This is a genomic window from Acidaminococcus hominis, assembly GCF_900291475.1.
GTDB classification, from domain to species: domain Bacteria; phylum Bacillota; class Negativicutes; order Acidaminococcales; family Acidaminococcaceae; genus Acidaminococcus; species Acidaminococcus hominis.
Genome location: NZ_OLMM01000001.1, coordinates 114,519 through 172,189, shown reverse-complemented (window position 1 = coordinate 172,189; position 57,671 = coordinate 114,519). Strand labels below are relative to the sequence as shown.

Sequence of the window (57,671 nt, the reverse complement as noted above, 5' to 3'; positions counted from 1 at the left end):
AAATTCGTAATCCCAGCCCAGGCCGGCATAGATGGTGTTCTGGGCGCCCAAATGTCTGGTCCAGCGCAGGCCGAGTCTTGTCCGATAGGAGTTCACGCTGTCCAAATGGTAGTCGCCGCTGCCTAGATTGGTATGAATAGCGGTGGTATCGCTGCCCAGATGGGTCCAATAGAATTTGCCGTAGTAGTCAAAGTCGTCCTGGCCTTTGGAGATGATTTTCCCCAGGCCCAAATGGGCGGCGATATATTGGGAACCGGTATCGTAGGAGGCTCGGTGACCGGCTAGCACGCCCCGGAAATCTCCGGACAGGTATCCGGCCCGGAGCATGCCTTCGTAATGGAGGCCGCTGCGCAGGTCTCTGCGAAGCAGCAGGCCGGCTCCCAGGTAGTGCTGGTCGCCGTCGCTTCTGGCGCCGCTGTCCAGGTGGCTGGTGTAGTTGCCGTTGCCGTACTCAGCAAAGGGCATGAGGGTATCGGCGTGATTGCCGTCAAAGGTGCGTTTCACAAAGCCCAACTCGGTGTTAAGGCCCTGGCTGTCCACGTAGGAGCCGGTGTCATAGCGCAGGTCGTGGCCGCCGATGACGGCATAGGGGATAAATTTGGCTTCCACGGAATGGTCTTCCAGCCAGGCTGCTTCGTAGGCTGCCACAGCCGAGGCATAGCCCTGGGTGGCGGCCAGGTCGGAAGCGTTCACCAGTTCGCTGATGGCGGCTTCCCGCTGCTCGGGGATCAGTTTGGTATCGGGGTTCAGGAAACCTTTGTCCCCGGCGGGGATGTACAGGACAATGGTATTGGGGTCCTGTTCTTTAATGAGGACTTTGTGCTGGACAAAGCCGGGGTCCGTGACCACGTCTTTGCCGGTGATCATGCTGTAGGTGGTGCCGGTGGTGCTGATGGTATTGGCATCGTGGAGCAGGTTGATGACCTGGCCAGGGCTCAGTTTCACGCTGTCGTCAATGCCGCCGTTCACTGCTGCTCCATGGACATCCGCTGTGTCCGTGACTTCCAGCATGGTCTCTCCCGGAACGGTGCCGGCCGGCACGTAGAAGTTCAGGGTCTGGAAGTAGTCCAGATTCTTGACGGTCTGGTCTTTGGTGTAAAAATTCAGGGTGTTGCCGGTGCTTTCGAGTTCGCTATAGCCGCCGTAGAGGCTCATCATGGTGCCTAAGGTGCCTCCGGTGATGGTGACCGTGTTATCGTTGGCTGCGCCCTGTACCGATGCGCCGCCCACGATGTAGTTGGTGTCCCCTTCCGTCGTGCCAATGGTACCGCCGGAAATGGTCAGGGTATTGCCTGTAGCATCGCCGCTGACGGTGGTGCCGGCAGCTACGTTTTGTGCGACTGTGCCGCCGGAGATGGAAACGCTATTGTCCGAGACGGTACTGGCGCCTTCGGCTTCGGCACCTTCGCCGCCAATTACATAATAAGTGACAGTACCGCCGCTAAGGGAAACATGGTTTCCTGAAATGGTCCCTTCTTCGCCCAGGATGGTGGCCCCGCCTACCAGTCTGGCAGCGGTACCGCCGCTCATGCTGGCGGTATTATCTTTGACGTTGGTGCCGCCATAGCCGCCTACGGCCGCTGTAATATCCCCGTCATAGACGTAGAGGGTATTCCCGGTAGTATCGCCTTTTGCTAGATTTTCCGTATTTCCTTCTGCATTGGTATACTCCAGTTCATTGGCCCGGCCAGCGGCTGCGGTGAAAATAGTGCCGCCTTTGATGATCAAAGTATTGCCGGTGGCGTCGCCGGTCTCTGTCACACCCGCTGGCAGTGAGGCAATGGGTTCGTATTCGGCGGCTGAGCCTGTAGCCCCGCCGTACACATTGAAATAAGTGCCGCCCTCCACGGTTACAGTGTTGTCAGAAGCTGTGCCTATGAGAGCCCGGCCGCCGACGATTTCTTTCATCTGTGTATCGGCGGTGACATTGGTAAGGGAAACGGTATTGCCCGAAGCGGTACCATGTGCAGTATAGCCGCCATAGGCATCGCCGCTTAGGGTGGTGCTCGTCAGGCTGGTGGTGTTACCCGTGGCATCGCCGTAAACAGTATAGCCGCCGTAGACATCGCCAGAAAGGGAGACATCAGAAATTTTGACAGTGTTTTGGGACGCATCACCCACCGGTGCGGTCGCTGTGGGAATATAATAATCAACATAAAGGTTCACATAGCCGCCGTACACATTGCCTGCAGCAGCTGCTGTGCCGCTGATTTCCACGGTGTTGCCGGTGGCATTTGTGGGATTGGGGGTAAGGGAATAGGAAGTACCGGCATTGAGTGCCGCGCCTCCAGCTACATTTCCTCCCACGGTGCCGCTGGAAATTTTGACGGTATTATTGGCAGCATTGCCTAAAAGGGAGCCGCCGCCATAGACATTGCCTGCAACAGCTGCTGTGCCGCTGATTTCTACGCTATTCTGGTCGGCGCTGCCAAAGGGAGCCCAGCCACCGCTGGCAGCGGGCATTTGGCTGTCATTATAGGTAATTTCACCGCCGGTGAGGGTGACCTGGTTGTTGGATGACGTTCCTCCATAACCATTTGCATAGCCGCCTATCAGCATATAATGATCCGTTCCGCCGCTCATAATCACACGATTGTTTGCCGTGTTTTCCCCATTGCCTCCGATTGCCTGGTTCACAACGCCGCTTTTGACTTCCACCGTGTTGGCATTGGCGTCACCCTTTAGGGAAAAACCGCCATAGGTAGTGCCGATATTATCGGCTGCCGTATCAATCAGGACGTAGTTTCCCAGCGCATCGCCTGCATCAACAAACCCACCGTAGTTTGGGCCTGAAGAACCATAGATTTCCACCCGGTTATTGCTGGCATTATTGCCATTCCCACCTGTTATAGAGCCAACGGCACTTGTACTAGCAATGATGACGGTATTCCCCTCAGCTGGTCCAGAAGAGTAACCTCCAACGATATCCAGGCTGGTAAGGCTGCTGTTTGTGACAGTTACCGTATTCTTTGACGCGCTGCCTGCTTGTTCATCAGCAGCCTTACCACCATAAACGGTTGCTCTTTTCAGGTCCAGCGTAGCCTCCGTAACGGTCAGTGTATTGCCGCTGGCTGTACCGGTATCGCTGTTGCCGGTCGTTTCCGCCTGGGTAATAGCACCCGTCACGGTAACCGGATCCGCCATAGCCGGAGCGGCATACAACCCCATACCCAAAATGCTGGAAAGAATCACCGCTGTGCAGCTGCGCTGCTCTTTACTCCCCATAAAAATTGCCAGAAGTCCCCTTAGGACAGCTGGCCTGCCTCCCTTCACCTATACCGAAAATGCCCCCTAAGACATTTTCGCACCAAACCTCCAATGTGGCCAAATTGCTTGTTAAAGAGTGAGATACTTTTTTATACCCGTATTATAGCATGAGAGTAGAAATGTAGTTATTATATTTCGGACAATTTTCTAGGAGTGGTTATTTGTGGAAAGGGATTATGGGTTTTGGGTGGGGCTCGCTGTGTCCCCTATTGGCACCTACGGTGCCACTTTCCCTAAGGGAAAGGTTTGTCCCCATTTGGGGCTAGTGCGGTGAGGACGGTAGCTCAACTACAGAAAAATTGCCCTTAGGCAATTTTTTGCTGGAGAAAACTCTGTACCGGGTTTTTGGTCGACGTTCTCAACGGGTGTAGTGCGGGTATCCTACTTTTGAACCCCATTCGCCGGCGAGTTCGCCGGCACCTTCCCCTTTTCCAGTGCACGCCAAGCAGTGCACTGGTAAGGCGAAGGCAATAATTAAACTTTCTCCGTCAGTCACGCAGTGACTGACACCTCTTTAGTGGTTCGCGGCTAGCTGCGCAGCTGCGTCCTATGGACTTGCTTTGCAGGCCGCTATCACATGGGTCGTGTATACCAAACAGCTTTTAGAATACTTGTAGCGCTGTTTGGACACGACCGCAATGCTTGAAAGAGGCTTCCAAACCACTACTGGCCAAGTAAAATCTAAAATATAGTGCTGATAAGAAACTGAACCGTGGTGTTTATGCATGCTTCCTGCAAACGTGTAGGAAGTGGCGCCGCAAGGCGTCGATAGAAGTTTGGTTCTTGCATATGCGGTGCTAGCGCCGTGAAAAGGCTGGTTAAACTTCCTCCGTCAGCCTTTGGCTGACACCTACCACAGCGGTTCGCCGTATTCCATTCGCCATCGCCTTACAGGCTTGGCTCCTGGACGGCTGTCGCATGGCTCACATTAGCCAAGAGCCTTTTGGCTCTTGGATGTGAACGCAACGCTTGTGGTAGGCTTCCAAACCACTACTGGTCAATTGTTAATCGTTACGATAGCTTTACCACTACATTCACTATCAAAAACACCTACAGAACCGGCCAGCACGTCCTCTGCCCTCCCCGCCTATGAGGAAGGGGAGGGACGGGCCACACCAAGTATTCAAGGGCCCTGGGTGGGGAAGGCTCCTTCTGCGGCGCTGGCGCCGCAATAAAATGGCTGGAGGCAATCCATCACGGATTGTCTCCAGCCATTTCGTATATTCTATCTTGATTCCTCAACAGCTTGAAGTCTGTTTTTTAGGCTTCAAGCTGTTGGACGTTCTCCCCTTGTACTATTTCTCTATTTCCTACTTTTACCTTAGAACTTATACTTCAGTGCAAATGTGAACGCATTGCTCTTCACGCTGCTGCCTTTCTGGTACTGGTAGCCGATGCCGTAGGTCATGCGGCCGTGTTCGGCTTCCAGGCCCAATCTGCCGTAGAAGCTGCCGTCGTCGGCGACTTCATACCCGAAGGTATCGGCAGCGCCGTTCAGGCTGACTCTGTCGTTGCCGTCTCTGTCGCCGAAGGTCCACAGGTAGCCTACTTCAGCCACAGGTTTCAGGGTCCAGCTACCGGTCTTTACGGTGTTGGTGTACCGTACGCCCAAGGGTGCCAGCCACAGGTTGGAGGCGTCGCTGTCGTGGTGGATGCCCAGGCTGTCGGTGTAGTCGCCGTAGTCCAGGTGTGCGTAGCGGATGCCTACGTACGGGGTCAGGCTGCCGCCGGCTACGTCAAAGTGCTGCTCTGCCCGGACGCCGGCGCTGAAGGCGTTGGAATCCACGGAGCCGGTGACTTCTTTGCCGCTGCCGTTGAGGGTGAGGTCGTTCTTGCCGCGCAGCCAGGAGATGTCTCCCAAGTAGGAGGTGCGGCCCTGCTCCACTCTGCCGTACAGGCTGGCACCGTAGTATTTGGCTTCGTTCTTCACGCTGGTGCCCAGGGTGTTGCCGTCGATGTCGCCATCGATGTAGGTCAGGGCTGCACCGGCGGTTACGCCGTTCTTGCTGTACAGGTCGGCGCCGGCTACGATACCGTTATACTGGCTGTCGTAGTTTGCTCCGCCCATGGCGTCCAAGGACAGGCCGTCGATGTCTTCTTTGTCGTGGATGTAGTGGGCCCAAACGTCCTTATCTTCGTCGTGGTTTGCCAGATGGTTCATCACGGCGTTGTCAAACAGGTTGTTTGCTGCATACAGGCTATGCTGCACGCCGCCCAGTTCGCTCATTGCGTTGACGCTGTTCATAGCGGCTGCCTGGCCAGCGGTGGTGGGGTTAATCTGGTCGTTGGCGGCTGCGTTAAAGTAGTCTGCTGCTGCGCCGGTGCCGGCGATGGCTGCATTCACTACATTCGGAGCATTCAGGGCATTGCCGTAGACGTTTTTAGCGTCCTGGTTTTCTGTGGTAACAGAGAACTTGCTGGCACTGTTGTCATCTGCGCCCACAAATTTCAGCAGCTTGTTGTGGGCCAGTACCTGTCCGGCGCCGGCTCCAGCTGCGGCGTAGGCGTTGTTGCCGCTTTGGACGTTGCCGCCGCTGAGGATATTGGCGGAAAAGTTCAACCCAAGGAAAGACGCATTTTTAACAGCTGCCCAGCATAACGAAAAGCAGGCAGCCACCAAACGGGATTAAGGAGGTCTGCCTGCTTTTCACAAAGTGGGAATTATGATCATGCTCCCAGGGGGAGCCAACCATCGGTATGAACGTGCTCAGGGTGGTTGGGTGGTTAACCCATACGCTCTTGTTGAAGCTCTAGTATCATCATAACAGCAATAAAAGTGGTTTTCAATTATACGAAAGTATACACTTTTATCTTTTTGGTCAGTTGTAAAATGAACTTGAACAGTTAATCAAAAAATAAAAATCCATAGTGAAGCCTCATGCTAAAATGGTTTTGCGAGAAATCATCAACAAAGGAGCAATCACGATGGATCACATCCATTCTAAAACAATGGANGGTCAGTTGTAAAATGAACTTGAACAGTTAATCAAAAAATAAAAATCCATAGTGAAGCCTCATGCTAAAATGGTTTTGCGAGAAATCATCAACAAAGGAGCAATCACGATGGATCACATCCATTCTAACACAATGGAGGACGTACGTATCCCCGGCCGCCATCTTTCTTTGGAAGAACGTGGTATGATTCAAGCTCTGCATCGTCAAGGGCTTTCCCTTCGCAACATTGCTGCTGCAGTAGGATGTGCTCATACGACTGTTTTCTATGAGCTTCGGCGTGGAACGCCGGAACGAAAAAGCAAGCACGGTCGTGCCCCACAGTATATGGCAAAGCGCGGTCAGAAGGCATACGCAAAGAATCGCAAGAACTCCAGGAAGACTTGCAAAATCGATCATGACGACTGCGAATCGTTCATCCAATGGATGGTAGAACAAGTCCGCCAGGAACGTTGGTCACTGGATGCCTGCGTTGGCTATGCTAGGCGGAACAAGCTATTTACGCCGGAACAGATTCCCTGTACCAAGACGCTTTACAACATGCTTTGGGCTAATAAGCTTCCGCTGTCGCTCTTCGAAGTCCCGCGAGCCTTAAAGCATAAACACCGTCGGAAATGGGTACGTAAGAACAAGCGTATGAAGGGTCGCTCCATTGAGGAACGTCCTGCCGTCGTCAATGAAGGTACCGAAATTGGCCACTGGGAAGTGGACACGGTCGTTGGTCAGCGTGCAGGCCGTGAGGCAGTAGTCTTCACTGCTGTTGAAAAGGTTACGCGCAACTACATCGCCATCCGCATTCCTGGACGTACCTGTGCCGGCGTTGAATCCGCTCTTGCACAGTTGCAGGAGCTATATGGCGCAGAGCGCTTCAGCCAGATTTTTAAGACGATGACGGCCGATAACGGTCCTGAGTTTGAGAACTTGTCACAGTTCGAGAGTCTCGGCACCAAGATGTACTTTACACATTCGTACAGCTCGTGGGAACGGGCTCAAAACGAACGCCACAATGGCTTGCTGAGGGATTTCATCCCAAAGGGCATGTCCGTAGAGCGGTTCTCTGATGAGGATATCCTGAACATGGCAGATACGCTGAACCAGCGCCCACGTCGTGTTTTGGGCTACCATACGCCGTCAGAGCTATTTGATGCATTCCTCGATGAAGTTTATGCTATTGAGTGTGTTNTAGAGCGGTTCTCTGATGAGGATATCCTGAACATGGCAGATACGCTGAACCAGCGCCCACGTCGTGTTTTGGGCTACCATACGCCGTCAGAGCTATTTGATGCATTCCTCGATGAAGTTTATGCTATTGAGTGTGTTTCTTGATTATAGTTGTTCAAATTCAACTTGCAATTTACCCTTTTATCTTTTTATCAGTTTTTATGCGTTTTTTCTTGCTTTTTATGCGATAAAGGAAAATAAAATATGCCGGGAATGGGACTTGCGGACAAGGCAGTGTTTGGGCTGTCAGAAGCGATTAGAACGGGTTCTGGGGTTGCTGGTCCAGGTATTAGCCTGGAAAAGCTGGAAAATTGCTTTGTTAACACTTTAGTGTGTTGTATTTCATTTTATTCATGTTATAATAAAGATACAAGCAATGAATTTCTAGGAACCGATTTCACAAGGTATAGGTAATTCATTATTGACGGACATGCGTTTTTCACTTGTGGACGGAGGACGAGAAATCCACGGCTTTAGCAGAGCTTCTCCCCCATGGAGTTCTGCGGCGATAACCTATCCCCCGCAGGTATGTTCCCTCCCCTTGGAACGAATCCTGCCTCCTTTCCCGTTTTGTTTTTGAAAAAGACAGCCTGTGTTGCCACCCCCATTGGCACACAGGCTGTCTTTTTTGGTTGTGGGGGGAGATGCAGTACGGTCAGCGAACTTCCTGGTGCTGGTGCAGGGAATCCTCGCGAATTTTTAATAACAGTACGGTCGGCAGGGTCTAGCACTGGTGCCGGGGTTTGAGAAGCAACTACAGAAAAATTGCCCAAGGGCAATTTTTAGCTGGAGAAAACTCTGTACCGGATTTTTGGTCGACGTTCTCAACGGGTGTGGTGCAGGCAGCCTACTTTTGAACCCCATCCCGGCTGCGTTTTACTCTTGGGCGCAGCCACCCTTCCCCTTCTCCAGTGCACGCCAAGCAGTGCACTGGTAAGTGGAAGGCAGACGCGGCGCCGGCGCCGCGAAAAGCTTTGATAAACTTCTATCGTCGCCTATGGCGACACTTCCTACACGCTTGCAGGAAGCGTTCTATAGCCACTACTGGTCAATTGTTAATCGTTACGATAGCTTTACCACTACATTCGCTATCAAAAACATCTACAGTCCCGGCCAGCACTACCCCATGCCCTCCCCGCCTATGAGGAAGGGGAGGGACAGGCCACACCAAGAATCCAAGGCCCTGGGTGGGGAAGGCTCCTTCTGCGGCGCTGGCGCCGCCATATATTCTGAAAAAGCACCGCACAGTTTCGTAGAAACTGTAGTACGTCGTCCTTTTTCTTCAGCACTACCTGTCAGCCCCCATCCAATCCCCCGATTTCACACAAAAAAGCATTCCGCCAAAAGTTCTATACTTCTGGCGGAATGCTTTTTTTACCTTATTTCACATTTACATACGTCTTGTAATCGTTACACCATATGTGAAGCCTTGTTTCACTCCGTTCCACCCGGTGACTCTCACATCGGCACCCCAGGGGTTCTCTTTCGTAACTTTGCTCTGCCAACCTAATTCCAGGAATTCGCTGGATCCTTTCATGCTGGCGTCGGGGGTGGTGTAGTCTCTATACCGGGCGGTGGCTTTGCCGTCAAATTCGTAATCCCAACCTAAGCCGGCGTAGAAGGTGGTGGTGTCTTCATCCAGATGTTTGGTCCACCGGAAGCCCAAGCGGGTCCAATAGGAATTGACGCTGTCCAGTTCGTAATCGGCGCTGCCTAAGCTGCTGTGCAGGGTGACGCTGTCGCCGCCCAGATGGGAATAGAAGAATTTGCCGTACAGGTTGTAGTCGTTGCTGTCCTGGCGGTAAATCTTGCCCAGGCCGGCGTGAGCGGCGATGTAGCCTGCTCCGGAGTTATAGGTGGTGCGGTAGCCGGCAATGCGGCCGGCATAGTCGCCGTTAAGGCGGCCGGCCCGCACCAGGCCTTCGTAGTGGACGCCGTTTTCCTGGTCTCTGCGAAGGAGGATGCCGGCGCCTACATACCGCTGGCTGCCGTCGCCCCGGGTACCGTTTTTGTAGCTGGTGTAGTTGCCGGTACCGTATTCTACAAAGGGCATGATGGTGTCGGCGTAGTCTTTCTTGAAGATTCTCCGGACAAAACCCAGTTCGCCGTTGAAACCATTGGTATCCACGGTAGAACTGCTGTTGTAGCGCAGGTTGTGACCACCCAGCATGACGTAGGGGGTAAACTTGGCTTCTACATCCCGTTCTTCTCTAGCTGCGATTTCTTCTGCGCTGAGGGTTACGTTGGCGTTTTTGGCGTCTGCGGCGTCAAGGGGTGAAGCGGCCACCATGGAAGTGCTTTGTCTGATGCTCATACCTGCCGGGCTGGAAATGTAGGGGCTGCCCATCATATCCATGGCGGCATGGTCGTCTTCCCGAAGCCGAGCGGCTTCGTGGCTTTCGCCCCAGGCGGTCAGGGCTGCCTGGAGACCGTCGGTGACGGCGGCATCGGAGCCATTGGCTACCGTGCTAGCAGCATTGGCTTGGCCGTCAGCGATCACCTCTGTATCCGGGTGCAGAATGGGCTGGCTGTCGATGGGCACATACAGGACAATGGTGTTGGCGTCCTGGGGCTTAATGTAAGCCCGACGCTGGAGGAAGGCGGCGTCGGTAACGATGTCCTTGCCGTCCATCATGGCGTAGCTGGTGTCCTTGGTGTTGATTTCGCTATTTCCGTCGTGGATCAGGTTGATGACTTCGCCCGGGTTCAGCTGGGTGGTATCCTCCACCCCGGCGTTAATGGCTGCGCCGTGAACGTCGGCGGTGCCCGTAACCTCCAGCATGGTATCCCCAGCCTTGGCGTTTGCTGGCACGTAGAAGTTCAGGGTCTGGAAATAGCCCAGATTTTCTACCGTGTTGTCCTTGGTGTAGAGATTCAGCGTATTGCCGGTGCTTTCGGTGGTGCTGTAGCCGCCGTAGAGGCTCATCATGTGGCCCAGAGTACCGGCATAGACGTTGACGGTGTTGCTATCGGCTGCGCCGTTATCCGTATAGCCTGCGGCAATCAGGTTGCCGTTGGTAATGGGATTGCCGTCATCATCTACAGCCTCGGTGGTGCCGATGGTACCGCCAGAAATATTCAGGGTGTTGCCAGTAGTTTCACCACTTGGCGTTTTGCCGCCAATCAGGTTCTTTTGGATGGTACCGCCTTCCACCGTAACAGTATTGCCATAGGTATCACCAGGCATAGTCGTGTACGCACCAATGACATTATCAGCCGTTACGCCGCTGCCAAGGGTTACTTCGTTTTCAAACACATGGCTGCTCACGTCAGCCGAGCTTTCTTCTGTGCTTTTGGTTACATAACCGCCGTAGATATTTTCTGCGGTAACACTGCCGCCGCTAATATCCACCTTGTTCCAATAGGCACAGGGATCTCTGAGAACAGTTAGGCCCTCGTAAGTGTATTGTGATAGCCCGGAAGATTTGCCGCCAGCAATCGTAGAAGCACCGGAAATATTGGCCGTCGTAATGGTCAGCTGATTTTCAAGGGCAACATTGTCACTTTCGCCAGCATAAATGGTTTGTGCATCGGTTATAGAGGTTCCCGTAATCTCCAATTGGTTATTATGGGCCATAATGTTTCCTTTGCCGCCTATCAGAAGTGAAGCTTCTGGTGGAATTGGCTCGCCGTTCGTTTCTGTCTCATAGGTCAGAGAACCTCCCGAGATAGTAAGTTTGTTGTTTTCGGAAGTTTCATTAGCATAAGCATTAACAAGCATCTGCAAACCCGAGATTTTGGCATTGGTCAGGGTTGTAGAATTGTCGAGGGCATTTTCATTGGCATTATTCGCAACAAGCATAAGCATATTGCTTACTCTAGAATCGGAGATGGAAAACGTATTATTGGAAACCGTCCTGCCATAGGCTCCTATAAGAGTAGAGGAATTGCTGTTGGAAAAAGCCAAATCACTGCCTGTAATGGAAAATTTGTTATCACTGGTGGTTTCGTCGTTTTTGCTGCCATAGATTTGGCTAAGGCCTGTAATGGTGGAAGTATCAATAGATAATGCATTGTCCTTGGCATAGCTGTTATTTCCGCTAGCCACAGCTAATTCAAGGTTATCTCCAGTAATGGTTGCCTCTTTCAGGTTGACTTTGTTTCCGGAAACATTTCCATTATAGGCATAACCCCCATAAAGTTGTTCCAGATTTGTCAGCTCTGTGGCTTCTATATTCACTTCATTGTTTTTAGCTTCATAAAAGTCATCCTTACTATAACCATGGGAATAGCCGCCATAGATTGCCGCAACCTGGCTTTTATCCATTTGGGAAAGCGAAACTTTGTTATTGGAAACAGCGTCATGACCTGCATACCCGCCATACAAAGACGCATTTTCTGTAAGTGTGGATTTCTCCAGTTGTATGGAGTTCTTTTCAACGGTTCCCTCAAAATGGCTATAGCCGCCATACAAGGAATCAACACCTACTTCTGAATTGTTCTTAACAATGACGTTATTGTCCGATACATTCCCTTCAAAAGAGAGTCCGCCATATAAGGAGGTATCCCCGTACACCGAGGAATTGTCTAAGGTGACTGTATTCTGACTGACGTTTCCTTCTTCAGATTTGCCGCCAAAAATACCCCTCGCTTCAAGTTTCGTCCAGTTATAGTCTGGTGTCTCTGTTCCCAAAGCAGCGGTTGTATTGGTCAAGGTTACTGTATTAGTTGATGCATTTAAACCGCTGTAGCCTCCGTAGATGTTGGAGATTTCGGTCCCGATGGTACTGTCATTGATGGAAACGTGGTTATCAATGGCTTGTCCTCCATCAAAGTCATCTCCATCCGAAATATTGGTTGCTACCCCGTCGGCAATCGTATGGGTGATTTGACGGAATTCGCTCCAATGGCTATAGGAATCCGACCGACTTACTGTAACTGGCAAAGAGGCCTCTTCATCCCCTACACTTGCGCTGTAAATCTGGACCTGATTCTGTATGGCATTTTCAAACGTGGCCTGGCCGCCAATTACTGTAGACCCAATGATAGGCTTTGTAGAACCATCTTTTTTGCCAATGGTCACGCTATTTTTTTCGGCAGAAATGGAACTGCCATTCCATTCAAACATGCCCTCTGAATATCCGCCCCAAATGTTGGCGACGCTTCCACTGATTACATCTACTGTATTAGAAACGGCACCGCCATGGCTCATGCCGCCAAATACGCCGTCAATACTGGAATCACCCTGGATTGTCACGTGGTTTTCAATGGCGCTGAAGCCCAAGTAAGCGGTTTCGAAATCACCGCCCTGTCTATTGGCATTGGCATAAGCAGAACCACCGATAACCATATGGCTAATACTATCCGTGATGGAAACCGTATTGTATTTTACATCCCCATTGGGGCAGAGATAGTTTGCTTCAGAAAAACCGCCAATAATCACGGCATCGTAACCATAGGAACCAGAAAAAGTTACAGCATTGGAATTGGCTTCTCCGAAGTAATTCATGCCGCCTACCATAATATCGTTTAGACCGATGTTTCTGGCTATTATGGTGTTATTTGCAGCCGTGCCCTGGGTAGCATAGCCGCCGTACACCTTACTATAAAAGTTGTCCTTTATTGTGGAAATGGTATTCTCCGTAATACCTTCTTTGCTATAGGTGCCGTCTGCTTCCTTTTGGGCAGTAGTCCCCAGATACACAGCATTTTTAACCACCGAAGCAGTTCCCGCGTCAAAATAGTACCTATGGATCCAAATAGATTGAGGATCGTCAGGTATTCCCTGGGCGCCGCCATAGACTGATACTTCACCAGCATTTTTAACTGCTGCAGCAGTCACCGTATTTCCAGAAATCGTAAATTGTTCCTTATCGTTATCGACCTGGGGTTCGCCTACTGTCTCAACAGTAGGCTCTTTTGTTGCTTTATAATCACTGAGAAAGCCACCAAAAAGGAAAACCTTACCGCCTTCCTGCCCAATAGCAGTATTGCCGGCAATGGTCAGACTGTTATTACTCACCGTCGTTGCTGCAGAATTCAGATTAGAAGCCACCACGCCGCCAAAGATATTGGAGCCGGGGCCAGAAGCTGGGATTGTTCCCCCGGAAATGGTCAGCGTATTGCCAGAGGCAGAAGTTTTGCTGCCAATACCGCCGTTATCCAGATTAATCGCAGTCGTTTGCACGCCGCTGGTTTTGGTTTCGACCTTTACTTCGTCCCCGCTGATGGTCTTCGTCTCTGCCCAAGCAGGTACTGCGTACAGACCCATCCCCAGAATACTGCTAAGCACCAATACCGTCAAAAGCTGTTTTCTTTGTCTAAAACTGTGTTGTTTTCTACCATTGTTATTCCCCATTTTTATGCCAGTGCCCCCTACGGCACCGACTTTCCCCCTTTCGCAAGGCAAGCAAAGGTTTTCCCGCAACCTTTGAGTTATAAGGTTTTTGTTATAATATTTATCACATCTTTCTACTTTATTATAGTCTTGTTCTTTTATAAAGTCTAAGGAAAGAATAGTTATAGACAGGAACTAAATTGCATGAAAGGATAAGTGTACAGAAAGGTACATGATACAAGGGAGTGTGTGGTAGAGCGTTAAAGAGTACAAAAAATTGTGTGGGTGGAGGGGATAGGCAAAACTGCTGTTGTGATTTCCCTATTGGCACCTGCTGGGGCCAGTTTCCCTAAGGGAAAGGTCTGTCCCCGCTGGGGCTAGTACAGTGAGAATGGTAACTCAACTACAGAAAATTTTGTACCCGGATTTTTGGTCGACATTCTCAACGGGTGTAGTGCAGACATTCTACTTTTGAACCCCATCCGCCGGCGAGTTCGCCGGCACCTTCCCCTTTACCTGTTCGCATAGCGAACAGGTAAGTGGAAGGCAGTAATTAACTTCCTCCGTCAGCCTTTGGCTGACACCTACCACACGCTTGTGGTAGGCTTCCAGACCACCACTGGTCAATTGCTCATCGTTACGATAGCTTTACCACTACATTCACAATCAAAAACTCCTACAGAACCGGCCAGCACTACCCGATGCCCTCCCCGCCTAACAGGAAGGGGAGGGACGGGCCACACCAAGAATCCAAGGGCCCTGGGTGGGGAAGGTTCCTTCTGCGGCCAAGGGCTGCGGAAAAGCAACACTTTTTTATCAAACAGAATATATTTATTTTGCTATTTGTTCCTTTATGAAACTCTCTTCGTCACCTTCCGGTGCCACCTCTCGAGTGGTTCGCCGTGTTCCAATCAGCAGCGTCCTTACAATTAGAAACTTTCTCCGTCAGCCCCCTTTCCACCACCCTACGGGCTGTTCCCCTTCCCCGTAAACGTGGAAGGTAGTGGCTGCCACCTCCTTCACGCTGGTGTGCTCCCCGTCAAGTAGACAGTTCCTAATAATATAAACCTCTACGCCGCCATTTGGTAGCTATTATGTTTTTGCATAGGGGTCAAACGGCCCAAATTCCGCTGCAAACGGCCACTGTTGTAATACTCCATGTAGTTATTAATCATCGTTACCAAAGCTTTACGGCTGTCGAAGTCACGAGTATAGTACCGTTCTCTTTTCAGCATGCCCCAGAAGCCTTCCATCGGGCCATTATCAATGCATTTTCCTATCCGTGACATACTCTGCGTCATACCAGCATCTAGAATCATCTTGCGGAAATCCCTGCAGGTGTATTGGAATCCCCGGTCAGAGTGAAACAGGGGATGCGCGCCAGGGTTTTTCAACAATGCCTTATTGAAGGTATTGAATACCAAATTTTTATCGTTCCGGTTGCTTATCACATAGGAAACAATTCGTCTGTCATACAGGTCAATAATCGCGCTCAGATATACCTTATGCACAACTACCCCCTCATAGTAGTGAAATTCTGAGACGTCAGTACACCATTTCTGGTTAGGGGCATCGGCTTTAAATTCCCTATTCAAGATATTTTCTGCAATGTATGCAGGATCTATTGCACGCTGGGTGCAGCCCTTAGGGGCATATTTAATCGTAGACTTTATATTTATCACTCGACAAAGATGAAGAACGCGACCGTCACCAATTGCTATTGGTTTCGTGTCAGGATAGATCTTCTTATTTGGGGCTCGTAAGTCATCAGCTATTCGTCTGTACCCTTTAGCTGGGTCAGCCTTGTATATCTCTTCTATTCTTTTAGCAATTTCCTTGTCGTCAATTTCGCGTGCTGAAGGCTCTCTATGAAGCCATTTGTAGTAGCCGGCCCGGGACACTTTTCCCAATTTGCACAGGCCAAGAATAGGGTAATTCTTTTCAGCGTGCAGTTCTTTAATGGCTTCATAAATGGCTCCATATCTTATTTGTGTGAATCCCGCCTCCTTTCCACAATATCGAGTTTTTTTAGGAAATCAATCTCCATATCCTTGGCTTTGAGTTTTGCATTAGCCAGTTTGAGTTCAGCTTTCATACACTCATATTCTGTAGGGGCTTCTTCAGGGACTTCTACTGGCTTCCTGTGTCCGCGCCCATCTATGAGTCCTTCGGTATTGTACTTATTATATTTTAAGACGTAATTTCTGACTTGCTGGTAGGAAACCTTAAACTTTTCAGCGGTTTCATGGTAAGCATTCCCGTTTTCAATGCAGTATTTTACGATTTCAACGCGCTCGTCAAAGGTCGTTTGTCTAGCTTTAGTCATGATCTTGGCACCTCCAGTACCCGAACTTTTTAGTTCCTCATGACTATTATACTTCTTTAACCAGTCTCTGATTTGACGAGAACTTTTTAATCCGTATTTTTGTACCAGCTGGGACATAGTCGTTTCGCCCTTAAGATATTCCTCTACGCATTGGATCTTAAGATCAGCAGAATAACTTTTAACCTGTCTTTTGTTAAATACCTCAGGACCATTTCCTATATATTCATCTACCCAATACTGTACTGCTTTCCAGTGAACCCCTAACCTTTTTGCAGAAACCATTGGTGATTCTTCATGAGCAAGAACAGCTTTGACAGCCTTTAATTTATCCTCTGCACTGACTTTCGATATAGACATTTTACATACTCTCCTTTCAACGAATCCAGGAGGTTTAACTATATGCCAGTCTACTTTATTCATAGCATACCAGCTTGAAGGAGGCATGCCAACCGCAGCTATCACATGGGCCTTATTCACCAAACAGCCAAATACAATATTTGTCTGGCTGTTTGGATGCGGCCGCAATGCTTGGTAGAGGTAATCAATAAGGCACCACCACGTTTTTAAAATTACTTATTTTTGAACACAATGTGGGGGTAACTAAGCAGGATAAAACACATTGTTATTGCGAATTTACTATAGAAGTTGACCTCGCGCGCATGCGGGCGCAGGTGGCGCCGCGAGGCGACGGAGAGTGCTCCTTCTGCGGCGCTGGCGCCGCTTATATATTCCCAAAAACACCTCTACGCTTTCGTAGAAAGCGTAGCACGTTCTCCGTTTTCTTCAACTCTACCTGTCAGCCCCCCACTCATCCCCCGAGTTCACACAAAAATATTCTCATTCCACCAATTTAGCTGTGAAGGTTCCCTCCGCGGCCAAAGGCCGCAAATACCCTTCTAAAAACAGCAAACCAGCCTGTGAGTTCTTATTCACAGGCTGGTTTGTTCATATTTTCTTCTACCCAAACAGTTTCTTCAATACGTCCCACAAGGAAAAGGTGGTCTTGTGGTAGATTTTGTTTTTGATGGCGCGTTCGGGGTCTTTGATGTACCCCATGCCTTTTTGGCCGTAGCCGGGAATAAGGGCGCGTTTGACCTGGCGTTTGAGGCGGCCGGTAGTTCTGGCTTTCAGGGAACGGGTCAGGGACGGGGTTCTGAGTCCGAATTTCATGTGTATTCACTTCCCTTCACGGGTTTTGGTACTGCTGCCGGGGTTAGTACTTGAGGTAGAACAGGCAGTAGACGGCGACCTGGAGCATGATCAGGATGCGGACGCCGTAGATGAATTTTTTATGCTGGGTTTTGTGGCGGAAAAAGTACATGGCCAGGAGGGCGCCCAGGGATCCCCAGGCGGCGGCCAGGACCAAAAGGACTTTTTCGGAGACTCTCCAGCCGCCGCGTTTGGCCTGAAATTTGTCGTAGCCGTAGATCAGGAAGGTCAGGATATTGATAAAGCCCAGATAGTAGAAAAAGGATTGGTGTAAGGTAAGCACGGGTTGAATCTCCTTAGGGTATATGCAAAATTGTTCTTTTCAAGTTCTGCGCGGGTATCAGCTGAGTTCAAAGGCGCCGGTATACAGTTGGTAGTACACGCCTTGTTTCTCCAGCAGTTCTTCGTGATTGCCGCGTTCGATGATGCGGCCGCCGTCCAGGACCAGTATCTGGTCGGCGTTTTTGACGGTGGACAGTCTATGGGCAATGACGAAGACGGTGCGGCCTTCCATCAGGGCATCCATGCCCCGCTGGACGATTTGTTCGGTACGGGTATCGATGGAGCTGGTGGCTTCGTCCAAGATCATGACGGGGGGATCGGCTACAGCGGCTCGGGCGATGGCCAGCAGCTGGCACTGGCCCTGGGAGAGGCTGGCGCCGCCGCCTTTGAGCAGGGTATTATAGCCCTGGGGCAGGTGGCGGATGAAGGAATCGGCTCCGGCCAGTTCTGCGGCTTCTCGGCATTCTTCGTCGGTGGCGTCCAGTCGGCCGTAGCGGATATTCTCCAGCACGGTGCCGGTAAAGAGGACGGTGTCCTGGAGGACGATGCCCAGGGATTTGCGCAGGGAGCCTTTGCTCATCTGGTGGATGTCGATGCCGTCATAGGTGATGGTGCCTTTGGTGATGTCGTAGAAACGGTTCAGCAGGTTGGTGATGGTGGTTTTGCCGGCTCCGGTGGCGCCTACCAGGGCAATTTTCTGTCCGGGGAGGGCGGTGATGTTGATGTCGTGGAGGATGGTCTTTGCGGGGTCATAGGCAAAGTCTACGTTCCGGAAATGGACCTCGCCAGTAAGGGGTACGTACTGGTACGTGCCGTTCTCCTGGGGTACCTGCCAGGACCAGTGCCGGGCTTTGGCTTTGCAGCCTTTTTCCGGGGGCACCAGGGTCACGTGGCCATGGTCTTCCTCGGGGTCTTCGGCCATGAGGCCAAAGATGCGTTCTGCACCGGCCATGGCCAGGACGATGGCGTTAATCTGGGGTGAAATCTGCTGGATGGCGGCGGCAAACTGCCGGCTCATGCCCAGGAAGGGGATAATCACGGCCAGGGTAAAGGGCAGTCCGGAGATGGACAGGTTGGGTACGTCCCAATTGAGGAACAGGCCGCCAAAGCTGGCTACGATAATATAGATCAGGTAGCTGACGTTGTTCAAAATGGGCATCAGGGTGTTGGAATATTTGTTGGCCTGGAAGGAGGCCTGGTACAGTTCTTCGTTTTCTTTATTGAAGTCTGCCTTGGACAGTTCTTCGTGGCTGAAGACTTTGATGACTTTGCCGCCGTTGATCATTTCTTCCATGAAGCCTTCGCAGCGGCCCAGGGCGTGCTGCTGTTCCAGGAAGTACTGGGCGGACTTGCCCCCTACTTTACGGGTAATCACCACGGACCACAGGGAGCCACCTACGACCACCAGGCTCATCCACACGCTGTAGTACACCATGACGGCAAACAGGGCCACCACGGTAACGGCGGACACCAGGAGCTGGGGAAAGGACTGGGAGATCACCTGGCGCAGGGCTTCTACGTCATTGGTGTAATAGCTCATCACGTCCCCGCGTTTGTGGGTATCAAAGTACCGGATGGGCAGGCTTTCCATATGGGCGAACAGTCGTTCCCGGATCTGGCACAGGCAGCCTTGGGTAAAGACGGCCAGGAGCTGATTGTAGGTAATGTTGGCCAGCAGGGAAATCACGTACAGGACGGCCAGGATTTTCACATAGTGGTAAATGATGGGCTGGATCACCGGCCAGGTCAGGTTCTGTTCCCAGGCGGTTTGCAGGGTGGCCACCACCTTCTGCATAAAGATGGAGGGGATGGACAGGATTACCGAGTTCAGGATAATCAGGCCCACAATGGTGGGAAACAGCCGGGGGTAGAAGCGCTGGAGGGTCAGGATGAACAGTTTGGCCTGGCTCCAGCTGAGGATTTTGTGTACCTGGGGTTTACGCTGGGTCATAGGCCAGCCCTCCCTTCTCTGCCCCGGATTGGGCCAGTTTTTCGTCGGTCTTTTGGAGGTTCTGGGACCGGGCCATTTCCTGGTAGATGGTATTGGTCTGGAGCAGTTCTTCGCTGGTGCCTACGGCGTTGATTTTGCCTTTGTCCATGACGATAATCCGGTCGGCGTTTTCCACGGAGGCCAGGCGCTGGGCAATAATCAGCTTGGTGGTGCCGGGCAGGAAGTCCCGCAGGGCCTGCCGGATGGCGGCATCGGTTTTGGTATCCACAGCGGAGGTGCTGTCGTCCAGGATAAGAATCTTGGGTTTCTTCAGCAGGGCCCGGGCAATGCAGATGCGCTGCTTCTGACCCCCGGAGACGTTGGCGCCTCCCTGCTCAATCCAGGTGTTGTAGCCGTCGGGGAAGCGCTGGATGAATTCGTCGGCGCAGGCCCACTCACAGACCTGGCGCACTTCTTCGTCGGTGGCGTTTTCGTTGCCCCAGCGGATGTTGTCCGCTACGGTGCCGGAAAACAGCAGGTTCTTCTGGAGGACCATGGCCACGCTGGAACGCAGGGTTTCCAGGTCGTAGCGGCGTACGTCCAGGCCGCCTACTGCTACGGCGCCGTCGGTAACGTCGTAGAGCCGGGGAATCAGCTGAACCAGGGAGGATTTGCCGGAGCCGGTACCGCCTACAATACCGATGACTTCTCCGGAATGGATATCCAGGTTAATGTCTTCCAGCACCGGGTCGCCGTTTTGGGCGTCGTACTGAAAATAGGCGTGGTCAAAGACAATGGAGCCGTCCCGGACTTGTGTTTCGGGGTCCGGGGGCGATACCAGGTCGCTCTGTTCGTGGAGGACCTGCTCCACCCGCTTGACGGATTCTTCAGTAAAGGTCAGCAGCACGAAAATCATGGACAGCATCATCAGGCTGCCCAAAATTTGAAAGCTGTAGGTCAGCAGCGTGGAAAACTGGCCGATGTCCAGGGCCTGGCCCTGGGTGGTAATGATCAGTTTGGAGCCTACCGTGAGCAGGAACACCATGATGCCGTAAACGCAGATCTGCATCAGGGGGTTGTTCAGGGCGATATAGCGCTCGGCGTTGGTAAAGAGCCGCTGGACTTCCCTGGCGGTGACGTTGAATTTGCTGATTTCGGTATCCTGGCGGACGAAGGATTTCACCACCCGGATGCCTTTGATGTTCTCCTCCACTTTGCTGTTCATGGCGTCGTACTGGGGAAAGCCGCGTTTCAGCATAGGCATGGCTTTTTTGGCGATGGCGTACAGGCCGTAGCCCAGCACGGGGATTACCACCACAAAGCCCATGGCCATAAACCCGCCCATGTAGTAGGCCATAAAGAAGGAAAACAGCAGGTTGAAGGGGGCCCGGAAGGCGGTGCGGATCAGCATCATAAAGGCCATCTGGATGTTCTGGATGTCCGTGGTCAGCCGGGTTACCAGGGAGGCCGAGGAAAACCGGTCGATGTTGGAGAAGGAAAATTCCTGAATCTGGTAGAACATGTCCTGCCGGAGGTTTTTGGCAAAGCCGCAGGAGGCTTTGGCGCAGGTCATACCGGCGGCGTAGCCGCAGAGCAGTCCTAAGAGTGCCATGACGCAGAGAATCCAGGCGTAGTGGCCAATGCGGTCGGGGCCGCAGCCGGCCTTGATTTCGTTGATCATCAGGGCAATTTCATAGGGAATCAGGGCTTCAAAGCAGACTTCTCCCAGGACCAGCACAGGGGTCAGGAGCATGGAGGTCCGATATTCTCTTACAGATTGAAAAAGGAGTTTCCAACCTTTTTGCATGAAATCACTTCGCTTCTGCTTGAATTTGTTCTTGGGGTGCTGCGGGGCGTTTGCCGCTCATGAGACGGGCTGCGGTGGCGGCCAGGAGCTGCTGGGCTTCGGCCGGGTCTTCGGTATCCATAACGGACTTTTCAAAGGGGCAGATGCCGGTTTTCATCCGGTTTTCAATCATGGCAATTTCCGTTTGGAAGAACACGGGGATATGGTGTTTTTCCAGGTATTCTTTGCCGGCGGTGCTGATGATGTAGGTATGGACTTCTTTGACGCCGCCAAGGGTAAAGAGCATGGCAGCGGCCTTGCCTACAATCTTATCTACGGCAACGGCGCCCTTTAACAGTTCGGGCTGGGCCCGCAGTACTTTCAGAAGGGGCATCACGCCTTTGGCGGTATCCGTGAAGACCACCTGGCCGTCCTGAAGGATGGCAATGGACTGGCCTTCGTGGACGATTTTATGCATTTCGCTTTGGATCAGGGCTTCCAGCGCCTGATTTTGGGTATGGTTTTCTTTCATTATATTCTCTCCTATCTGTTCCTTGGTGGGAACGTTGGTATTTGTATTCGCCGCAGGGGCGGTTTTTCCTGCCTGGGCAAGGCCCAGGGCCCGGAGTACCCGGGGCAGGATCAGCAGTTGGAGGACAATGCCGGGCAGCCCTTGGAGGATAAAAACAAAGAGCAGCAGGCCCAGGGCTTTGCCGTTAAATAGGAACAACCCTGACACCAAAAGCACCCGGACCAGGCGGCCCAGCACCATGGAGGCAACGAGAGCCGGCAGCAGCCCCCACCCCCGGTTCCAGAAGTGGCCGGTGGCCCAGCCGTAGGTGCCCAGCTCGCCGATCATCAGGGGCAGCATGGGAAAGGCCGGGGGCATGCCGGTAAGCACGCTGGAAATCAGGGGTGTCAACACCCCGATGACCGCACCCCAGAAGGGGCCCAGAAGGAAGCCCGCCAGCAGCACGGTAAAGTGCATGGGCAGCAGCACCGTTCCCTGGACGCCGAAGGCGTGACCGGTGACAAAGGGTATGAGAATGCCCAGGGCGATGAGAAGTCCCGCCTGGGTTAGGTTATGGGGATGGTATTTGGACATGATGTCGCCTCGCAAAATATATAGAGTTGATAGGTATATTATACAGCAAATGGGGTGTGGAGACAAAAGTCAATCAACGGTTGGTGGGGTGCGGGCGGTGCCCGTTGGGAAACTTGGTTTTGAACCCCATCCCGGCCGCTTTTTATTCTCGGTTGCGGCCACCCTTCCCCTTCTCCTGTTCGCATAGCGAACAGGTAAGTGGAAGGCAAATCGCGGCCGGGGCCGCGAAAAACTGGGATGGCCCGCTGGGCCCCCTCCTCCCCCGCATTGTCTCATGAAAAACGCCAAGCAAAAGGGCTTGGCGTTTTGCTTGGCGTTGTAACTGCTAGGTTATTTAACCCGTTTGGCGTCTTCCAGCAGGGTCATTTTCATTTTGTAATAGGTGGGGCTCATATCCAGGTAGTGGATATGGGGGTTGGCGAAGCGCTGTTCTTCGGGCCAGATTTCGTTGACCAGCTGGATTTTCACGAAGTTGCGGATGCTTTCCAAAGAGGGAGAGGGTTTGGTGCGTTTGCCGTTTTTCAGCACCAGTTCCTGGAGTTCTTTGAAGTTGCAGCCGGTGAAGGACAGTCGTTTCCAGGGACGGTGGGTATCCACAAAGTGGAATTCTTCTCCATCCACGGGCTTTTCGTCTTCCATGGTCAGCAGGTCGGCAATGGCATGGCCATTGGGGTCATACACCCGGTACACGCCTTTGCGGCCGGGGTTGGTAATTTTTTCGAAGGTTTCGGAAACCTTGATTTTGGGGATAATGGCTTTGTCCTTATGGACGGCCACCAGTTTGTACACGGCACCGAAAACGGGGTCGCTTTTGGCGGTAATCAGGCGTTCGCCTACGCCAAAGGAATCCACGCAGCCGCCCTGGTCCAAAATGGAGCCAATGGTGTATTCATCCAGGCTGTTGGAGATGACGATAATGGCGTCCTGCAGGCCGGCTTCGTCCAGCATTTTCCGGGCTCTCTTGGACAGGTAGGCCAGGTCGCCAGAGTCGATGCGGATGCCTTTCAGCCGTTTGCCCATGGGTTCCAGGACTTCGTGGGCCACTTTGATGGCGTTGGGTACGCCGGAATCCAGTACGTCATAAGTATCTACCAGCAAGATGGCGTTATCCGGATAGATTTCGGAGAAGCGTTTGAAGGCGGTATATTCGTCGTCATAGTACATGACCCAGCTGTGGGCCATGGTGCCGCTGACGGGGATGCCGAACATTTGGCCAGCCAATACGGTTGCAGTGCTGGCGGCACCGCCAATGTAGGCTGCCCGGGCGCCGTAGACGGCTGCGTCCATGTTGTGGGCGCGTCTGGCACCAAAGTCGGAGACGGCACGGCCTTCGGCGGCTTTTACGATCCGCTGGGCCTTGGTGGCAATCAGGGATTGGTGGTTAATCTGGCACAAGATGGCGGTTTCCACCAGCTGGGCGTCAATCAGGGGTGCATACACGGTCAGCAGGGGTTCGTTGGGGTACACAATGGTGCCCTCGGGCATGGCGTACACGTCTCCCCGGAAGTGGTAATCCTTCAGCCATTCCAGGAAATCCTCACTGAAGGTATGCAGGCTGCGGAGGTATTCGATATCTTCGGCACTGAAATGCAGGTCTTCCAGGTAGTCCAGCACCTGTTCCAGTCCGGCAAAGATGGCAAAGCCGCCATCGTCAGGGTTGTTGCGATAAAAAACATCAAAGGATACGTAGTCGTCCCGGTCCCGTTCCTTGTCTTCAAAATACCCGTTGGCCATGGTCATTTCGTACAGGTCAAATACCATGGACAAGTTTCTAGCGTCACATTGTTTCATGTTAGTCTTCTCCTCGTTACTGCGGCTGAGCACCGCGTATTTCCCGGACTGGGAGAAACCTCCGGCCAGGTATTGCTATTGGTAACAATTGTACCACGTTTATAACCAGTTTTGGCAAAAAATTCTAAAAGTTGGGGATTTGAGATATAAATGGCGGGGATTCCGGGGAACTTGGCTGGACTTTCCTGCTTATTTAGTTTCTTTAGTAAGCAGGACAGTTATTGAAGCTAGAGATTTCTTTACTTTCTTCAGAATTAACAACCAAACAGAATGTAAAAAACGAGCCTGCAATTGGTTTTCCCTTTTGCAGAGTCGTTTTTTGCTTTGGCTCGTGCATTGTCTTGCGGCGGTGCCTTCCCATTTTCCAGAGCACTTGTGCTCCCCTGCTCTCTCAGCGTTTTTGCAGGGTTCTGAGACCGGGGAAGTGTTCACCAAGCCATTCGCAGCAATAGACCAGCAGGGTGGCGGTTCTTCTCAAGGCGGCTCTGGCTTTATAGACCTGGGTCATGGTAATCCAGCCAAGGGCGGCGCCGGCCAGTACGTCCAAGGGGTAATGGACGCCCACGTAGGGTCTGGAGATGGCCACCAGGGCGGCTAGTACCAGCAGAGGGGTGCCCAATTTCCGGCTATACTTCAGGCCTGCGGCGGCCAGGGCAAAGCAGCCAACGGCGTGGTTGGAGGGAAACGAGGCATTGGCAGCGTGGGGCAGCAGTTGGGTGACGGCCAGAACGGTAAAGGGTCTGGGTCTAAACCAGAGGGTGCCAAGGCCGGTACCGATGGCCAGGGCCAGGGCGGTGCCCAGGACGGCCAGCATGACGAAAATTCGGTTTTCGAACTGTTTCTGGGGGCTGCTGCCTTTGAACCACAGGGCGGCAAACACCAGCAGGAAGGCCAAGGGGCCGTACTGGCTCACCAGTTTCATAAAGTGGTCCAGGACGGCGGAGTGGCCGGCCAGGGAGTTGATGAAGATGAAAAGCTGCGTGTCACATTGCAGTAGGGTGTGGAGCATGGGGTTTACCTCCTGAAGATAGATTTTATAGGGTTATTACAGAAGTGACTTGAGTAAGGTAACGTCCTATACTTTTCTGCGAAAAGTATAGAGGTGTTTTTGGGAATATTTTGCCCTCCGGGGAGTCGTATCCATGCAGTAGGGTGTGGAACATGGGGTTTACCTCCTGAAGATAGATTTTATAGAGTTATTACAGACGTGGCTTGAGTAAGGTAACGTCCTATACTTTTCTGCGAAAAGTATAGAGGTGTTTTTGGGAATATTTTGCCCTCCGGGGAGTCGTATCCATGCAGTAGGGTGTGGAACATGGGGTTTACCTCCTGAAGATAGATTTTATAGAGTTATTACAGACGTGGCTTGAGTAAGGTAACGTCCTATACTTTTCTGCGAAAAGTATAGAGGTGTTTTTGGGAATATTTTGCCCTCCGGGGAGTCGTATCCATGCAGTAGGGTGTGGAGCATGGGGTTTACCTCCTGAAGATAGATTTTATAGGGTTATTACAGACGTGACTTGAGGTAGGTAACGTCCTATACTTTTCTGCGAAAAGTATAGAGGTGTTTTTGGGAATATTTTGCCCTCCGGGGAGTCGTATCCATGCAGTAGGGTGTGGAGCATGGGGTTTACCTCCTGAAGATAGATTTTATAGGGTTATTACAGACGTGACTTGAGGTAGGTAACGTCCTATACTTTTCTGCGAAAAGTATAGAGGTGTTTTTGGGAATGAGTGGCCCATCCGAGGCGCTGCGCGCCCCACCTTCCCACATTGGACTGCTGTTGTTGTGGGAAGGCAGCGGCCTGCGGCCGCAAATACTTGGATAAACTTCCTTCGTCGCCTTGCGGCGACACTTCCTACACTCTTGCAGGAAGCGTTCTAGGAATGTACTGGTCAATTGGTAATCGTTAGTATAGTGTCACCACTACATTAACTATCAAACCACCTGCTGCACAGACCAGCACCGTCCCCCATCCAGGTTTTAGCGGCCTACGGCCGCTTGCCTTCCACTTACCTGTTCGTCACTTGGTACGAACAGGAAAAGGGGAAGGTCGGTCCTGCCCTAATTCTAAAGCAGGACCGGGATGGGGTTCTCCCCTTCTCTTTTTGGTTTTCTTTAGGATACGGCAGAATTCTAACCAACTTCTAAACAGATTGACAACATCCTGTGAAATTTTGTCCTCTTTATGTAAATAGGGAAAGGCCCTCCTGGGTGGTGTTGGCCCGGGAGGGTCTTTTTCAGCTGCAGCAAGGGATTTCTGCAGCTGCGTTCTAACGGGCTGCCCAGCTGGGAGGTTTCTTTCAGCTTGGCAGCGGGAAATTACTTGGTAGGTATTCTCCCCCATCATTGTGCAAACTGGGAGTTATACAGTTGTGTATAGAAGCCGTTTTGGGCCATGAGGGTGTCGTGGGTGCCTTGTTCGATGATTTTGCCGTCCCGCATCACAAGAATCTGGTCGGCGCTGCGGATGGTGGAGAGTCTATGGGCTACGATGAAGCTGGTGCGGCCTTTCATGAGTTTGGCGAAGGCGGCCTGGATTCTCAGTTCGGTGCGGGTATCGATGGAGCTGGTGGCTTCGTCCAAGATGAGCATGGGCGGCAGGGCCAGCATGACTCTGGTGATGCACAGGAGTTGTTTCTGGCCTTGGCTCAGGCTGTCATCGTCCACTACGGTATCCAGGCCCTGGGGCAGCCGGCGGATAAATTCCCAGCTGTGGGCTTCTTTGGCGGCATGGATGATTTCTTCTTCGGTGGCGCCGGGTTTGCCAAAGGCGATGTTCTCCCGGATGGTGCCCTGTTTCAGCCAGGTTTCCTGGAGGACCATGCCGTAGGTTTTCCGCAGGGAATGGCGGTCCACGGTCTGGGTATCCTGGCCGTCGATGGAGATGGTGCCCTGGTCCACGTCGTAGAAGCGCATCAGCAGGTTGATGAAGGTGCTCTTGCCGCAGCCGGTGGGTCCTACGATGGCGGTGGTTTGGCCGGGTTCTACGTGGAAGTTGAAGTCTTCGATGAGTTTCTTGTCTTTTACGTAGGAGAAGTACACGTGCTGGATATCCATTTTGCCGTCTTTAAAGGCCAGCTGCGCCTGGGGATCCGGGCTCTGGGGCTGGGCGTCGATGAGGGTAAATACCCGGGCGGCGCAGGCCATGGCGTTTTGGAGCTCGGTGACTACGGAGCTGATGTCGGTAAAGGGTTTCATATACTGGTTGGCGTAGTACAGCAGTACGGTCAGGTCGCCTACGGTAATGGTGCCGCTGAGGATCCGGAAGGCGCCCAAAAGGGCCACCAGGGCGTAGATGACGTTATTGACGGCACGGGTGGAGGGGTTGGTCAAGGAGCTGTAGAACAGGGCGTGCTGGGTATAATGCTGCAGGTCTTTGTTCAGGACGTCAAATTGTTCCGAGGCTTTGGCTTCGTGCCGAAAGGCCTTCACCACTTTTTCGCTGCCCACCATTTCGTTGATCAGGGCGGTCTGGCGGCCCCGAACGGCGGTCTGCTGGCGGAACATATGGTAGGAATGGGTGGCGATAAACTTGGCGGCGAAGAAACTGACGGGGGTCAGCACCACGATCATCAGGGAGATTTCCACGTTCTTGGTGAACATGATGTACAGAGTCACCAGGATGGTGATGATGCCGGTAAACAATTGGGTAAAGCCCAGCAGCAGGCCGTCAGAGACCTGGTCCACATCGGCAATGACCCGCTGCACCAGGTCGCCGATGCTCTGGCCGTCCAAATAGGACAGGGGGAGCACCTGGATTTGGCGGATGGCCTTGGCCCGGATATCCCGGACGGTGCGGTAGGTCAGCCGGTTGTTGATGAGGTTCATAATCAGGGTGGCCAGGCTGGACAGGGCCACCAGGGCGATAATCCGGGTAAGATACCGGCCTACCAGGGCGAAGTCCACCCGGCCGGCACCTACGATGCCGTCGATGGCCCGGCCAAAGAGCACGGGTACGTACAGCTGCAGCACCACGCTGACGCCGGCCAGCACGATGCTAAGGACCAGAAGAATCCGGTAGGCGTCAATGACGTTCAGGACTTTTTTCAGGGTGGTCAGGCTGGTGACGTTTTCGTCCTGGGGCAATTCTTCCAAGAGCTTTTCGTCTTCTTGGTTCAGGTTCTTTTTGTCCGTCATAATGCTGCCTCCTCGTCATCCAGTACCAAAGGCCGGTCTTTAGGCCGTTCTTCCGGGTACTGGGAATAATAGATTTCCTGATATACTTCACAGTTCTGCATAAGCTGGTCGTGGGTCCCCTTGCCCACCAGTTTGCCGTCGCTGAGCACCAGAATCTGGTCGGCGTAGCGGACGCTGCTGGTGCGCTGGGACACGATGAATACGGTCATATTGCCTTCCAGCTTTTTGATGGCCTGCCGCAGTTTCAGGTCGGTGACAAAGTCCAGGGCGCTGGCGGAGTCATCCAGAATCAGGATATCCGGCTTCCGCACCAGGGCCCGGGCAATGGTCAGCCGCTGTTTCTGGCCGCCGGACAGGTTCCGGCCGTTCTGCTCCAGCTGGTAGTCCAACTGGCCGGGCTTACCCTCCACTACCTCATGGGCCTGGGCAGTATCTATGGCCTGCCACAGTTCCTCGTCGGTGGCGTCTTCCTTGCCCCATTTCAGGTTGTCCCGGATGCTGCCCTCAAACAGGGTAGCCCGCTGGGGCACCACGCCGATGCGTTCATGCAAGGCGCCTTCTGCGTAATCTTTGACGTTCTTGCCGGCGATTTCCACAATACCGGAGGTGGCGTCGTAGAACCGGGGAATCAGGTTCACCACGGTGGATTTGCCGCTGCCAGTACCGCCGATGATGCCGATGGTCTCACCGGGCTGGGCGGCAAAGTCTATATTGGTAACGGCTTCGGCGCCGGAGCCTGCATAGGCAAAGGACACGTGCCGGAAGGCTACTTCGGGTACTCCTGCCTGGGGCTTGGTCAGCTGCACACCCGCTTTGGGGAAGTCCATGCCGGGCTTTACCTGCATGACGGATTCCAGCCGCTCAGCGCAGGCAATGGATTTATTGATGGTAATGATCAGGGCTGCCAGTTTTACCAGCTCGATGATCATCTGGGCCATGTAGTTGTAAAGGGCTACTACATCGCCCTGGGCCAGGCCGCCCAGGTTCACCCGCAGGGCGCCTTCCCGAATCAGGACCACGGTAGCCAGGTTCACCAGCAGGTAGGTGGCCGGGTTCATCAGGGCGGAAAGTTTCCCTACGGTTTCGTTCATATGGGTCAGAAATTCGTTTTTTTCATCAAATTCCTTGACTTCGTCCTTTTCCTTACAGAAGGCCCGGATTACCCGGACGCCGGTGAGGTTTTCCCGGGTGGTCCCCAGGAGCCGGTCCAGGGCCTGCTGGGCTTTGGTGAAAAGCGGAATGCTCTTGATCATAATGCCCAGCACCACAGCGCTAAGGATGGGAATGGCCACCACGAAAATCAGGGCGCAGCGCACATCAATGGTGAAGGCCATGACCATGGAGCCAAACACCACGAAGGGGGACCGGAGCAGCAGGCGCAGGGCCAGGTTGAGACCGGTCTGGACCTGGTTCATGTCGCTGGTCATCCGGGTAATCAGGGTGTCCGTGCCCAGGGTGTCCAGCTCGGTATAGGACAGCGCCTGGATGTGGTCGAACAGGGCTTGGCGCAGGCTGGTGGTAAAGCCCACGGCACCTTTGGCAGCGTACCACTGGGCGGTAAAGGAGAAGCCCACTTCCAAAACGGCCAGTCCCAGCATCAGCCAGAAGCACAGCCAAATGTAGTGGGTATTGCCGCCCACAATGCCTTTGTCGATGATGTCCGCCACCACCAGCGGCACCAATAGGCTCATCAAGGCTTCCAATAATTTAAAGAGCGGTGCCAGCACGCACTCTTTTTCATACCCCTTAAAATAGGGCCATAAGGTTTTCAACATTTTCTTCACCCCTCATCAATTTCTGTACTTATCATAGCACGGGAGATGGTATATAATTTATATATCATCTGTGTATATCTATTTAATTTCTATATAGGAGGAAGCGCTATGAATTCAGAACAGCTGATTTGTTTTGCGGCGGTGGTCCAGGAAGGCACCATTTCCGGGGGTGCCCGGCGGCTGAACCTGTCCCAGCCTCCGGTGTCCCTGCAAATCAAGAATCTGGAGAAGGAATGCGGGGTAAAACTGCTGGAACGGGGAGCCCGGCAGATTCGGCTCACCGAAGCCGGAAAGGTGCTGTACGACTACGCCCAAAAGATACTGGAGCTGCAGCAGGCAGCCCAAAGCGATATGCGGAGTTTTCAGGCGGGAAACAAGGGTAGTCTGCGGCTGGGAATCATCTCCTCCGGGACTGGGGAAAAATTCCTCAAGGGTCTGACCCACTTTACCCTGGAGCACCCGGACGTGCCCTTCCAGGTGTATGAGGCCAATACGTATGGGCTCCTGGAGGCTCTGGATAAGGAAAAAATTGAGCTGGCCCTAATCCGCACCCCCTTCCCTGCTGCCGGATTGGAACGGACGGTACTGACCCAGGAAGCCTTTGCGGCGGCGGGGTCAGCCACCATGCTCTACGGCCTGCCTGACACCCTGACCCTGAAGGAGCTGGCGGGGCGGCCGCTATTGGTGTACCGGCGGTGGGAAGCCATTCTCCGGGACCTGGGGGACCGTGAACGAGCCCCAGCTGGTAAGCCAGGTGTGCCTGGTGCGGAAAAAAGGACGGAAGCTGGGGGAAGCGGAAAAGGCGTTTTGGGGAGAGTTTAAAGGGAAAAGCGGGGAATGAAAAGGCGTTCCCGCATAGGAAGAAAAGCCTATACGGGAACGCTGGTTGTGCTTATTTAGGTTTCTTGCATCACCTGCTTGTTTTCTACATCATTTATTGTTAAAATGATGTAGAAAAATTTCCAGGGAGGTGTTGGAATGCGGGATTTTGCCTACGAGGCGATGGTGCAAAAGCTATTGTCGCTGGAACTGCTGCAGCAGCTGACGGCCATTCACGAGTGCAAAGGGCGGCAGGATTTATTTCTTGAAGCAAACAGAGATGAACTGCAACCTCTGGCTGAAGTGGCCCTAATCCAAAGCACCGGAGCTTCCAACCGGATTGAGGGTATTTTCACCAGTGACCAGCGGCTGAAGGAGCTGGTGAGCCACAAGGCGGAGCCCCACAATCGTTCGGAGCAGGAGATTGCTGGCTACCGGGAAGTGCTTGCCACCATCCACGAGAGTTACCCCTACATTTCTCTGTCTCCACGGGTCATCTTGCAGCTGCACCGGGATTTATATTCTTTTTCAGGAAGCAGTCAAGGGGGCAGTTATAAGGACGCGGACAATATGATTGCAGAAACGGATGCGGCAGGAAAGCAGCGTACGCGGTTTGTCCCGGTTCCTGCTTTTCAGACGGCAGAAGCCCTGGAAGCCTTGTGCGCCAGTTTCAACCAGGCCTGGCAGGAGGAAAAAATCGACCGGTTGCTGCTGATTCCCCTATTTGTGCTGGATTTTCTGTGCATTCACCCGTTTAATGATGGCAACGGTCGGATGAGCCGGCTGCTCACTACCCTGCTGCTGTACAAAGCGGGGTATATTGTGGGCAAGTATATCAGCCTGGAGATGATTATCGAAAATTCCAAGGAAACGTATTACGAAGCGCTCCAGGCCAGTTCCACGGGCTGGCACGACAACCAGAACACCTATGCACCGTTTTGCAGTTACTTGCTGGGAGCTATTCTCAAGGCGTACCGGGAGTTTGAGAGCCGGGTGGAGTATTTGGGAGCCAAAAAGCTGTCCAAGACGGAGCGCATCAAGGCGCTGCTGGACCAGACCGTGGGCATCATCACCAAGAAAGAGATTATGACCCGCTGTCCGGACATCAGCAAGATTACCGTGGAACGGACCCTGTCCCAGCTGCTGCAGTCGGGGTTGCTCATCAAGGTAGGCCAAGGGCGCAATACGGGGTATGTGCATAAAGGGTAGGGAAATTAAAAAATCGCCTTGCAAAACCAATTGATTTTGCAGGGCGATTTTTAGTTCTTAATACAGTTTCAACAGTTTTTCGAAGAATTCCACGCTGGGGCGCAGAGCGTCCATGGGGATTTTTTCGTTGACCTGATGGGCTTCGCCCCACCGGGCGTCTTTCTTGTGGGCGGAGAAGCGGAGCACGTCCTGGGATACGTTCCGGTAGTACCGGGTGTCGGTGGCACCCAGCATGAGAACGGGGATCATCAGGACTTTTTCTCCATACATTTCGTGGAGAATCTTCTCGGTAAGCCGGAAGGCGTGGCTGTCCGGGGTGGAGGTTGGCGTGGGGGTCAGGCCAGAAATGTGCTTAATCTTGACTCCTTCCGGCAGGAACTGGGTAAAGTATTTCTGGACGGATTCCACGATATCGCCCTGAAGCACCCGGACGCTGAAGCCGGCTGCAGCATGGGAGGGCAGCACGTTGGGCTGGGTGCTGGCAGAAGCCATGGTGAAGGCAATGGTGGTATGGAGCAAGGCGTCCAGGGCCGGATTCTGCTTGGCCAGGGCGCACAGGTCCTCCCAGCGTCCTTCAGGGTCGGCGTAGATTTCTTTGATGCCTTCGGGCTGCAGGGGTGCGCTGGCAATCAGCTGGTCCTTGGCCAGAGGGGTCAAGCGGTACGGGAAGGGATGGGTTTCGATGTTCACAATGGCTTTGGCCACTGCGCCCAGGGCCGTTCCTGCACCGGGCTTGCTGGAGTGGCCGCCGGGGGAATCTTTGTAGATTTCGTAGTTCACGGCAGTTTTTTCGCCCAGGCCAATGCGGGCGGACAGCCAGCCATCTTTTTCCGGCTGGATAAAGCCGCCTTCATCAAAGATGGTGCCAATGCGGATGCCTTTTTTCTCCAGGTTTTCGGCCAGGCGCTGGGCAGCGTCGGTATCGTTTTCCAGATACACTTCTTCTGCGTAGCCCAGGCTCAGGTACAAGTCGTAATCCGGGCGCCAGCCTTGGGCCAGGAGGTTTTCCACGGCTTCCAGCTCGGACAGCAGCAGGTGCTTGCAGTCGGTGGTACCCCGGCCGCAGACGCAGCCGTCAATAATATCCCCGGAGAAGGGGTCAAATTTCCATTGGCTCCGGTCGCCGATTTCCACCACGTCCTGGTGGCTCATGAGCAGCAGGGGCTGCTTGCCGCTGCCGGTTCCTTTCAAATGGAATTGGAGACCGGCCTGCCCCACTTTGTCCAGTTCCATGAGCTGGTAAATATGGGGGTAAAACTTTTCAAACAAGGCATGGAGTTTTTCAAATTCCTGCCAATCCACCTTGTTCACGTCGGAGTTGGACACGGTGGCACAGCGAATCATGGCCTGCAAATGCGCAGCCAGTTTTTCATCTTCTTGGGTCAAACTCACTTTTCAGCACCTTCTCACCATGCAGGGATCAAGTTGCCCTTGCAGTTTTGTTCGATATATTCTTTGACAGCCGGGCTTTGGAAAATCTTCACGAATTTTTGGTAGGTGGGGTTATCCTTGTCTTCTGCCCGGGCGGCGATGATGTTCACATAGGGGCTGGTATTGTCTTCTTTGGCAATGGCCAGGTCCTGGGACAGGCCGGCGGAGTTGGCGTAACCGGCGTTGACCATGCTGGCTGCGGTATCATCCAGGGAACGGGGCAGCTGGGCTGCTTCCAGTTCGATGATTTGCAGGTGCTTGGGGTTGTCGGTAATGTCGTTGACGGTCAGGCTGGTAGCTGCTACGTTGGGGTTTACTTTGATCAGCCCCAGTTTGCTGAGCATCAGGATGGCACGGCCGCCGTTAGAGGGATCGTTGGGAATGCCAATTTTGTCCCCATCTTTCAGTTCGTTGATGTTCTTGATTTTGGTGGAGTACAGACGCAGGGGAGCCAGGTAGGTCTTGCCGATGCTCACCAGGTTGGTGCCGCTCTTTTTGTTGAAGGCCACCAGGAAGGGTTCATGCTGGTAGGAGTTCAGGTCCAGTTCTTTGCTGGCCAGTGCCTGGTCGGGGGTCACGAAGTCGGAGAAGACTTTGACTTCTACGTTCAGGCCCTGTTTGGCAGCTTCCTTCTTTACTACTTCCATGATTTGTTCGGAGTCGCCGGGGGTAATGCCCACGGTAATGGTCTTCTTTTCGGCTGGTGCCGCAGACTTGTCGGCGGTTTTGTCGTTGCCGCAGCCGGTGAGCAGGCTGGCTGCTGCCAGGACGGAAACCAGTCCCAGCAATACTTTTTTCAGTTTCATACACATCTCTTCCTTTCTTTTTTTGAATGACTTAACCAGAACAGTTTTTTCTAGCGTGAAGGTATGAAAAAACGTCATCTGAAAAGATGACGCTGCCTTTGTGCGGTTTCATCTTTCAGGTTGTTCCCGTTGGATTTGGCACCTTCCCTTCCGGGGGTTGCCGCAGCTTCATAGGGCCAATTCCCTCCGCTGCTCTGGATGAAGTATTCAGTTTATGAAGAAATCATACTATAAAGAGGGGATATTTGTCAACAGGGTTTTGGAGGGAGGGAAACACATCGGACCAGTTGGTGCGGCCAATGTACCTGAAGTGTGCTGGTGCCGGGAATCCCCCTATTGCCGGTTGCGGCATTTTCCCTGAAAAGGAAAATGCTATCCCCTTTTGGGGCTAGTGCATGAAGGACGGTAGTCCAACTAGGTCAAAATCTCGAACGTAAAGCAATCTCTAGCTGTAGAAAACTCTGTACCGGATTTTTGGTCGACGTTCTCAACGAGTGTAGTACAGGTATCTTGGTTTTGAACCCCATCCTGGCATTGCCTTCGGCAATGCCTTCCTTCCCCTTTACCTGTTCGCATAGCGAACAGGTAAAGAGAAGGCAAATCGCGGCCAAGGGCCGCGAAAAACCGAGTAAACTTCCTCCGTCAGCCTTTGGCTGACACCTCCTTAGTGGTTCGCCGTGTTCCAATCAGCAGCGTCCTTACAATTAGAAACTTTCTCCGTCAGCCCCCTTTCCACCACCCTACGGGCGGTTCCCCTTCCCCGAGTGGTTCGCATTGTACCAATCATCTTCGCTCTTCGAGCTCGATTCTTGGAATGCTATCACAGAGGTCGCATTAGCCGGTCCTCCATTGCTGCCTTGATGTGGACGACCGGATGCGACTCCCAAACGTGGAAGGTAGTGGCTGCCACCTCCTTAGTGGTTCGCCGTGTTCCAATCAGCAGCGTCCTTACGGACTTGCTTCTTGGACGGCTATCACATGGGGCACGTGTACCAAACAGCTTCTAGAATACCTGTGACGCTGTTTGGACGTGACCGCAACGCTTGAAGGGGGCTTTAAAGGAAAATGCGACACCTTCTCAGTAGTTCGCTGCTAGCTGTTCATCTTCGTCTTGCAGACTAGATTCACAGGCAGCTATCACATGGCTCGCATACACCAAACAGCTTTTGGAATACCCGTATCGCTGTTTGGACACGACCGCAACGTTTGCAGAAGGCATACTAACCCCCCACTGGTCATTTATTAATCAATAGTATAGCGGTTATTACTACATTAGCTTTCAAATCTCCACTACTATCGACCAGCACGTCCGCATCCATGTTTTTGTGGCGCTTGCGCCACATTGCCTTCCACTTACCAGTGCGTTGCTCGGCACGCACTGGAGAAGGGGAAGGTCGGTCCTGCCCTGGTTCTAAAGCAGGACCTGGTTGGGGTTCCTGTTCTGCCATATATTCCATCTTGATTCCTCAACAACTTGAAGCAATTTTTGTTTTCATCCCCCCATCCCCGCTGACCGCACGTCCATTTAAAGGCTCCAACCTTTGGGAGACGCATCCGGTCCGCCATAACATGGGTCCAAAGGCGGGCCGGCTAATGCGTCCCCTGTGATAGCGGCCTGCAAAGCAAGTCCGTAGGACGTAGCTGCGCAGCTAGCCGCGAACCACTAGGGGGGAGCTGGCAGCCACGCTAGTGGCTGACTGAGCGGGGATTCCCGGCACCACATCACTTCAGGTCCATTGGCCGCAACAACCCGCCAGCCCCCTGTGAAAAAGCGTCAGTTATTCTTTCGAACAACTGACGCTTTCGTGGGGTTTGTTTTCTTACTTGACTTAGCTTTTTCTCTATTTTTTAATCTGGCTGCCGTACACGTCCCGGAATACGTGCTGGGCTTTGTCGTCTTGGTCGTTGACCCGGAGGCGTTCGATTTTATGCCGGTCGTTGTCTTTGCCGGAAACCCGGTCTACCCGGAAGTGGTCGGCTTCTGCGACTTTTTGGATTTCGGGGCCAAATTCACCCAAAGAGCGGCCCATATTGCCATCTACAGGGGCGCCGTTTTGCAGGGCTCTATAGATGATGGCTGCGTATTCATAACGAGTCATCGTACGGTTACCTTTAAATTCGCCGTCCGGATAGCCTTTCAGGTAGCCTCTGTCGGCCAAGGTCTTCACGTAGGTATAAGCCCAATGGTCTTTAGGTACATCGGGGAAGTCAACGTTCTGGGCTGCGGGGCTTGCTGGGGTTTGTCCGGCCATGAGCTGCTGGATTATGGCGCTTTGCTTGGCTACCAGCTGCTTCAGCTCCAGTACGTCTTTGGCCAGGGCTATCCGGGAACGGGTGACGTGGTTGTGCTGGCCCAGTTTAAAGGTGACGCCGGCGTTCACCAGGTTTTCTCCTCCAGCGAAGGAACCGCCTACGGAGAACATCACGTCTTCGGTGGGGCGATAGAAGGCGCCTACGGCCACTGCATTGGCTCCTTTGTAATTGCCATAGCCGGCTGCAAAGTCCCATTTGTCATCGGGGTCAAAGTCCTGGGGATGGAGTGCGGCCAGAGCTGCTGCGCCAGCTCCTACCCGTTCTACCTGGTCGCCCAGTTTGTTGATGCGGCTGCCCAGCTGTGCTGCGGAATTGTCTATTTTTTGTTCTAAATTCCGCGTTACATTATAGACCTGGCCGCCGTTTACCACATCTTTGGACCCTTCGGAAATGTCTCCGTTCTTCACATTGGTGATTTTGGCGTTGTTCACGTTCACTTCGTTATCGCCCAGGGTAATGGTGGTATTGCCTCCATTGCTGATGGAGGTGATACCTGTCAGGTCTTTGGCCAGCCGCACCTTTAGGTTGTCTTTGCCGTCAGAGACCACGCCGATATTATCTGCGGCGGTGAGTTTTCCCTGGTCCGTAATACCGCCGATAACGTTCACCTGGTTGTTCAGCTTCTTGGCGATGACATCTCCGGTATCGCCGCCGTACTTCATGCCGTCGTCCAGGGTGGCTACCTGATGTTCTCCAGTTTTGTCTTCGTAAACGATGCGGGTAATACCGTCCTTGCCGTCTACTCCGGCAGCGCCGCTTGTGCCGTCCTGGCCGTTATAGCCGTTCTTCACGGAAATATCCACGGCATTGGTGCCATCCTTGCCGTTGGTCCCGGCAGGTCCGGTGAGACCGATATGGCCGACCCCATCTTTGCCGTTAATGGCCACTGCGTCCTTGCCGTCTGCGCCTTTGATGGAAATGCCATCGTTGCCGTTAATGCCCACTTCGCCTTTGTCGCCCTTGACGGAGATGCCGTCCTTGCCGTCGATGCCTACGCCGGAAACGCCGTCCTTGCCGTTAATGCCCATATGGCCGTCCGTACCGTCCTTGCCGTCTTTGCCCGGCCCACCAATATTGAGATTTTCGGAAAGGTCCACAGTATATTCCTTGCCGCCGGCAGCATTGGTGCCTTCGGTGACGGTCAGGTTCTTGTTAGCCCCGGCCTTTACGGTGGTGTGCTTACCGGCTTCGGCGGTGACGTTGGTAATCTGGGTGTTAATGGTCTTGATGGCGTCTGCGTTTTTGCCCACTTCGTTGGCCAGGCTGTAGAGCTGGCTGCCGTTGACGGCATCGGTGCTGTCGGCGCTGATCTTTCCGGCTGCCACGTTGATGATCTGCCGTTCACTGTCTTTAGCTCCTACGCTGACCACGCCAGTTGGGCTAGTGCCTGCAAAGTTCCCATATTCCCGGGTGGTTCCGTCGGAAAGGGTGATGGTCCCCTTGGTCTCACTGGTGGCCGCCCGGTCGGCGGAACCAGCTCCAAGGACCACGCTGTTCGCCTGGGTGGTGGTCACGCGGCTGCCCAGGACGAAGGTATTATTTTGGGCTACGTTATTGCTCACGCCTACTGCGGCGGAGCTGAGGCCGGACACCTTGTTGCCATTGCCCACAGCCGTAGAGGAAAGGGCCGAGGCTTCGTTGCCTACCCCCAAAGCGGAGGACCACTGGCCAGTGGCTTTGTTGGAATACCCAGCAGCTGCGGCCCGGTCGCCGGCTTCCGAATAGAGGCCAGCTGCCAAGCTGTAATTCCCGGCCTTGGAATTATCACCGATAGCAACGCCGCCGGCGGAATTGGCTCCGGTGCCGATGGCAATGTTGCCAAAAAGGTAGTTGCCGTCCGGGGAGCCTGCGGTGGCACCGTCGCCGATGGCCACGCCGTGCTTGCCGATAGCCTGGCTGCCGTTGCCGATGGCCACGGTGTTGTCTGCGGTGGTCTTAGTGCCATAGCCAATGGCTACCGATTCGAAGCCTTTTGCCGAAGCATTTACGCCGGCTGCCAGTGCGTTTCGGCCTTTGGCGCCATCGTTGTTGTAGTTGGAACCGTCGCCCTGCTCGTCGCTCTTTACGCTATAGTAGTGGGCGGCAGAACCAGCAGCGGAACTTACGGCTTTTTTCAGCTGGGCTACGTTTACCGCATCGGTATCGGCGGAGCCGGCTGCCACGCTGGTAATCTGACGGGTAAGGCCGTTATCCGCATCGCCCACAGAAACGGCCGCTGCGGTGGCTTTCCAGGTGGAACTGGTATCGGTGGAGGCTGCGTTGGTGGACAGGTCGTAGCCCGCTGCGCCTTTGTCTACCGCCGCCTTGGACTGGTAGCCCAGGGCTACGCCGCCCTCCTGGCTGACCAGGGCATCATAACCCAGGGACGTGGTATTGGCCACAGAACGGGTTTCAGCCTTGGACAAACCACCGATGGCAATGGTGTTTTCTGCCGTAACTGTATGCTTGTCCCCCATGACAATATTATTGGAAGCATTTGTTATGGTATTCTGGAACCCGGCAATATAGTTCAGCTTGGCAGGGGTGCTGGAGGAACCGGTAATGGTGTTGCTGACCCCGGAAATCTGGGTCAGCAGGGTATAATCCGCCGTGTTGCCGCCGCCAATGGCCAGGGTAGAACCGCCGCCGTTGGCATCTTTCAGCATGCCTTTCAACTTATCCCGCAGTGCATTGGGCGATGCATTGTCAAAATTAAGGTCCAAAGCCGATACATCAGTAACAGAATTGGTAATTTCATTGCCGGCACCAAAGACCAAAGCTCCGTTGGAATTGTATACCCTGTTTATAATGGAACTATGAATTAAGACAACTTCGAAACTATTTCTTAATGTGAATCTCGTGGTATACTGGAGGCGATCAATGAAAAAGGAGATAATCATCATGTCACGCACGCGCCGTCATTTCACGTCGAAATTCAAATCCGATCTCGTCATCGAGCTGCTCAAGGGTGAGAAAGACCTCAACACGCTGGCGGCTGAGAACGAAATCCTGCCGAACCTCTTGCGGAACTGGAAGAACGAGTTTCTCAGCAAGGCAAGCATCATATTCGATGATTCCAGAGAGGACAACCTCAATCAAAAACTCGAGACCGAGCGGAAGGAGAAAGCCTCCTATGCCCGCAAAGTTGGCCAACTCACCATGCAGGTGGATTGGTTGAAAAAAAAATCTGAGGAAATTCTTGGACCGGACTACGAGAAACAGTATTCTCCAAAACCTTTCGAGGAGTGAGTGCAAGGAGCTTTCCCTTCGGAAAGCAGCAAAGCTGCTCGGCGTCAACCGCACAAGCCAATACTACCACCCCAAAGAGAACACTCCATCAGATGAAGAGCTGGAATGCAAGCGCATCGTCGATCGTTGCCACGCGGACAATCCTGCCTGGGGCGCAAGGCAGCTGGCCTCGCAGCTGCAGCGCCTCGGGCATCAGGCCGGACGACGCAAGACAGCTCGCTATATGCGCGAGATGGGCATCGACGTCATCTATCCGAAGATGAACCTTTCCAAGCGGCAGCAACAAGCGCAGGTGATGCCCTACCTGCTGAAGCATGTGGATATTCAGCAGCCTAACCAGGCATGGTCCATCGACATCACCTACATTCCCCTGGAGCACGGTTTCGTTTATCTGACAGCCATCATCGACTGGTACAGCCGCTGCATTGTTGGCTGGGAGGTGGACGATACCCTGGACACCCGGATGGTCATTGCCGCCGTAAGGAAGGCGCTCCGTATAGCAAAGCCGCAGATTCTCAACTCCGACCAAGGATGCCAGTTCACCAGCAAGGAGTACAAGGCTTTCCTCAAGGAACACAAGATCCGCCAGAGCATGGATGGCAAGAGCCGCTGGGCCGACAACATCAAGATTGAGCGGTGGTTCCGGACATTCAAGTATGAGGAAGCCTATCTCACGCAGTACCGCAACATCCGGGAGGCTCGCAAGGCCATCCGCAACTACATCAACGTGTATAACTTCCAGCGCTGCCACTCAGCCATCGGGAACGTCCCGCCAGCAGAGCGCTACTTCCCGGCACTGCTGCTCAATGCTGCAATGTCTGCTGCCTGATACATTTAGAAATTCATCGATTTTGGTCTTGACAAACGTGCCACTATAGTTGGCCACACCAACAATACTGCTGGCGATGCCGGAGTAAGCGGAGGATGCTGTTTTCGATTCGATGCTGTTTAAAGAACCTGTAATAGTCGCGCCAAAATTCTTTACAGCATTAGTAGTTCCACCACTATAATCAGAAGATGCAATGGAGTACGAGCCTGTTACGGAAGAAAATAATCCATTTGTATAACTATTGGCACCTACCGTTGTAGAAAACAACGACATATTATCAGCCTTTGCATTTGCACTATCGACCTCTGTGTCGCCTAATGCTCCCTTATAATTATGAGTACCAAGCATGACGCTGCCGGAACGGGCATAGGTATTCTGACCAATAGCTACACCAGTTACCATTTTTGATGGATCTTTCGGGAATCCATACGATATGCCAAAGATGCTATCATATTGGGCCTGATTAAAATCAAAAGATCGCTCTAAGCCTCCAACCATATTTTCCACAAAAGCATTGGCACCAATTGCGATACCACCGCCTTGGTCAATATAGTTATTGGTATGTGCACCACCACCGATAACAATATCGCCTGTAGATGGCTGCCCAACGCCGCCAGAGTAGGAAATGGTGGCATTTTTCCCGATAGCCACATTTTCCGCTTTGGGTGCCGAACTGCCCGTCCCATAGGCCACACCTGCTCCGCCGCCAACAGTGGTGTCAGCTGCTCCTGCGACACCGGCACTGCTGAGCAATAGGAACGTACAAAGAGCTGCCATGCTTTTTCCCCCAGCTCTGGCGTTCCCAGATTTTTTCGTGTGGCTTCTTGCCAGTTCGGAGACAACGATGTAACAATGTTTTACTCGACTCCAAATGACTCGATATGCCTTGTTCATAAACCTCGCCCCTTTTCTCGTATTCCATTTTGAGCACAATTAAGAACTGTTCTCTGTATCAAATTATCTTCCATTAGAGGACAATTGTCAATGACTTTTCAGTTTTCTTTTAATTGTTTTTATATTTTATAAGCATTATGTTATTAAACAAAGAATATGATGTAATGAATTTTTCACGAATACGAAATAACTATATAATATGTACAGCGTTTTGTAATATAATTCATTATTTATGTAATAGTACTCAAATTTATGGTACGAAATAAGGATTGTTGTACGTGTGTGAAGTACGTATTTTGGTTATGTAGGTGCGGCCTGGGAACCCTTTGCGTTGGCACGGGGCATCCCCCACTGCCGGCTTTCTGGACACTCCAAACGTTTTAGCGTTTGCTTTTGGGATTGCTTCGTGGGTATAATGGTTGTGACAAAAAGCACTCCACCTGAAGGAGGCATTTTTATGAAAAACGAACAGAAGAAAATCAAGTTTTTGGCCGTATTTTGTCGGTGCAGCCCCGTTCCAAGGTCTGGCGCTATCGGCTGGATAACCGCACCCATGGCATGATTGGTTATAATCTGTTTTTGACGGGAAAGGCGGACGGTGAGGCCAGGGATTTTTCCATTGCCATTTCGGAACGGCAGCAGAACAGACTGCGCTTTCATATTGGTGATGAAATATCTGGAACGGCCTGGACGAAGCAGTATCCCAAGTGGGAATATGCCGACTACTATCGGGCCGGGGCTCTGAAAAAGACGGCGGAAGCTGCTTTTGTAGATGAAGCAAAGGATTCGCCCTGGGTGGGAGAGGTCCCTGCTTTGGAAGTCTATGCCTGGCGCGGCTGCCGCCTGCTGGACAAAAGACGGTGGGGCAGCAAATGCGTCACCTGCAAATGGGCTTGTATGGCCAATGTTGCCATTGAATACGATTGGGGCGTTTCCCAAAAATTCCGGTTCGAGAGCTTTTGCTATGGGCCAAAGAACTGCAAGCTGTATAAAATGGGACCTCCCAGACCGGTGCCCTATATAGGGGACGCCCCTTCTTAGGATTGTGGGGATTTGAACGAGATTTTAACGGAACGGCGCGGCGAGGACGACTGAGGTAAAGGAGGAGCGCTTATGGAGCCTGTGTATTATGAAGTAACCAAAAAAGACTGGAAGCTTTACCAGGAAAGACTTCCGAAATGGCAGGAAGCCTATATGGGAAAATTGGTTCAGGAATACGCGCAGTACCTGCAAGGAAAGGATCCAGCATCAACAAAATTTTGGACCCTTTGGAAAAAAATGCGTGAAGACAAAAAACATCCTGGGGTCAGATGTGAAGTCAGCAAGGGTACCATGATTGATTTTCTGATGCGGTTTCTCTATGACGGTGTTATTACGGACGCAGATTTGGACGGTTTCAGCGAGGAATTGAGAAAATATCTTGTATTCTTTAGAAAATCTATTGAAAGGATGGCTAGAGACCTGCAAGCAGAGGGCCTGGAGCGGCCTTAGGGCCACCCATCCGAGGCGCTGGGCGCCCCACCTTCCCAGCCTGGGACTGCTGTTGGGCTGGGAAGGCAGCGGCCAAGGGCCGCAAATATTGGAATGAAAGGAAAAATATATCGTTTTTGATATTTATGTGCTTTGAAAACTCTCTTCGTCGCCTCCCGGCGCCACCTCCCTCACACTTGATGGATGTCAACTATAAGGCACTACCACGTTTCTAAAATTACTTATTTTTGAGCACAATGTGGAAGGAGCTAAGCAGCACAAAATATATTATTATTGCGGATTTGTTCAAGTAACTGACCTCGCACGCATGCGGGCGCAGGTGGCACCGGCCCTTCCCGTCGCACGTTGTGCGACACCCTCCCCGTGAACGTTGAGGGTTATACAGAGAGTGCTCCTACTGCGGCCAAGGGCCGCGAATAATTGATTAAAAGATGATACCTGGATTAAACTTCTATCGTCGCCTATGGCGACACTTCCTGAGCGGTTCGCCGTATTCCAAGCAGCTGCGTCCTGACGGACTTGCTCCTTGGACGGCTATCGCATGGGCCTTATTAACCAAACATCCTCTGGGATATTTTTGGGGATGTTTGGATGCGGCCGCAACGCTNCTTTGAAAACTCTCTTCGTCGCCTCCCGGCGCCACCTCCCTCACACTTGATGGATGTCAACTATAAGGCACTACCACGTTTCTAAAATTACTTATTTTTGAGCACAATGTGGAAGGAGCTAAGCAGCACAAAATATATTATTATTGCGGATTTGTTCAAGTAACTGACCTCGCACGCATGCGGGCGCAGGTGGCACCGGCCCTTCCCGTCGCACGTTGTGCGACACCCTCCCCGTGAACGTTGAGGGTTATACAGAGAGTGCTCCTACTGCGGCCAAGGGCCGCGAATAATTGATTAAAAGATGATACCTGGATTAAACTTCTATCGTCGCCTATGGCGACACTTCCTGAGCGGTTCGCCGTATTCCAAGCAGCTGCGTCCTGACGGACTTGCTCCTTGGACGGCTATCGCATGGGCCTTATTAACCAAACATCCTCTGGGATATTTTTGGGGATGTTTGGATGCGGCCGCAACGCTCGCAGGAAGCTTCTAAAACCACTACTGGTCAATTGTTAGTCGTTAATATAGCATTACCACTACATAAGCTATCAAATCACCACTCGTAACGGCCAGCACTACCCCATGCCCTCCCCGCCTATGAGGAAGGGGAGGGACGGGCCACTCCAATAATTCATAGGCCCCTGGGTGGGGAAGGCTCCTTCTGCGGCGCTAGCGCCGCCATCTATTCTGAAAAACACCTCTACGCTTTTGTAGAAAGCGTAGCACGTTCTCCTTTTTTCTTCAGCAATACCTGTCAGCCCCCCACTCATCCCACGATTTCACACAAAAAAGCATTCCCCCAAAAGTTCTATACTTTTGGGGGAATGCTTTTTATTTAGTTCACATCTACATTCTCCGTGTGATCGTTGCCGTATAGGTGAACCCTTGTTTCTTCCCTATCCAGCCTCTGACTCTCAGGTCCACGCCCCAGGGGTTCTCTTTGTTGTCTTTGCTCTGCCAGCCCAGTTCCAGGAATTCGCTGGAGCCTTTTAGGCTGGCGGCGGGGGTGGTGTAATCGCCGTGGTAGGCTTTGGCTTCGCCTTTGAATTCGTAGTCCCAGCCCAGGCCGGCGTAGACGCTAGAGGTTTCTTTGTCCAGGTGCTTGGTCCACCGGAAGCCCAGCCGGGTACGGAGGGAATCCACGCTGTCCAGCTGATACTGGGTGGTGCCGGCGTTGGTGCGGATTTGGACGGTATCGCTGCCCAGGTGGGCGTAGAAGACTTTGCCGTACCAATCGTAGTCGTTGGTATCGTCAGTATAGACTTTGCCCAGGCCCAGGTGGGCGGCGAAGTAGTTGCTGCTGGTATTGTAGCCAAACCTGCGGCTGCCGATGATGCCGTGCATATCTCCGCTGAAACGGCCTGCCCGGACCATGCCTTCGTAGTGGAAGCCGTTATTCTGGTCCCTGCGCAGCAGAATGCCTGCCCCTGCGTAGTGTTGCCCACCGTCCGCTCTGGCCGTGGGATAATGGATGGTAAAGTTGCCGTTGCCGTATTCCAGGAAGGGCATGCTGGTGTCGATATAATCATCTTCGTAGGAGCGTTTTACAAAGCCCAGTTCGCCGTTAAAGCCGTTGGTATCCACCGGGTTCTGCTTCCGGTTGTAGCGCAGGTTGTGTCCGCTCAGGACCACATAGGGGGTAAACTTGGCTTTGATGGAATGGTCTTCCAGCCAGCCTGCTTCGTGGGCAGCCAGGGCGCTTTCAAAACCATCGTTGACAGCCAGGTCGGAGCCTTCGTTCACCAGGCTGGTTCCGGTATCCCGTTCATCGGGGATGACTTTGGTGCCGGGGTCCAGGGTGGGCTTGCTGTCGCCAGGAATATACAGGACGATGGTGTTGGGGTCCTGCTTTTTGATGAGCACAGTGCGCTCCAGGAAACTGGCGTCGGTAACCTTATCCAACCCTTCCATAACGCTATAGCTGGTCCCGTCGGTGGTAATGCCGTTGGGGTTGTACACCAGGTTGATGACCTCTCCCGGGTTCAATTGGGTGGTATCGTAGACGCCTGCATTCACTGCGGCTGCGCTGACGTTGGCGCTCTTGGTTACGGTCAGCATGGTCTCCCCTGCTTTGGTGCCTTGGGGGACGTAGAAGTTCAGGGTCTGGAAATAGTCCAGGTTCTCAACGGTGTTGCCCTTGGTATAAAGGTTCAGGGTGTTGCCGGAGCTGGTGCCTTCACTGCCTGGACGGCCGCCGTAGAGGCTGGAGGTGCCTCCCAGGCTGCCGCCTTTGATGGTAACGGTGTTATCCAGAGCATTGCCGTAGGCAGCATAGCCGCCATAGATGGCACCGGTGGTATAGCCGCTGCTAAAGGTTACACTGTTACCCACTGCATCCCCTGCGCTATTCACGGCACCGCCGTAGATATTGCCGGCAATGGCCCCTCCGTTTACCAGGACCTGGTTGCCCTCCGCTGTACCGGCACTGGCTTGTTGTATGTATTCCACCCGCGCCTGGACCTGTGCAATCTGCTCCGCTTTTTTCTCCTCAGGAAGATCGCTGCTTCTTATTTCTTCTATATACGCATCTGCACTGTCCAGCATTTCCTGCGTTTCCGGGTCCAGCTGCTGCAGGCCGCCGTAAACCTTGCCGTCTACCTGGCCATTATTTTGCAGTAGGACCGTATTGTTCGCGGCAGAGCCCATATACACAGCACCGCCTGCGGCATTGCCTTTGACTTCGCTGTGGTCCTTGAGGGCCAGGGTATTGCCAGTAGCTGCGGTGGTTTGTGAAAACCCTGCCAGGGCATTGCCGGGCACTACACTATTGCCGGAGAGCAGCAGGGTATTTCCCTCGGCGCCGTTACGGGCATAACCGGCGTAGGCATCGGCTCCCAAGGAGCCTCCGCTGAAGGTTACCTGGTTCTGATTGGCCGTACCATTCTTGGCATAGCCGGCGTATAGGGTACCCGTTACGCTGCCCCCGCTAAGGGTCAGGGTATTTTCACTGGCCTCCAGGCCTTCTGCATAAGCACTGTAAGCACTGCCGCCAACTGTACCGCCGCTGATTTCCACGTTATTTTTAAAGGCTTGGGTTTTTGTGCTGCTGCCATACACATCACCGCCTACAGAGCCGCCGCTCATGAGAACCTGGTTGCGTTCTGCAGAGCTGGAGACTTCATTGCCTTGCTGAAGGGCGCCATAGGCCTTGCCCCTAATCTCCGCTGCTTCCTGAATATACAGGATATTTCCTGCCGCCTTGCTCCCATTGCTCAGGCCGGCGTAGACATTGCCGCTGCCGCTGCCGCCCACAACGCCCGTACCCTTCACCGTCACCTGGTTGTCCACTACATCGCCTTGGGCTGAAAAGCCTCCAACGATTTCTTGGGACACCGTACCGGCGCTGAGGTTCACTTTATTGCCTTGGGCCAAACCGAAAAAGGTATTACCGCCCCAGGCCAGGGTGACCCCTGAGCCACCGCTGATATTCACTTCGTTATTGAGAACATCGGCCCTTCCAGAGGAAGAGAATCCTGTAGCCGTATCCGTATAGGCGCCATACAGTTCGCCGTTTACTGTGCCTCCAGTCATGTTGATTTTGTTGCCGGAAATCAGTTCGCCGTCCCGGGAATAGCTGGCGATGACGGTTCCCTTTACAGAGGCACTAGCCTGGATATTTACGGTATTTCCCGAAGCATTCCCGCCGACGGTATAGGCGCCGTACACCGGTTTATAGGTTCCTGTGATAACAGCACTGCCGCTAAGGGTCACTGTATTGTTGTTGGCGGCACCCACTCCTGAAGACCCTCCGCAGACGCGAATCGCTGAACCGCCGCTCATCAGGACCTGGTTGCCAGAAGCTTCTCCGACACTACCATTCACTTCATCACCAACGGAAGCCCCGCCATAAACCGCACCATATACATTTCCGCTTTCCAGCTTTACGGTATTGTTCATGGCTGAGCCGGCCCCTTCCTCTTCTGCCCCGCCGCCATACACAGTACCACCTAGACCGGAGCTGGTGCCTATATATCCGTTGGCATCCAGGGCAATGGTCACAGTATTGCCAATGGCACTGCCATAGGTGGACCAGCCCCCTGCTGCCTGACCCGTCACCTGAACAGGTCCAGAAAGGGTCAGCTGATTATTGACAGCATTTTCATTTGCTCCATATACACATAAACCGTACACGTTATCATAAGAGCCATCAGAATAGGCGACAGGCGGATTGGTCAGGTCCTGTGCCTGTACCGACTGAGCGCACACACCGCTGCCCAGCAATGCCGCCAAAATGGCTAATCGTAAGGCTTTATCCCGTTTCGACATGATTGCTCGCCTCCCACTTTGTTCAGATTATTCTGTATATTATTATGAAACTTCCCTTTGTTAATTCTATTGTAACAAAATCGGATTTAAATTCAATTATACGAAAGTATAATCTTTTTAAAGTGGGGAAAGCTAGGCTGAATGCGGGTTTAGGGACTTTCTTGTTGTTTTTGAACTGCTTTCTTATCAAAAAATACGGTGGCTTTTAGAGTACTTGGCAGGTTTGCCTTTCTGCACAGAAAAGCAGAAAGGCAGGCGGCACTTCAATGGGGGTGAAGTGCAGTCTGCCTTTCCAAAATGGAATGGGGAAAATCTATAGGTCAACTCCTGGGGAGAGGAGATTAACCCCGAAGGGAATAAGGTGAAAACGAAAGCGCACAGGTTTCTAGGGATAAGATAAAAACTTGGTATAACTTTTGCTGGTAATGCTGAGGCTAAAATTGGTGGATGGAGAAATTACTGGGATTCACTGGGCTTGTACGTCTTTCGAAACCTTTTATGTATATTGTATCAACTATGAAAAATATTGCAATTATACGAAAGTATATATTTTGTTCTAAACGTTGTGAAGACGACATATTTAAAGCTATATTTACAGAAAATCCTGCAGTGACTTGCTTTCCGGGAACGGATAAAGAACTGCCGCTGGAGGGAAAGGGAAAATGCGACGCCGGTTTTTTGGCCGCAAAGGCGTTACCTCTGCCATAGTCACTATGAAATTAATCAGTAACTCATAAATAGGTTTATATATTTCGTTTCACAAGCAATACTGCTATTCTATAGGCAGCCGAAAGAAAGCCTAGCAAAAACAGAATTGGAGGATCTGACCATGAATGACAACGTTGTAAATCTATTGAAAGAAAACCTGTGGGATTTGGCTACTTGCAGCCAAAAAGGTGAACCCAATGTTGTTCCTGTTGCGTTCAAGACTGTGACGGAGGACGGCAAACTGGCTGTAGGAGATGTGTTCCTGGCTACCACCCTAAAGAATTTGCAGGAGAACCAGGGCCACATTGCGGTTTCCGTTTATGATGCCAAGACCCTGGAAGGATATCAGATCAAAGGAACCGCTGCCTATCTTACAGAAGGAGAACTGGTGGAAACCTTTAAAGAAGCGGTGGAGACCATGTTTAAGGGGGCGGCCACTGCCAAAGGTGCCCTGGTAATCACCCCGGAAGAAATCATCATTACCACCCCTAACGAGAATAACAAAAAGGTATTGAAATAAGGGCGCGGTGAATTGCGAAAGGAACGTCCTTGGGGTTTGTTTGAGCAGAACCCAGGGACGTTTCTGCTGCCTTCTGGACGAAGACTTTGTTTCAGTTACAGTATGGTGTGAAACGGGCCCAGAGGCCGAGCGGGTGGCCATATACCAAGCAACTGCGTCCTAGCATACTTGTTTCATGGGAAGCTATCGCAGGGGTCGTATTAGCCGGTCCTCCATTGATACATTGGTATGGACGATCGGATACGCCTCCCAAATGTTGAGGGTTATAAGACGGAGAGTGCCCCTTCGACGGCTAAAAGCCGCAAATAATTGATTAAAAGATGATACTTGGATTAAACTTCTATCGTCGCCCCTGGCGACACTTCCTTAGTGGTTCGCTGCTAGCCAGAGTGGTTCGCGGCTCGCTGCGCAGCTTCACCCTGTGGGTTTGCTTTGCAGGCCGCTATCACATGGCTCATATTAACCAATTCTCTGCGGCTTGCAGCATTGAAAATTGGATATGAGCGCATCATTTTCGCCTTTCAGGCTCAATTTCTGGGCAGCTATCACATGGGTCACGTATTCCAAACAGTTTCAAGAATACCTGGGCGCTGTTTGGACGCGACCGCAACCCTTGAAGGAAGCGTCCATAACCGTCTCCGGTCAATTGTTAATCGTTACGATAGCTTTACCACTACATTCACTATCAAAAACACCTACAGAACCGGTCAGCACTACCCCGTGCCCTCCCCGCCTTTAGGAAGGGGAGGGACGGGCCACACCAAGAATCCAAGGGTCCTGGGTGGGGAAGGCTCCTTTTGCGGCGCTGGCGCCGCCATATATATTACCAAAAACACCTCTACAGTTTCGTAGAAACTGTAGTACGTCGTCCGTTTTCTTCAGCACTATCTGTCAGCCCCCCACCCATTCCCCCGATTTCACACAAAAAAGCATTCCTACAGAAACTCTGTGCTTCTGTAGGAATGCTTTTTTAACCTTAGTTCACATTTACATTCTCCGGGTAATCGTTACACCATATGTGAAGCCTTGCTTTACCCCATGCCAGCCGGTAACTCTTACGTCGGCGCCCCAGGGGTTATTCTTATTGCTCTTGCTCTGCCAGCCCAGCTCCAGAAATTCGCTGGAGCCTTTCATGCTGGCTTCAGGGGTGGTATAGTCCTGATACCGGGCTTTGGCTTTGCCATTAAATTCGTAATCCCAGCCCACCCCGGCATAAAAACTGGTAACATCGGGATCCAGGTGTTTGGTCCAGCGGAAGCCCAGACGGGTCCAAAGAGAGGTTACCGGTTCCAGTTCGTAGTCGAAACTGCCCACATCGCTGTGAAGCTGCACGGTATCACTGCTCAGGTAGGAATAGAAGAGTTTGCCGTACAGGTTGTAGTCGTTGTCGTCCTGGTGATAGATGCGGCCGATGCCAGCATGGGCTGCAAAGTAATTGGCTCCGGAATCGTAGTTTGCGTGGTAAAGGCCGGCGTTTCCGCTATAGTCGCCGCTGAGATGTCCGCCTCGAACCAGGCCTTCGTAATGCACGCCGTTGCTTTGGTCTCGACGAACCAGAAGCCCTGCGCCAATATAGCGTTGGCTGCCGTCCCCTCTGCTGCCGTTCTTATAGCTGGTATAATTGCCGGTGCCGTATTCCATAAAGGGCATAATGGTGTCGGCGTGCCTTTCCTCAAAGATCCGTTTTACAAACCCCAGTTCACCGTTAAAGCCATTGGTATCCACCGTGGAACTGGTGTTGTAGCGCAGGTTATGGCCGCCCACCATCACGTAGGGAGTGAACTTGGCGTCCACATCGTGTTCCACACTCCAGGCGCCCCGTTCTGCAGGCGGAGCCGAAGCCAGGACAGAAGCAGGAGCATTAATATCCGCTTCTACCAGGGCAGGCACGGTTTGGGCAATGGGCGTGGTAATGGACGCCAACAGAGGAATCTGTCTTGCACCCAAATAACTTGCGTCTACGCTGGAAGTGAATACAGGCGTGAAACTATTGGCCACTTCACCCGCTCCTTGCGAATCCTGCCGCAGCTGGACAGCTTCGTGATCCTCTCGCCAGGCGGCCAGGGCTGCAGTAAGGCCATCGGTTACGGCAGTATCAGAGCCGTTGGAAACGGTCCCTACGCCATTAACCTGACTGACCAGCGGGGTTCTGCTGTCCGTATCCTGATCTGTCTTGCTCTCTGCCCAGGCAGGTGCTGCACCAAATCCCATCCCGAGGATACTGCTAAGCACCAAGGCAGTGAGGAGTTGTTTTTTCGTACTATGCAGTTTCTTGAAAGCCTTCTGTTTCCCCATAATATGCACCAACGTCCCCCTAGGACCTTGGCCTTTCCCCCCTTTCGTAAGGCTGCAGATAGATTCTCCCCAGAATCTTGGCAGGCATATTTACTAGCAGCAATTCCTGTTAGTATAATTTTTACTCTTTCCACTTTTATTATAAGATTGTTATTAAATAATGTCCAAGGGATTCTGTGTATTTAACCCAGAGCAAAATTGTTTGACAGGTATATTGTTACAAAGTGTACGTTTATAAATTTGATGAATTATTAAATTTATGGTAAATATATAGTGTTTTTTAACAACAAACAGCCTTTTCACTTGACAGCTGTTCGCAATTGGCGGACAAAAGTAGGATTAGCGGTGACAAGAACCACCTCAGGCGGTTGACATCTGCCAATAACCTACATATAATAACAGCTATGGCAAGTGTACCAATTCGGGGTACACTTCATTTTATTGGAAGAAAAGGGGTATTGTTTATGTCTAATGCGGAACAGAAAGACCAGGTCCGGGAGCAGGCCCGTGAAATCATTCACGGCAGCCGGGCCCACAAGAACAACCGTCAGTTGGCCCTATGGCTTGGGGCACTGGTGGCAGGAACTATTCTGGGCTGGCTGGGGATTCCGGCGCTGAATCAGCTTTTCAACTTTATTGCCACGGTATTCACACGTTTATTCCAATTTATTGCAGTTCCCACCATCGCCCTGGCGGTCATTACCACCCTGTCGGCTTTGGGCGGCAAAAAGGAAACGGGCCGCATCTTCGCCCATGCTGTCACCTACACTCTGCTGACCACCATCTGTGCCGCGGCTATCGGCCTGCTGCTCTATCTCTGGATTGCTCCCGGCAACCTGCCTTTGGAGCTGATCAATCAGGGTACGGCGGCTGTGCCGCAAAAGCTGGAAAAGGTATCGTACTACGAACATTTCCTGTCGGTTATTCCCAATAACATTCTCCAGCCTTTCCTGTCCGGCAACGTGCTTTCCGTCATGCTGATTGCTGCCGCTTCAGGCCTGGCGCTAGCCTTTATGCCCAAGACGGAAAACCGGGAAGTCCTCCTAAAAGGGATTCACGGTTTGGAAGAACTGCTTTTTACCCTGATCCGTGCCCTGCTGTGGGTATTGCCCGTAGGCATCCTGGCTTTCGCAGCCCAGCTGTCCTCCCAGATTGAAGCTGGGGTCATTGTAGGGGCCATCGGCAAATACACCCTGGTTATCCTGGCTGGCAACCTGATTCAGTTCTTCCTTGTGATTCCGCTGTTTTTGGCAGCCCGGGGGCTGAATCCGCTGCACGTGTTCCGCAAGATGGCTCCGGCCATTGCGGTGGCGCTTTTCACCAAGAGTTCCGCTGGCACCCTGCCGGTAACCCTGGCCTGTGCGGAAGAAAATATGCACGCCCACAAGCAGGTATCCCGCTTCGTGCTGCCCATCTGCACCACTATCAATATGAACGGCTGCGCTGCCTTTATTCTGGTTACCTCCCTGTTTCTGATGCAAAATGGAGGCATGGAACTGACTCTCAGCGGCATGATTGGCTGGCTCTTTGTGGCGGTACTGGCTGCGGTAGGCAACGCCGGCGTTCCTATGGGCTGCTACTTCCTGACCCTGTCCCTGATGTCCTCGGTGGGCGCGCCCATTGGCATCATGGGGATTATCCTGCCCATCTACACCATCATTGATATGGTGGAAACCGCTGAAAACGTATGGTCCGACTCCGCTGTCTGCGCCATGACCAACCACGACCTGGCCGACGAACTGGATGACGATGATGACAACAATGAACCGGCGCTGGAAGTGTAAGAAAGAAATTTAGAAAATTAAATCTAAAAGAACCGTACGAGAGCTGATCGTACGGTTCTTTTTTATATTCACCTTGGTTCATGCAGTTAAGTAGTAATAAAGCATCGGGCCGCAGACTCTTGGCCCTAAGGAGTCGAGAAAGGGTGCATTCCCCCTCCCCTGCCGACCGGTCTGTCCTGCAAAGCAAGGTTACAGCTGCCCTTGCACCCGGCAGTGCCACCCCAACATTAACGACAAAAAAAGCAGTCCCCCAAAACCGTTCTGGTTTCAGGGGACTGCCTTTTATTCTATTTCCAACCTTCAAAAGAAGGCGGTTTCTTACATGGCCTTGTGGGCTCTCCGGGCGATAACGTCCAGCTGTTGTTCTTTGGTCAGGTCGATGAATTTCACGGCGTAACCGGATACGCGGATGGTGAAGTTGGCGTATTCAGGTTTTTCCGGATGTTCCATGCAGTCGATGAGTTTTTCCACGCCGAACACGTTTACGTTCAGGTGGTGAGCGCCTTGGTCAAAGTAACCGTCCATAACCCGTACCAGGGATTCCTTTTGTTCGGGTTCGCTGTGGCCCAGGGTTTCAGGGCTGATGGTCTGGGTGTTGGAGATACCATCCAGAGCGTATTCGTACGGCAGTTTGGCTACGGAGTTCAGGGAAGCCAAGAGGCCGTTTTGTTCTGCGCCGTAGGCGGGGTTAGCGCCAGGTGCAAACGGAGCGTAGGCTTTTCTGCCGTCAGGCATAGCGCCGGTAGCCTTGCCATATACTACGTTGGAGGTAATGGTCAGGATGGAGGTGGTGGGTTCGGAGTTGCGGTAGGTATGGTACTTGCGGATCTTGTTCATGAAGGTCTTCAGCAGCCATACTGCAATTTCGTCAGCCCGGGGATCGTCGTTGCCGAAGCGCGGGAAGTCCCCTTCAATCTTATAGTCCACAACCAGGCCGGATTCGTCACGCACGGTGGAAACCTTGGCGTATTTAATGGCGCACAGGGAGTCAACTACATGGGAGAAGCCTGCAATACCGGTAGCGAAGGTTCTTCTTACATCGGTATCGATCAGGGCCATTTGGGCAGCTTCGTAGTAGTATTTGTCGTGCATGTATTGGATCAGGTTCAGGATGTTGACATACAGGCCAGCCAGCCAGTCCATCATCAGATCGTATTTATGCATAACTTCATCGTAGTCCAGCACTTCAGAGGTGATGGGAGCATATTCCGGACCTACCTGCATATGTTTGCCGTCTTTGGTCAGGAATTTTTCGTCCTTACCGCCATTGATGGCATACAGCAGGCATTTGCCCAGGTTGGCTCTGGCGCCGAAGAACTGCATTTCCTTACCGGTCTGGGTAGCGGATACGCAGCAGCAGATGCTGTAGTCGTCGCCCCAAACGGGTTTCATCACGTCATCATTTTCGTATTGGATGGAGGAAGTGGTGACGGAGATATGGGCAGCGTATTTCTTGAAGTTGCTGGGCAGCTGGGAGGAATACAGCACGGTCAGGTTGGGTTCAGGAGAAGGACCCATGTCTTCCAGGGTATGCAGGAAGCGGTAGTCGTTCTTGGTAACCATGTGACGGCCGTCCATACCAATGCCGGCTACTTCCAGGGTAGCCCATACAGGGTCGCCGGAGAACAGCTGGTTGTAGGAAGGAATACGGGCGAATTTCACCATGCGGAATTTCAGGGTCAGATGGTCGATCAGTTCCTGGGCTTCCTGTTCGGTGAGGGTGCCTTCCTTCAGGTCACGGGTGATGTAGATATCCAGGAAGGTGGAGATACGGCCTACGCTCATGGCAGCGCCGTTCTGGGTTTTGATGGCAGCCAGGTAGCCGAAGTACAGCCATTGTACAGCTTCTTTGGCGTTGGTGGCCGGTTTGGAAATGTCGAAGCCATAAACTGCAGCCATTTCTTTCATTTGGCCCAGGGCACGGATCTGTTCAGCCAGTTCTTCCCGTTGACGGATAATGTCGTCGGTCATCATGCCGCAGCCGCAGATAGCCAGGTCAGCTTTTTTCTTCTCAATCAGGAAATCGATACCGTACAGGGCTACTCTTCTGTAGTCGCCAACGATACGGCCGCGGCCGTAGGTGTCGGGCAGGCCGGTAACGATGTGGCTGTGACGGGCACGCTTCATTTCCGGGGTGTAGGCATCAAATACTGCCTGGTTATGGGTTTTGTGGTATTCGTTGAAGATTTTGTGGAACTTGGGGTTTACGTGATAGCCGTAGGTTTCTGCAGCTTCTTCCGCCATTTTGATACCGCCGTAAGGCATGAAGGCACGTTTCAGGGGTTTGTCGGTTTGCAGGCCAACCACTTGTTCCAGATCCTTCAGGGATTCGTCAATATAGCCAGGGCCGTAAGCAGTCAGGCTGGAAACCACTTCAGTTTCGCAGTCCAGAACGCCGCCTTTTGCCCGTTCTTCTTTTTGCAGTTCCTGTACTTTGCCCCACAGTTTATCGGTGGCTTCGGTAGGACCAGCCAAGAAGCTTTCATCCCCGTCGTAGGGGGTGTAGTTCTTTTGGATGAACTCTCTAACGTCTACATCGTCGGTCCATTTTTCGCCTTTGAAGCCTCTCCATGCCATGCTTTGGGTAATGCTGTTCATGAAAATCCTCCTTAAAATGTTTTTGTTTGTCTTCCGTTCTCGATGGGTTTATTCTAACTTTCTTGCCGCCGGGTTTCCTTGATTTGAATCAAAGTTTACATTCAAACCGATGTTAACCCCGTCCATCCAGGATCTTCTGGGCCCATTCCGTTTGTTCCGGCGTGGGTGGCTTTACGTCTTTGAGTACGTAAGGCAGTCCCAGGGTTTCCCATTTGTACTGGCCCATACTGTGGTAGGGCAGCACTTCCACCTTCTGCACATTGGGCAGGCTGGCGATGAATTCCCGGGTCTTCCGGAGATCCGCTTCGCCGTCCGTATAGCCGGGCACCAGTACCTGACGCACCCAGATGGGTTTGCCGATTTCTGCCAGGTAATGGAACAGGTCCACAATGTTGGCATTGTCCTTGCCAGTGAGCTTTTTGTGGGCTGCCGGGTCAATGTGCTTGATATCCATCAGCAGGATATCCGTCAGTTCCATCAGCTGCTGGAATTTGCCAAAAAACGGCTCTTCCCGGGTAAAGGGCTGACCGGCCGTGTCGATACAGGTGCCGATGCCTCTTGCCTTGGCTTTCTGGAACAGTTCCAAAAGAAAATCTAATTGCAGCAGGGGCTCACCGCCGCTCACGGTTATACCGCCTTCCGGTCCCCAGTAGGGACGATAGCGTTCCGCCTGATTCAGCAGTTCGTCGGCCGTCTTTTCCTGACCGCCTGCCAGATTCCAGGTGTCCGCATTGTGGCAGTATAGGCAGCGAAGGCTGCACCCCTGTACGAAAATAATGAAGCGGGTCCCAGGCCCATCTACGGACCCAAAGGATTCAATGGAGTGAATCCGTCCTTTTACCATCTTTATACCTCCTGGTAAAACAAAATGGCTATATATTGGGGGTGAGGGTCCAACCCCTCCCCTTTATATAGCCATTTTACTAAATTTTGTCAACGGAATCTTTGATTACAATCAAACATTCCTTAGGGTTTGGCCAAGGCTTTCAGCCCGGCAGCATTCAAAAGCTGCATACCACTTTGGCCCACTTTCTTTATCAGACCCTCCCGTTCCAGCTCCTGGAGCTTCCGGCTGATGGTCTCGGGCCGCAGGCGCACGCTGGCGGCAATGTCGTCCAGGCGCAGGGTCACCAGGTCCCCGGCCTGATGCCGGTAGAGATAGTCTAAAAAACCGGCAATCCGGGCCTTGGGCTCAGCAATGGACAGCAGCAGGTTACGCTGGTTGGCGTCGTGGAGTTTTTTGCTCAAGAGGCCAATAATCTTCAGCGCGATCTCCGGCTCCTGGATTTCCCGTTCAAAATCTTTCAGGTATAGCTTGCAGTAGTCCACATCCGTCAGGCACATGGCCCCATAAGGAAATACGCTGCCGTCAATAAAGGCCCCTTCCCAGATGGTGTCATGGTCGGCAAAAATGCCTACAATCTGCTCCCGGCCGTCCCCGTCGTAGGTACTGAGTTTTACACGCCCCTTGTGGATTACATAGATGGCATCCACCGGCGTATCTTCTTGGAAAATATAACTGCCCTTTTTCTGTTTCTTGCGCAGGGCCAGCGCCATGAGCCCCCGGACTTTCTCTTCCGGCAGGCCCGCCAGGAAATCTACGTGTTCCAGACAGGAATCTCCGCAGTCCTCACATTGGATGGGTATCCGTTCGGACAATCCCTGGTCCCCCCTTTCTTGCCAAGGCTGCCGGCGGTATAGGCCCGCAGCCTGCTGCCTGAACCAGCTAAGCCGGTCTGGCAGTACTTCGTTAGTTCGCTTTATTCGCCGCGTACAGGGCCTGGAATACGGCCTGGAGCTTTTTATCCCG

General features: G+C 52.6%; 32 protein-coding genes, 1 pseudogene and 1 riboswitch (2 of these 34 cut by a window edge). Of the genes and pseudogenes, 9 read left to right on the top strand and 24 right to left on the bottom strand.

Annotated elements, in window-relative coordinates; all coding sequences use genetic code 11:
* Both C7E10_RS00700 and C7E10_RS00695 read right to left on the bottom strand, forming a co-directional pair.
* Positions 1 to 3,225 carry the 5' portion of a beta strand repeat-containing protein gene (locus C7E10_RS00700; RefSeq protein ID WP_105325472.1) on the bottom strand. It extends 198 nt beyond the left edge of the window, so only the first 3,225 of its 3,423 coding nucleotides appear in the window; its start codon is at positions 3,223 to 3,225; its stop codon lies off the left edge, out of view.
* Between the two features lie 1,363 nt (positions 3,226 to 4,588).
* Positions 4,589 to 5,827, bottom strand: a complete 1,239-nt coding sequence (locus C7E10_RS00695) for an autotransporter outer membrane beta-barrel domain-containing protein (protein ID WP_158572343.1) — start codon at positions 5,825 to 5,827, stop codon at positions 4,589 to 4,591.
* Between the two features lie 503 nt (positions 5,828 to 6,330).
* On the opposite strand from C7E10_RS00695, the pseudogene C7E10_RS00690 reads away from it, so the two are divergent.
* Positions 6,331 to 7,392: pseudogene (locus C7E10_RS00690) on the top strand (IS30 family transposase); the annotation flags it as partial.
* A 1,438-nt stretch (positions 7,393 to 8,830) separates the two neighbouring features.
* Here C7E10_RS00690 and C7E10_RS00685 read toward each other — a convergent pair.
* The 12 genes from C7E10_RS00685 to C7E10_RS00630 form a co-directional block, all read right to left on the bottom strand.
* Entirely contained in the window at positions 8,831 to 13,684 is a 4,854-nt protein-coding gene (locus C7E10_RS00685; RefSeq protein ID WP_146109026.1) for an autotransporter outer membrane beta-barrel domain-containing protein, read from the bottom strand.
* Positions 13,685 to 14,787: 1,103 nt separating this feature from the next.
* Positions 14,788 to 15,678 carry an IS3 family transposase gene (locus C7E10_RS00680; protein ID WP_255419934.1) on the bottom strand — a complete coding sequence of 297 codons (891 nt, stop codon included), beginning with the start codon at positions 15,676 to 15,678 and terminating at the stop codon, positions 14,788 to 14,790.
* Positions 15,679 to 15,701: 23 nt separating this feature from the next.
* On the bottom strand, positions 15,702 to 16,463 hold the full coding sequence (locus tag C7E10_RS00675) for a helix-turn-helix domain-containing protein (RefSeq protein WP_105325742.1): 762 nt from the start codon (positions 16,461 to 16,463) through the stop codon (positions 15,702 to 15,704).
* A gap of 537 nt (positions 16,464 to 17,000) precedes the next feature.
* Positions 17,001 to 17,213, bottom strand: a complete 213-nt coding sequence (locus tag C7E10_RS00670) for a hypothetical protein (RefSeq protein ID WP_105325468.1) — start codon at positions 17,211 to 17,213, stop codon at positions 17,001 to 17,003.
* Positions 17,214 to 17,256: 43 nt separating this feature from the next.
* The gene (locus tag C7E10_RS00665; protein ID WP_199614912.1) at positions 17,257 to 17,535 is read right to left on the bottom strand and encodes a DUF1294 domain-containing protein; all 279 of its coding nucleotides are present in this window, start codon (positions 17,533 to 17,535) and stop codon (positions 17,257 to 17,259) included.
* Between the two features lie 57 nt (positions 17,536 to 17,592).
* Positions 17,593 to 19,485, bottom strand: coding sequence for an ABC transporter ATP-binding protein (locus C7E10_RS00660; RefSeq protein ID WP_105325467.1), 1,893 nt, complete (start codon positions 19,483 to 19,485; stop codon positions 17,593 to 17,595).
* Positions 19,472 to 21,271, bottom strand: a complete 1,800-nt coding sequence (locus C7E10_RS00655) for an ABC transporter ATP-binding protein (protein WP_105325466.1) — start codon at positions 21,269 to 21,271, stop codon at positions 19,472 to 19,474. The genes C7E10_RS00660 and C7E10_RS00655 overlap by 14 nt, the downstream gene beginning before the upstream one ends.
* A gap of 4 nt (positions 21,272 to 21,275) precedes the next feature.
* Positions 21,276 to 22,355, bottom strand: coding sequence for an ECF transporter S component (locus tag C7E10_RS00650; protein WP_105325465.1), 1,080 nt, complete (start codon positions 22,353 to 22,355; stop codon positions 21,276 to 21,278).
* A 330-nt stretch (positions 22,356 to 22,685) separates the two neighbouring features.
* The gene (locus C7E10_RS00645; RefSeq protein WP_105325464.1) at positions 22,686 to 24,146 is read right to left on the bottom strand and encodes a nicotinate phosphoribosyltransferase; all 1,461 of its coding nucleotides are present in this window, start codon (positions 24,144 to 24,146) and stop codon (positions 22,686 to 22,688) included.
* A 391-nt stretch (positions 24,147 to 24,537) separates the two neighbouring features.
* Positions 24,538 to 25,155, bottom strand: coding sequence for an undecaprenyl-diphosphatase (locus C7E10_RS00640; RefSeq protein WP_105325463.1), 618 nt, complete (start codon positions 25,153 to 25,155; stop codon positions 24,538 to 24,540).
* 1,338 nt (positions 25,156 to 26,493) lie between these two features.
* On the bottom strand, positions 26,494 to 28,287 hold the full coding sequence (locus C7E10_RS00635; RefSeq protein WP_105325462.1) for an ABC transporter ATP-binding protein: 1,794 nt from the start codon (positions 28,285 to 28,287) through the stop codon (positions 26,494 to 26,496).
* Entirely contained in the window at positions 28,284 to 30,059 is a 1,776-nt protein-coding gene (locus C7E10_RS00630; RefSeq protein WP_105325537.1) for an ABC transporter ATP-binding protein, read from the bottom strand. The genes C7E10_RS00635 and C7E10_RS00630 overlap by 4 nt, the downstream gene beginning before the upstream one ends.
* A gap of 111 nt (positions 30,060 to 30,170) precedes the next feature.
* Here C7E10_RS00630 and C7E10_RS00625 point away from each other — a divergent pair, with 111 nt between their 5' ends.
* Entirely contained in the window at positions 30,171 to 30,884 is a 714-nt protein-coding gene (locus C7E10_RS00625; protein WP_160101753.1) for a LysR family transcriptional regulator, read from the top strand.
* Positions 30,885 to 31,040: 156 nt separating this feature from the next.
* Positions 31,041 to 32,090 carry a Fic family protein gene (locus C7E10_RS00620; protein ID WP_105325460.1) on the top strand — a complete coding sequence of 350 codons (1,050 nt, stop codon included), beginning with the start codon at positions 31,041 to 31,043 and terminating at the stop codon, positions 32,088 to 32,090.
* Positions 32,091 to 32,147: 57 nt separating this feature from the next.
* Here C7E10_RS00620 and C7E10_RS00615 read toward each other — a convergent pair whose 3' ends face one another.
* The 3 genes from C7E10_RS00615 to C7E10_RS00600 all read right to left on the bottom strand — a co-directional run bounded on the left by C7E10_RS00615 (position 32,148) and on the right by C7E10_RS00600 (position 39,285).
* The gene (locus tag C7E10_RS00615; RefSeq protein WP_231086423.1) at positions 32,148 to 33,482 is read right to left on the bottom strand and encodes a M20/M25/M40 family metallo-hydrolase; all 1,335 of its coding nucleotides are present in this window, start codon (positions 33,480 to 33,482) and stop codon (positions 32,148 to 32,150) included.
* A 14-nt stretch (positions 33,483 to 33,496) separates the two neighbouring features.
* A complete protein-coding gene (locus C7E10_RS00610; protein ID WP_105325459.1) occupies positions 33,497 to 34,327 on the bottom strand; it encodes a MetQ/NlpA family ABC transporter substrate-binding protein in 831 nt (276 codons plus the stop codon).
* 105 nt (positions 34,328 to 34,432) lie between these two features.
* Positions 34,433 to 34,532, bottom strand: a riboswitch (SAM riboswitch).
* Between the two features lie 1,636 nt (positions 34,533 to 36,168).
* Positions 36,169 to 39,285 carry an S-layer homology domain-containing protein gene (locus tag C7E10_RS00600; protein ID WP_160101750.1) on the bottom strand — a complete coding sequence of 1,039 codons (3,117 nt, stop codon included), beginning with the start codon at positions 39,283 to 39,285 and terminating at the stop codon, positions 36,169 to 36,171.
* Between the two features lie 214 nt (positions 39,286 to 39,499).
* On the opposite strand from C7E10_RS00600, the gene C7E10_RS12100 reads away from it, so the two are divergent.
* On the top strand, positions 39,500 to 39,868 hold the full coding sequence (locus C7E10_RS12100; protein ID WP_105325519.1) for a transposase: 369 nt from the start codon (positions 39,500 to 39,502) through the stop codon (positions 39,866 to 39,868).
* The gene (locus C7E10_RS00595) at positions 39,819 to 40,697 is read left to right on the top strand and encodes an IS3 family transposase (protein WP_200820167.1); all 879 of its coding nucleotides are present in this window, start codon (positions 39,819 to 39,821) and stop codon (positions 40,695 to 40,697) included. The genes C7E10_RS12100 and C7E10_RS00595 overlap by 50 nt, the downstream gene beginning before the upstream one ends.
* Here C7E10_RS00595 and C7E10_RS00590 read toward each other — a convergent pair.
* Complete coding sequence (locus C7E10_RS00590) at positions 40,620 to 41,591, bottom strand: ESPR domain-containing protein (RefSeq protein ID WP_105325456.1); 972 nt, start codon at positions 41,589 to 41,591, stop codon at positions 40,620 to 40,622. The genes C7E10_RS00595 and C7E10_RS00590 overlap by 78 nt on opposite strands.
* Before the next feature lie 504 nt (positions 41,592 to 42,095).
* Here C7E10_RS00590 and C7E10_RS00585 point away from each other — a divergent pair.
* Together C7E10_RS00585 and C7E10_RS00580 are read left to right on the top strand one after the other, a co-directional pair.
* The gene (locus C7E10_RS00585; RefSeq protein ID WP_276802734.1) at positions 42,096 to 42,632 is read left to right on the top strand and encodes a hypothetical protein; all 537 of its coding nucleotides are present in this window, start codon (positions 42,096 to 42,098) and stop codon (positions 42,630 to 42,632) included.
* A gap of 72 nt (positions 42,633 to 42,704) precedes the next feature.
* The gene (locus C7E10_RS00580) at positions 42,705 to 43,082 is read left to right on the top strand and encodes a hypothetical protein (RefSeq protein ID WP_199614758.1); all 378 of its coding nucleotides are present in this window, start codon (positions 42,705 to 42,707) and stop codon (positions 43,080 to 43,082) included.
* 1,454 nt (positions 43,083 to 44,536) lie between these two features.
* Here the strand turns inward: C7E10_RS00580 and C7E10_RS00570 are convergent.
* Complete coding sequence (locus C7E10_RS00570; protein ID WP_105325453.1) at positions 44,537 to 47,956, bottom strand: autotransporter outer membrane beta-barrel domain-containing protein; 3,420 nt, start codon at positions 47,954 to 47,956, stop codon at positions 44,537 to 44,539.
* 829 nt (positions 47,957 to 48,785) lie between these two features.
* On the opposite strand from C7E10_RS00570, the gene C7E10_RS00565 reads away from it, so the two are divergent.
* Positions 48,786 to 49,184 (top strand): pyridoxamine 5'-phosphate oxidase family protein, encoded by a 399-nt coding sequence (locus tag C7E10_RS00565; RefSeq protein WP_105325452.1) that lies wholly within the window; start codon positions 48,786 to 48,788, stop codon positions 49,182 to 49,184.
* A 987-nt stretch (positions 49,185 to 50,171) separates the two neighbouring features.
* Here the strand turns inward: C7E10_RS00565 and C7E10_RS00560 are convergent.
* Positions 50,172 to 51,395 (bottom strand): autotransporter outer membrane beta-barrel domain-containing protein, encoded by a 1,224-nt coding sequence (locus tag C7E10_RS00560; RefSeq protein ID WP_146109024.1) that lies wholly within the window; start codon positions 51,393 to 51,395, stop codon positions 50,172 to 50,174.
* A gap of 548 nt (positions 51,396 to 51,943) precedes the next feature.
* Here C7E10_RS00560 and C7E10_RS00555 point away from each other — a divergent pair.
* Positions 51,944 to 53,263 carry a dicarboxylate/amino acid:cation symporter gene (locus C7E10_RS00555; protein ID WP_105325450.1) on the top strand — a complete coding sequence of 440 codons (1,320 nt, stop codon included), beginning with the start codon at positions 51,944 to 51,946 and terminating at the stop codon, positions 53,261 to 53,263.
* 318 nt (positions 53,264 to 53,581) lie between these two features.
* Here C7E10_RS00555 and pflB read toward each other — a convergent pair whose 3' ends face one another.
* The 4 genes from pflB to C7E10_RS00535 form a co-directional block, all read right to left on the bottom strand.
* Positions 53,582 to 55,861 (bottom strand): formate C-acetyltransferase, encoded by a 2,280-nt coding sequence (pflB, locus tag C7E10_RS00550; RefSeq protein WP_231086415.1) that lies wholly within the window; start codon positions 55,859 to 55,861, stop codon positions 53,582 to 53,584.
* A gap of 112 nt (positions 55,862 to 55,973) precedes the next feature.
* Positions 55,974 to 56,705 carry a pyruvate formate-lyase-activating protein gene (gene pflA / locus C7E10_RS00545; RefSeq protein WP_105325449.1) on the bottom strand — a complete coding sequence of 244 codons (732 nt, stop codon included), beginning with the start codon at positions 56,703 to 56,705 and terminating at the stop codon, positions 55,974 to 55,976.
* A gap of 122 nt (positions 56,706 to 56,827) precedes the next feature.
* On the bottom strand, positions 56,828 to 57,520 hold the full coding sequence (locus C7E10_RS00540; RefSeq protein ID WP_105325448.1) for a Crp/Fnr family transcriptional regulator: 693 nt from the start codon (positions 57,518 to 57,520) through the stop codon (positions 56,828 to 56,830).
* A gap of 91 nt (positions 57,521 to 57,611) precedes the next feature.
* Positions 57,612 to 57,671 carry the final stretch of a 3-hydroxyacyl-CoA dehydrogenase family protein gene (locus C7E10_RS00535; RefSeq protein ID WP_105325447.1) on the bottom strand. 837 nt of this gene lie beyond the right edge of the window, so 60 of the gene's 897 nt are visible here — the last part of the coding sequence; its start codon lies beyond the right edge, outside the window; it ends in the stop codon at positions 57,612 to 57,614.

What these genes read in the sequence shown, in the direction of transcription:
- C7E10_RS00675 (WP_105325742.1), bottom strand. Translation starts at nt 16,463, where the DNA reads ATGAATAAAGTAGACTGGCATATAGTTAAACCTCCTGGATTCGTTGAA.
- C7E10_RS00670 (WP_105325468.1), bottom strand. Translation starts at nt 17,213, where the DNA reads ATGAAATTCGGACTCAGAACCCCGTCCCTGACCCGTTCCCTGAAAGCC.
- C7E10_RS00660 (WP_105325467.1), bottom strand. Translation starts at nt 19,485, where the DNA reads ATGACCCAGCGTAAACCCCAGGTACACAAAATCCTCAGCTGGAGCCAG.
- C7E10_RS00655 (WP_105325466.1), bottom strand. Translation starts at nt 21,271, where the DNA reads ATGCAAAAAGGTTGGAAACTCCTTTTTCAATCTGTAAGAGAATATCGG.
- C7E10_RS00650 (WP_105325465.1), bottom strand. Translation starts at nt 22,355, where the DNA reads ATGTCCAAATACCATCCCCATAACCTAACCCAGGCGGGACTTCTCATC.
- C7E10_RS00645 (WP_105325464.1), bottom strand. Translation starts at nt 24,146, where the DNA reads ATGAAACAATGTGACGCTAGAAACTTGTCCATGGTATTTGACCTGTAC.
- C7E10_RS00640 (WP_105325463.1), bottom strand. Translation starts at nt 25,155, where the DNA reads ATGCTCCACACCCTACTGCAATGTGACACGCAGCTTTTCATCTTCATC.
- C7E10_RS00635 (WP_105325462.1), bottom strand. Translation starts at nt 28,287, where the DNA reads ATGACGGACAAAAAGAACCTGAACCAAGAAGACGAAAAGCTCTTGGAA.
- C7E10_RS00625 (WP_160101753.1), top strand. Translation starts at nt 30,171, where the DNA reads ATGAATTCAGAACAGCTGATTTGTTTTGCGGCGGTGGTCCAGGAAGGC.
- C7E10_RS00620 (WP_105325460.1), top strand. Translation starts at nt 31,041, where the DNA reads ATGCGGGATTTTGCCTACGAGGCGATGGTGCAAAAGCTATTGTCGCTG.
- C7E10_RS00610 (WP_105325459.1), bottom strand. Translation starts at nt 34,327, where the DNA reads ATGAAACTGAAAAAAGTATTGCTGGGACTGGTTTCCGTCCTGGCAGCA.
- C7E10_RS00600 (WP_160101750.1), bottom strand. Translation starts at nt 39,285, where the DNA reads ATGCTGAAAGATGCCAACGGCGGCGGTTCTACCCTGGCCATTGGCGGC.
- C7E10_RS12100 (WP_105325519.1), top strand. Translation starts at nt 39,500, where the DNA reads ATGAAAAAGGAGATAATCATCATGTCACGCACGCGCCGTCATTTCACG.
- C7E10_RS00590 (WP_105325456.1), bottom strand. Translation starts at nt 41,591, where the DNA reads ATGAACAAGGCATATCGAGTCATTTGGAGTCGAGTAAAACATTGTTAC.
- C7E10_RS00580 (WP_199614758.1), top strand. Translation starts at nt 42,705, where the DNA reads ATGGAGCCTGTGTATTATGAAGTAACCAAAAAAGACTGGAAGCTTTAC.
- C7E10_RS00570 (WP_105325453.1), bottom strand. Translation starts at nt 47,956, where the DNA reads ATGTCGAAACGGGATAAAGCCTTACGATTAGCCATTTTGGCGGCATTG.
- C7E10_RS00565 (WP_105325452.1), top strand. Translation starts at nt 48,786, where the DNA reads ATGAATGACAACGTTGTAAATCTATTGAAAGAAAACCTGTGGGATTTG.
- C7E10_RS00560 (WP_146109024.1), bottom strand. Translation starts at nt 51,395, where the DNA reads ATGGGATTTGGTGCAGCACCTGCCTGGGCAGAGAGCAAGACAGATCAG.
- C7E10_RS00555 (WP_105325450.1), top strand. Translation starts at nt 51,944, where the DNA reads ATGTCTAATGCGGAACAGAAAGACCAGGTCCGGGAGCAGGCCCGTGAA.
- pflB (WP_231086415.1), bottom strand. Translation starts at nt 55,861, where the DNA reads ATGAACAGCATTACCCAAAGCATGGCATGGAGAGGCTTCAAAGGCGAA.
- pflA (WP_105325449.1), bottom strand. Translation starts at nt 56,705, where the DNA reads ATGGTAAAAGGACGGATTCACTCCATTGAATCCTTTGGGTCCGTAGAT.